Genomic DNA, 57,671 nt, shown 5'->3' with positions numbered 1-57,671 from the left:
GTGCGGACCGTCAACCGGAATTCACTCAAGTCGACATCGAGACTTCCTTCCTGCAACAGGATGACCTGCTGCCAATGATGGAAGAACTGATGGCCAAATTGCTGCGTGAAACGAAAGGTATTGAGCTGGAACTGCCTTTCCAACGGATTACGTATGCAGATGCTATGGGCAAATACGGTTCAGACAAACCGGATCTGCGTTTTGGCATGGAACTGGTTGAAATGAACGATATCGTAGCGAACAGTGGTGTGAAAGTATTTGCTTCTGTCATTGAAAAAGGTGGAGAAGTGAAAGTATTGAACGCCAAAGGCTGTGGTACATGGAGCCGTAAAGAAATCGATGACCTCGGACCATTCGCAGCGCGTTACGGTGCAAAAGGATTGGCATGGATTCAAGTAAAAGATGGCGAGTTCAAAGGACCAATCGTGAAGTTCTTTACGCCAGAAGAGATCGAAGCAGTCAAAGAACGTACTGGCGCTGAAGAAGGCGACTTGTTGCTCTTCTCTGCTGACACCAAAAAAGTGGTTGCAGATGTACTGGGCGCACTTCGTCTGAAAATCGGTCGTCAACTGGGCTTGATCGATGACAGCAAATTCAAATTTGCATGGGTTGTGGACTTCCCATTGCTCGGGTACGATGAAGATGCCAAACGTTATGTAGCAGAACACCATCCATTCACACGTCCTAAAGACGAAGATGTACATCTTTTTGATACAGATCCGGGTGCTATTCGCGCTCAAGCCTATGACCTCGTTCTGAATGGTTATGAAGTGGGCGGCGGTTCGATGCGTATCTACAAACGTGATGTTCAAGAAAAAATGTTCGCTGCTCTGGGACTTTCTCCGGAAGTAGCCAACGAGAAATTCGGATATCTGCTCGAAGCATTTGAATATGGAACGCCACCACACGGTGGAATCGCTTTTGGTCTCGACCGTCTGGTGATGCTGCTGGCAGGTCGCACGAATCTGCGTGAAACGATTGCCTTCCCGAAAACGGCAAGTGCAACGGATCTGCTCATGAATGCACCTTCTGAAGTGGATAACTCCCAATTGGAACAACTTCACATCCGCGTAGCCCGTAAACCGGTGGCGGAAAAGAAATAAAGGAGGCATCGATTCTCAATGCTCCATCAATTTTCAAGAACAGAACTGGCAATCGGACCTGAAGGTCTGAATGCTTTGAAAAATAGTACAGTAGCTGTGCTCGGCATCGGCGGCGTGGGCGGTATTGCAGTAGAAGCTCTTGCCCGTAGCGGTGTTGGACGTATCATTCTGATTGATAAAGACGTGGTGGACATCACCAACATCAATCGTCAGATTCATGCTTTGACCACGACCGTTGGGCAGAAAAAAGCAGATCTGATGGTAGAGCGGGTGAAGCTCATCAATCCAGAGTGCGATGCAATTGCGCTGAATATGTTTTACACGGAAGAAACGTATGAGGAATTGTTCAAGTATGAGCTGGATTATGTGTTGGATGCTTCGGACACGATCATTTACAAAATCCACCTCATCAAGGAATGCCTGAAACGGAAGATTCCGGTGATCTCCAGCATGGGTGCGGCAAACAAAATGGACCCGACGAAATTCCAGGTTGCGGATATTTCGAAAACGACCATGGACCCGATTGCCCGTGTTGTCCGCACAAAACTGCGGAAAGAAGGCATCAAAAAAGGTGTGAAAGTGGTCTTCTCCACCGAAGAACCATTGAAACCGCGTGCAGATGTAACGCAAAAAATCGTTCCTGAGAATGCGCCGGAGATTCGCAAGGCCAAACAGCCGCCAGCGAGTAACGCCTTTGTTCCTCCGGTAGCCGGACTGATCATGGTCAGTGTGGCCGTCAAGGAACTGATCGAAATTGCAGAGAATAAGCAGCAGTAATCTGTTGTGAATAAAAAGCGTAGGTGCCGACAAGGTACCTGCGCTTTTTTTTGCATGCGCAAACCTTAACAAATGTCAGGGTTACGTGATGTACTTCAATCCCAAAAGCGTGTATGATATGTGGTGCTGTGCGAAATGATGGTAGATACATAGAGAAATCGCAGCTATATAAGATGAATATAAGATTTACACAAGACCGAAGAGGAGAGAAAAAACTGGAGAAGCGAAGCGTGCGCCTAAAAGCTTTCTGAAAGAAAGCTGCATCGGAAGGTTGTTCTGTCCGTGTAGTGGTAGAGTGTAAATACTTTTGTTCGGCTTACATAGAGAGAGGGGAACGGAACGTATGAAACAAGGATGGATGACCAGACGTCTTGGCATGGAGCCGGGGGACCAGTGGAAAAAGGAAATTGTGGCGGGAGCCATTTCCTATTTTGCCGTGGTATATATCGTAATGGTCAATGCAACAATTCTGGCTGATGCCGGAATGCCGCTACAGGCGGCTATGGTGGGTACTCTGCTGACGTCCATTGCAGGTTGTTTGCTGATGGCATTTGGCGGTAAGTCGCCGATTATCGTTGTACCTGGCATGGGCATCAATGCATTTTTCACTTATACACTCGTACATTCGATGAAATTGAGCTGGCAGGAAGCCTTGGCGGTTGTATCTGTCACAGGTGTGCTGTTTGCAGTCGTAGCTTTTACATCGTTATATAAAATGATTAGTGAGGCCATTCCGAAAAACCTGCAGCATGGCATTACGGTGGGGATTGGTTTGTTCCTGACGTTCATCGGTCTGCAAAAAAGCGGAATCGTCATCGCACACCAGACCACGTTTGTGGCAATCGGACATTTTAATGATCCGGGAGTTATCACTGCTTGTGTTACTCTTGTGATCGCCTTGATTTTATTTATACGCAATGTACAGGGCGGACTCCTGATCAGCATTCTTGCAGGGACAGGTCTTGCATATGTACTCGGTGCCGTAAATCCTGGTGAGCCGGTGTCAGCTCTAGAAGCATTACGTCAATATGGCGGCTTGTTTGGAGAGCTTTCTTTGGTGAAGCTGGCGGATTTGGCGTTCTGGATTGCAGTATTCCTGTTGCTGCTAATTGTTGTATTTGAAAATATTGGACTGATTACAGCTCAGACTCATCTTATTGGTCGTCCCCAGCGGTTCAAGGGGAGCTTACGTGCATTATCCATCAGTACCGTATTGGCAGGTGTATTCGGAAGTAGTCCTCCTGTAGCTGCGGCGGAGACAACTGCGGGCATAGCGGCGGGTGGTCGTACAGGTTTGACTCCACTGGTTACCGCAGTGTTGTTTGGTGCAACGTTCTTCTTTATTCCACTGTTGGGTTATATTCCGGACAGTGCTATTGCACCGATTTTAATCATTATTGGCGGCTTGATGGTACAAAGTGTGAAGGATATGGATTTCAGTGATTTCACGGAAGCTTTTCCGGCTTTTCTGATTATGGTCATGATTCCATTTACGTATAGCATTGTGGACGGTATGGCATTTGGATTCATTGCGTATCCGGTGGCGAAGCTCGCTGCGGGTCAGGGCAAACAGGTACCTAAAGTCATGTATGGCATTGCCATCCTGTTTTTGGCCAATTTTGTGCTGCATGGGATATTGTAAAAGACAGGAAACGTAATGTAAGTTCATACGTATGATCTCTGGTGAACAAGGGGAGAACGGGGGAACGGTAATGGAAGAGCAACAACAGACAGGTCAAGCTGAATCGAAAATAGGAAAAAAAGGATTCAAGGATTTTGTGAAGCTGATAGCTGCCACAAATCCACCGAAGCTTATTCTAATCATAGCGTTGATCCTGACACTCATTCAGACGACAGCCGGACTGATTGTCCCGCTGATGACCAAAGGCCTGATTGATGGGCTTACGATGTCTGCGCTGAACAAATCCGTTATTTTCCTGCTGCTGGGGGCATTTGTTATTCAGGCCATCGCTTCAGGCATCAGCATCTATATGTTGAACTATGCGGGTCAACGAGTGGTTGCGACATTGCGAACGAAGCTGTGGAACAAGGTATTATCCTTGCCGATGCCATATTTCGACCGGAATCGTACGGGTGATACGATGAGTCGAATCACGAATGATACAAGTCAGATTATGACGCTAATTGCGGATTATCTCGTTTCTTTTGTATCCAATATCGTTGCGGTTGTGGGCGGAGTAGCGTTGCTTTTCTATCTGGACTGGGTCATGTCACTCATTATTCTGAGTCTGGTGCCGCTAACGTTGCTGATCCTGTTGCCTGTTGGTCGTAAAATGTACAAAATCTCCAAAAAGCAGCAGGACGAAATGGCAGGGCTTACTTCGGTGCTCAGCCAAGTTATTGGCGAGATTCGTTTGGTGAAAGCTTATGGTACAGAGAAACAGGAGGCGGAAGCAGGCGATTCTCGTATTGGGAAGATGTTTGCTTTTGGACTACAGGAAGCGCGGATTTTGGCGTTGATCGGTCCACTCTTTACGTTTGTCATGACGGCTGTACTGGTTGTAATTCTGGGTGTTGGCGGTATGCGGGTGGCTTCTGGCTTACTGTCTCCGGGTGAACTGGTCGCCTTCATTCTGTTGTTGTTCCAGGTGATTATGCCGATGGGCCAATTTACGACACTGTATTCACGTCTGCAAAAGGTTGTAGGTGCGACAGAACGGATTCAGGCTATTCTGGCACATGAAGAAGAACCTCGTCATAGCACAGCAATTGCTCCCAAGGGCAATGAGACGATTACATTTAATAACTTGCACTTCTCTTATGTAACAGGGGAAGAGGTACTGCATGGGATTAATCTGACTGTTCCAGCCCGTAAAGTAACGGCCATTGTTGGACCAAGTGGCAGTGGGAAATCAACGCTGTTCTCCCTGTTGGAGCAGTTCTATCTTCCAGAGTCGGGCAGTATATCGTATGGCGGACAAGCCATAACCGATTATTCATTAGCCTCTTGGCGAAGCAAGATTGGATATGTATCACAGGAGAGCCCTCTGATGGCGGGCACGATTAAGGAAAACATGACATACGGGCTGGGCCGTGAGGCGAGTATGGATGAAATTAGACACGCGGCAGAAATGGCGTATTCCTCAGCTTTTATTGATAAACTGCCTCAGGGCTACGATACGGAAGTGGGAGAACGCGGGATCAAGCTCTCTGGTGGTCAACGCCAACGGATCGCTATTGCTCGGGCCCTGCTGCGCAGCCCGGATATTCTGATGCTGGATGAAGCGACGTCCAGTCTGGACAGCACCTCCGAACATGAAGTGCAGCAAGCCCTGTCCAATCTGATGGAAGGACGAACGACGGTAGTCATTGCACACCGATTGTCCACCGTCGTCGACTCTGATCAGATTGTTGTTCTGGAGCAGGGACATGTGACGGGAACCGGAACCCATGCGGAGCTAATTAGCAACCATCGGGTATACCGTGAACTGGCACAGAAACAGTTTGTAGCACAGGATGGGAAGCCGGATTCTGAACCGGAATGATGTAAAAGGATGACCGTTGTTCTGCTGTTCTTTGCGAACAGGAACAGCGGTTTCTTTCATTTGGCTATCCGGGTTACTGTAGCTTTTTGTACATCAATATGATATAGTGGGTATCCTTTTGTGTCGTCAGTGATTGACTATGCAGAAAAACATATTCTTAGGAGGTAACTGAAACATGTCAGACAGCTTTCAAAGTGCCTATCAAGAAGAAGAGTACAGGTTAGAGCGAACGATGAAGGAAGTGGACAGTCAGCTGGAACGGCTGCAGAACATTCCGGTATACACCGGCCACGACTTCACAGAGCAAGTGCTGGAGGCCGGACGTGAAGAACGCCGCACCGCCTTGTCCAAGAGCGCGCAGCAACCCTATTTCGGACGCTTGGATTTCGAAGAACAGGGCAGTGGTGCACGGAAACCGCTGTATATTGGCAAAATCGGCGTAGACCGCGAAGAGGTGGGAGAGCATCCGCTCGTCATCGATTGGCGTGCTCCTGTCGCAAGCCTGTTTTACTCATTTACCGGAGGGGAAGCCTCCGCAACGTATGAAGCCCCGGAAGGACTCATTGAGGGCCTGGTTTATCTGAAACGAAATGTTGTCATTCGGCAGCGTATATTGGAACGTGTGGCAGATACGTACAATCGGGACAGTGACCAGCCAGCCGTATCGGATGAATTCCTCGTGTATCGATTGGGTGAGAACAAAGATAACAAACTCCGTGATATCGTATCCACCATTCAGGCGGAGCAGGATCAGATCATTCGTGCGGCAAGAAACACCGCATTGATTATTCAGGGTGTGGCCGGTTCGGGTAAAACAACCGTCGCACTGCATCGCCTTGCCTTCTTGCTGTATCAGTACAAGGAGCAGGTATCTGCAGAGAAAATGGTTATTTTCGCACCCAACCATATGTTCCTGGATTACATATCGGATGTACTCCCGGAGCTCGGTGTAGGGGACATTCAGCAGCGTACATTCCCGGATTGGGCGATGAACCTGCTGGGGCTGGACCTACCTTTGGCAGACACGTCGGAGACATTGAACACCTGGTTTGAAACGCCGGATTCACGTCCTGAGCTCAATGATGATGTGCCAGGGCGATACAAAGGCTCGATCCGCTTCATGGAACTGATCCGGGAGTGTCTATCCGGGATGGAAGAGGAATCCGTACCTGATATGGACTTCAGTCCATGGGATGGTGCAGTGCTCAGCAAAGCCGAGATTGAGAACTGGTTTGGGGAAGAGTACAAACATTATCCGCTGGCGAAACGCAAAGAGCGGGTTATGGCGCGTATTCACCGCTGGATTGAGATGGAACTCAAGAAACCTTGCCCGGAAGCTGTTCGCAAAGAGCGTAAAAAGAAAGCGGCAACCCGTGAGAAGGCTTATGCCAAAAAATGGCCTCAATATGAACCACTTACGCTTTACAAACAGCTGTTCAAGGTTGTTAAAGGCGGTTCGGTACCTGCCTCGCTCAGCGGTCTTATTCCCAAATTGGTGATGAAGCAAACGGCTGCAGATCTGAAGCAGGATATCATCCGTGAAGAGGATTTGCCTGCATTGGTGTACATTCATACCTTGGTTCATGATATTGACGGCTCCGAGCGCTTCGATCACGTCGTCATTGATGAAGCGCAGGACTTTTCTCCTTTTCATGTGGCGTTATTGGATCAGTTTGTCAAAGGGCATTCCTTCACCATACTGGGCGATCTGTCCCAAGGTATTCATGAGTATCGTGGTGTTCATGCGTGGGAAGAGATGAGTTCCCTGTTTCCTGAGGAGCAGAATGCATACTTTGCACTGACCCGGAGTTATCGCTCGACGATGGAAATTATAGATTACGCCAATACAATTCTGGAGCGGGGCGTCAAGAGCGGCATAACGGCGATTCCTGTATTCCGGAGTGGTGATCCCGTACGGACATTGTCCTATGGGGTTGAAGGGCGCACAGCGAGCCTTGAACAGGCTCTTAAGCTCTTAACGGTCAAAGACTATCGTACAGTTTCCATTCTGACCCGTACCCTGCATGAGGCAAAGGAGCTTCATCAGGAGCTCCAAGCGGTAGGCTGGGATCTGAACTTGATTGACGGCGGCAAAAAACAGTACACAGGCGGTCACTCCGTTTTACCTGTTTATTTGTCGAAAGGGTTGGAGTTTGATGCAGTTATCGTAGCGGATAGTGATGAGAAGCATTATTTGCCCAATGCGGGTGATGCGAAACTGTTATACGTTGGCTGTACACGGGCGTTACACGAACTGTGGTTATTCCACGACGGCTCATTGCCAGACTATGCTGCTGCAACCCACAATCCGGAAGGCGAGTCTGTTGCCATTCAGGGTTGGCCTGACAGCGAAGCAGATTGAATCCTTGTTGTTGAACATAGCATTAATATAGGAAGAGCATGGCGCTGTTAAAGCACCATGCTCTTTTTTGTACTTTTCAGATGATTATTATTATCGAGTGGCTCACCTAAAGTTTCGCTGTTATTCTTCTACTGGTCAACTTGTAGGTGTGCGTTGGGTCAAACCCGGTTTATCTAGAACTGACTTATGACTGGCGGGATGACGGTTAACCAGGAAAATGCCCAGGCAGATCATTAGACCGCCTGCACCCACAATCCAGCCGACATGCTCTTCCAACAAAACGAAGCTCGATAGCAGTCCAAACAGCGGCGCCAGAAAAAGAAAGGAACTGGTTTTGGCCGGATCTGTGTTTTGCAGCAAATAAAACCAGAGGGTGAACTGAATGATGGAACAGAAAATGGTCAGCCATACCAGGACAACGATGGATGTTGTATTTACGATAAAATGAGGCTGCTCTGTAAACACACTCAGTAGAAGCAGTACTGCGCCTCCAGCGAGCATTTGATAAGCGGTAAGTACGAATGTATCATGAGCAGCTCCCCAGCGTTTAATGAGCAACGTAGATACAGCAAAAGAGACAGCGCCGCCAAAGCCAATCCACGTTCCAGGACTCATACTCAGATGGAATCCAAAGGTTAACGCCACTCCGACAAATCCGAGAACCACACCGGTCCACTGGCTAAAACGATAGGACACACCATATAGAGCAGCACTCAGGATGATGACGAGCAACGGATTCGTAAAGGTGATTATGGCGGACTCTCCCGAACTGATCCAGTTCATGCTGTAATAGGCACATCCCATTACTCCCGCCGACTGGAACAGACCGATTACGGCGATTTGCATCCACTGTTTCCACCCCACAGGCATGGGACGTTTTCTGGTGATCCACGCTAGTAATGCTCCTGCCAATATATAGCGAAGTCCCATTAACAAAAAGGGAGGAGCATACATCATACCGATTTTGCCTACGGGAAACGAGGTTCCCATGATGAGCGTGGTCACAAGGATCAGGAACGTATATTTTAAAGGCTTCATCTGGCTTCCTCCCTTTTGCTTCCCGTGCTCATAACGTCTGACCACTATCTACTGTAATCAGTTGTCCGGTCATGGATGGTTGCTCTAGCGTGGCGCATATCATATGTGCAATATCTCCGCTTGCCGCTATTCGCTGCAATAATAACTCACCGCCCAGACGATGCATCTGTTCTTCCTTTCCTGCCCACCAACGGGTCGCGACTGCACCCGGAATGATGGCGTTAACCCGAATAGCGGGGGATAGCGCATGTGCCAAAGACTTCGTCAAACCGTGTACTGCTGCTTTGGAAACTGCGTAAGGAAGGGATGACCCGGATCCTGTGCTGCCAGCTATACTGCCAAGGTTAACAATTGCCCCTTGGCCTGCTTGGTGCATTCCTTTCGCTACAGCTCGTGCGCAGTAAAACATGCCCTTAACATTGACGTCATAAAGTTCATTCCATATGTCATCCGTTACGGATTCCAGATCCATCATTGGGATATGATGCGTAATGCTGGCGTTATTGACGAGTGCGGTCACAGGTCCAACTTTTTCAGTGATCAAGGACACCATTTGACGAACCTCGACATCGGACGCAACATTGGCCCGAACTGCAAAAGCATGACCTCCCGCATTCAGAATATGTTGTACTGTCTCTTCGGCCTCATCCTGGGAACGAGAGTAATTAACGGCGACGGTGGCTCCATGATTAGCGAGCAGTATACTGGCAGCTCGGCCTATACCTGTACCGCCTCCGGTTACCAAAGCTACGGTGTTCGTCCAGTTCATCATCATTAACACTCCTTAAGTGAACTCAGCGAACAGGAAGTTGCTGTGTTCTAATCTCCCCTGATTGTAGCTTGAAGCAGTCATACAGTATAATGATTGTTAATGGATTTGATATCATTTTGAATGATGTCTGGATGGATATAGTCATAGCTGGGAGGTTTACAATGGAGAGTGGGGATTTAAGGATATTTCAATGTGTCGCACAAGAAGGGAATCTGACCAGAGCTGCGGAGCGCCTCGGTTACGTGCAGTCCAATGTCACAGCAAGGATACGACATCTGGAATCCGAAGTAGGGACACTGCTATTTATCCGTCATAATCGGGGGATGACGTTATCTCCAGCCGGTGAGATGTTACTGACGTATGCGGATAAAATTGTAGGCCTGCTCGATGAGGCAGGTAAAGCGTTGAGCTCTACAATTGAACCTTCCGGACCACTACGCATAGGCTCCACGCAAACTGCCGCAGCGGTCCGTTTACCTGAGCTTTTTTCCAAATATTATAAACAGCATCCGGCTGTCTCCTTATCTTTGACTACAGGTAACTCCCAAGTGCTTATGGATCAGGTTATTGGGTATGAATTGGAAGGGGCGTTTATCGGTTGTTCATGTGATCACCCTGATATTTCTTCTACTCCCGTATTCGATGAAGAACTATTCGTTGTCTCATCTGGGATGGGACCGGAAGACGAAGAACTCACCAGTAAACCGATTCTGGTCTACAGCATGGGATGTTCGTATCGTCAGATTTTGGAGGAATGGTTATCAGTTAGCGGTGTAACCCGTCCGGTCATTATGGAATTTGGAACCCTTGAAGCGATTATTAGCGGGGTGACATCCGGCATGGGAATTTCACTGTTACCCGAAATCGTCATTCGGAATCAGATTGAAAATGGATTACTGCGCAAGCACACCCTCCCGGTAGGTATGAATCGTATGATGACTCATTTTATTACGCGCAAGGATGCTTTTGTCAGCAGTGCGCTTGGCGCATTTATGGGTATGCTGCCGCGGGAGTATGATATGATAGAGAATAGCGATTAAACAGAATTTAATAAGGAACAAGTAAAGGCAATCCGTTAAGGAAGTGATGAGCAATGGATTTATTTTCGTTTCAGCAAGATTCAGAACCTCAAGCAAGACTGCTTGCTGACCGTATGCGGCCAGAGCGGCTTGATGAATATATTGGGCAAGAGCAGATTATTGGACCGGGAAAATTACTTCGGCGCGCCATTGAAGCGGATCAGATCTCGTCCATCTTGCTTTATGGTCCTCCGGGATGTGGCAAGACAACACTGGCACATATTATTTCCCAGCATACCCAAGGACAGTTCGTCCGTCTGAATGCGGTGGATGCTTCTGTCAAAGATGTACGTGAAGTCATTGAGCAGGCGCAAACGAACAAGCAGTTGTATGGAACAAAAACCATTTTGTTCCTTGATGAAGTACACCGGTTTAATAGTTCACGTCAGGATGCACTGCTGCCTGCAGTAGAGAAGGGCACAATTATTTTTATCGGTGCTACGACAGAGAATCCCTTTCATTATGTGAATGGGGCCTTGATGAGCCGTTCCACGCTATTTCAGTTGGAGTCTTTGAACAAAGAGCATTCCCTGATTGCAATGCGCCGGGCACTGGTGGATGTGGATAAAGGTTTGGGATTCATGGACCTGCAGGCAGATGACGAGGCATTGGAGCATATTGCGACGATGGCAAATGGCGATATTCGGCGTGCGCTGAATGCCTTGGAACTTGCTGCACTGACTACCCCGCCAGAGAAGGATGGCTCGATTCACATTACACTTGATGTAGCTGAAGAATCCATACGCCGTCCGATTGTGAAGGCAGATGAATCGACACAATATGATGTACTGTCGGCATTTCATAAAAGCATCCGGGGTTCCAGTGATGCAGCACTGTTCTGGTTTTTGTATGCGGTAGAGAAGCTGGGCATGGATCCGATGACGTTTATACGTCGTCTGATTGCAGCGAGCAGTGAAGATATTGGACTTGCGAATCCGCAAGCGATGACCCAGGCCATTGGGGCGCTGGATGCTTATCGCAATAATGGCTGGCCTGAAGCCAAGCTGAACATTGCCCAAGCGATCCTGTTTGCTGTTGAAAGTCCGAAGTCCAATGCGGTGTATACTGCGATCTCGAAAGCAATGAATGCCATCGATGAGGTGAAATCGGCTGAGGTCCCTCTTCATCTGAGGGATACCCATTATTCCGGTGCAGTGAAGCTGGGGCATGAAGGCTACCAATACCCTCACAATTATCCGGGCCATTATGTGAAGCAGGAATATTTACCGAAACAGCTCTCACGGCGCATTTTCTATGAAGCAACAGAACAAGGCAATGAATCGAAGATTCGTCTAAACCAGCAGCGGCGCAGAGAGCTGTAAGACCGATGACCCGGGAGATGCTTGAACAATGAAAGAAATATTCTATATTGGAATCGGCGGAATTTTGGGTACATTATGCCGATATGGGATACAGTTATGGATGCCAGCAGCCAATGAAGGCTTACCTTGGGCAGTGCTGCTGATCAATGCCATTGGGAGCCTGTTTTTGGGTTGGTTCTTCACCATAGCTGTTCCAGGTAAAATAACGCCTCAACTTCGTCTTGCGATTGGAACGGGGTTTACAGGGGCATTCACCACATTCTCCACTTTTACTCTCGATATGGTCCGTTTATCTGAAGGAGGAATGTGGGGTAAGGCTGTTATATATCTCGTTGTGAGTTTACTCGCAGGGTTATTACTGTGTGCATTGGGGATTAAGGTTGGTCAGCGAATGCTGGGTAAACCGACGCAGGATGGTGTTGCACGATGATCATCTGGATTGGTTTTGCAGGAATGCTAGGTGCGGTGCTTCGCTACAGTTTGGGTCGATGGATATCCGGTTCGCTCGGAACGGCCTTCCCATGGGGGACATGGGTTATTAATATCAGTGGTTCTCTGTTACTTGGATTGCTCTATGGCTGGCATCAGTCAGCTTCAATCCCAGACGCAGTCTGGGTGATAGGGGGTACTGGATTTTGCGGAGCGTATACCACATTCTCTACGTTTGGATATGAAACCCTTGGTCTGATGGGGCAGGAACGTTACTTCAGAGCAGTTATATACGTCACAAGTTCGGTACTGATGGGGGTTGCGGCATCTTTTACAGGAGTGTGGCTGGCTGCATAATTGAAAATAATTATTTTTTTTGCAGGAAAAAGAAGGAAAAAAGCCATCCGTCATGGTATACATGAAAGATGGCTTTTGTTATAGGAATACAGGGTATTGTGCAAAATCCATACGGGGATGGATTCATTTCTGTTATTGAATCTATTACAGCGCCGGTACAGGAACTTTTTGAACCTGATCGATCGTTCCGCCGCCGAGACATACATCTCCATCATAAAACACAACGGCTTGACCAGGCGTGATCGCTTTTTGCTGTTGGTCGAACTGTACATTCACGCTGCCATCTTCCTGCCATGTCAGGGTTACACCCTGATCCGGCTGACGATAGCGGAATTTGGCGGTACAACGGAATGGTACGTTAGGCATGTGTGCTGCACCTGCGATCCAGTTTACACCTGTTGCAGTCAGACCGGTTGAATACAGGCTTGCATGTGCGTCGCCTTGAACGACAAGCAGTTGATTTTTCTCCAGATCCTTGTCTGCCACGAACCAGGGTTCACCATTACCGGAACCGCCAATGCCGAGACCTTGACGTTGTCCAAGCGTATAGTACATCAGACCATCATGACGGCCCTTCACTTCTCCGGTTGCAATATCAACCATGTCTCCACCTTTGGCTGGAAGATAGTTGCTCAGGAACTCTTTAAAGTTGCGCTCGCCGATGAAGCAGACACCTGTGCTATCTTTTTTCTTCGCGGTGTACAGGCCAGCTGCTTCTGCAATCTTGCGCACTTCCGGTTTAGGAAGATGACCAATTGGGAACATGGCTTTGGACAGCTGGTTCTGATTCAGTGCATTGAGGAAGTACGTTTGGTCTTTGTTACTGTCCACACCGCGCAGCAGTTTGAACGTTCCATCTTCTTCAATGAGGCGAGCATAGTGGCCTGTAGCCACATAGTCAGCACCGAGATCCAGTGCTTTGTTCAGGAATTCGCCGAATTTGATCTCACGATTACACATGACATCAGGATTCGGAGTCCGACCCGACTTATATTCATCAAGGAAATAGGAAAATACTTTATCGAAGTACTCTTTCTCGAAGTTGACAGTGTAGTAAGGAATGCCGATCTGTTCGCAAACCCGGCGTACGTCCTCTGAATCTTCTTCAGCGGTACAGTGGCCGAACTCGTCCGTGTCATCCCAGTTTTTCATGAAAATGCCGATGACATCGTAACCCTGCTCCTTCAGCAGCAGTGCGGTGACGGAAGAATCGACACCTCCGGACATGCCAACGACGACCCGTGTATTTTCAATTGTTTTGGACATCGTTATCACCATTTCTCTATATAAATGTGTTTCGTTTCTTATTCTAGCATAACCGGACTCAAGTTACGATACACCCGGCCAACTTTGGATAGTGTCCACCACAGGCGCACATTTTGGAATTTCGTCAATCTTTCTTTTCCATAAAGCATGCAGATATGTTAACATTAGTTGAGGGTTATGATCGGAATACGGAGGATTAGAGGGATTAGGTCTGTATTTTCATATCCCGCTGTGGCGGATCCTGGAAAGACGGTCTTGGACCACATCCTGTTATTTTATGTTTCACAACTTGTTTTTTCGAAAATTGAAAGAGGTGACTCCTTTGAAAATATCGACAAAGGGCCGTTATGGGCTCACAATCATGATGGAGCTGGCAGCCAGAACAGGCGAAGGCCCGACATCTTTGAAAAGTATTGCCGAGCGCAACCAGCTCTCGGAGCATTATCTGGAGCAATTGATCGCTCCCCTGCGTAATGCAGGACTGGTCAAAAGTATCCGTGGCGCCTACGGCGGTTACATTCTGGCAGGCGATCCTGCTACCGTAACGGCAGGGGATGTTATTCGTGTACTGGAAGGTCCAATCTCTCCAGTGGATTTCACAGAGGAAGATGACCCAGCGAAGCGCGATTTGTGGTTGCGCATCCGTGACAGCATTGCAGAAGTATTGGATTCAACAACGCTGAAGGATCTGATTACATTCCAAGATCAGGAACAAAAAGACTCCTACATGTTCTATATCTAAAATAGTTGATGATGAGCATCACAGACGACACACTAAAGCCCCCATATTGGGGGCTTTAGCCGTGCAACAAGCTTCTTTATGGTTTGAAAAATATGAAAGTCCAACATATAACGGGGTGAAATCAATGAAAAGAATATATTTGGATCACGCCGCATCGACACCTATGCACCCACAAGTCGCGGAAGCGATGATGAAAGTTATGACAGGGCAATATGGCAATGCATCAAGTATCCATGCCTTTGGGCGTGAAGCCAAACGGACCGTCAGTGGAGCAAGGGATGTCATTGCGGCGTCTTTGGGTTGTTTCCCAGATGAACTCGTATTTACCGGAGGCGGCACGGAAAGTGACAATCTGGCGATATTTGGCGCAGTTTCAGCGAGAAACGAACGGGGACGGCACATTATTACAACAGCCATTGAACATCATGCGGTACTGCATACTTGTCAGGAACTGGAGCGACAAGGCTATGACGTGACCTATTTGCCTGTAGATGAATACGGAAGAATACGTCTGGAAGAGCTGAAAGATGCCATCCGGCCAGATACAGTGCTGATCACCATGATGTACGCCAATAATGAAGTGGGCACGATTCAGCCTATCCGCGAAATTGGTGAACTGGCTCGTCAACATGATATTTTGTTCCATACCGATGCAGTTCAGGCTCTTGGCACCCAAGAAATTTCCTGCAAGGAACTGCCTGTGGATATGATCAGCTTCTCTGCTCATAAAATTAATGGCCCTCAAGGCGTGGGTGCACTATACGTACGGCGCGGAATTGTCCTAGAAGCGAGATCTCATGGTGGCCTTCAGGAACGGCAGCGACGTGCAGGTACCGAGAATATAGCGGGTATCACTGGCTTTGCGGAGGCGTTGAAAATATCAGGAGAACAAGCGGAGGCACGCCTTGAACATGATCTGACATTGCGATCATTACTGCTGGAACAATTGGAGCAGCATGTAGGGTTGGAACAATTCCACGTCAATGGACATCCGGAATTTACGCTGCCTAATATCCTGAACATCAGCTTTCCGGAAGTATCAACGGAGACGATGCTCATGAATCTGGATATGGACGGCATCGCAGTTGCGAGCGGTTCGGCATGTACTTCCGGTTCCCTCGAAGTATCCCATGTACTCAAAGCGATGAAGTTGCCGGAGACATTTTTGCAATCCGCGATTCGTTTTAGCTGGGGGTTGGGTAATACTACGGAAGAAATCATGATAACCGCCGAAAAAATTGGAACCATTCTTGGGCGACTGCGTAATAGAGCCTAAGGGGCTCTTTGCACATGGAACAGAAGGAGGGAAGAAGTTCCATTTCATCGGTTGGATAGAAGCGGTTTTGATGATCGGCGTCTGATTGCCACTCATCAACTTTGGGCATACCTAGCAATAGCGCCGCGACTATTTAATGATAAGAAGATGAGGGGGACCCTGCGATGAAGCTTCAGGAAATGATCGGACTTGCCGTTTTTGACGTTGAGGATGGGAAGCAGGTCGGTAAAATCCAGGATTTCATTGTGAATGACGATTGGAAAATTGAAGGCATTGAACTTGAAAACAAAGGCCTGTTTACCAGTCATGTCAAAATCGTGCAGTGGCAAGATATCGTTGCCTACGGCGAAGATGCCGTCATGATCCGTAATCAACAGGCTGTCCGCAAAACGGGAGCCGACGACATAAAACACACGTACCTCCTCGGCCAGTCTAAATTGAAGGAGATGTCCGTGCTCACCGAAGAAGGTTTGCTGCTTGGACGTGTCTCTGATGTTTATTTTGACCAGGAGTTGGGAAATACAATAATAGGGATTGAAATTACGGACGGTTTTGTGTCCGATTTGATTGAGGGCCGCAAATGGCTGCCATGTACAAGCGATATGTCTATTGGGGAAAGTGCCATTATGGTGCCGCCGCTGAGTGAACAGCGCTTGGAAAATGCCATTCATTCTGTTAATGGATAGGTGAATGAATATGAAATGTCCAAACTGTAGTTCCAAAGATATTGGGAAAATCGGTTCCCACCAGTTTTATTGCTGGGGATGCTTTATCGAATTAACAGTGAACGGTGAGAAAATGTCTGTATACCAAGTGGAAGAAGACGGCACGCTCAGTTCCCTCGATGATCTTTTCTTCGGGGAAGAGCTGCCGCAAGACTTCCCTCATCTTCATGCTTCTTCTTAATAAGAAGTTTAACTTCTTCTATATGCGGTTTCATGACAAAGACTGTCATTGAATGCTGTCATGAAATGATGACAGATGTATATAGCTGCGGTTACATAGTGGTTCAAGGGAACTTGTATGAATATATGCTAACCCGGATCACAAGATGCGTCTCCTTCATCATGAAGGGGGCGCTTTTTTTTGTGCGTTAATAAATATTCCCTTCCTTACATATACTGACTTTCAGAGCCAGTCCAAAAGGGAGAGATGCAAGTGGAGCAATTAACCAAAAACAAGCTGTTCCGTTATGCCATCTGGCTGCTGCTCGGATTGATTATTCTGTATTTTATCTGGCTGCTGCGGCCATTACTGCTTCATATATATGGATTTCTGAAAACAGTGCTGGCACCATTTATCGTGGCTCTCATCATATCCTATGTTCTCAATCCGATTGTAAGCATGCTGGGAGGGCGCAAAGTCCCTCGAACTATTGCCGTGTTGTTAATCTATGCTTTTTTCCTCACCTGTATCGGGGTCATCCTGATGAATGTCATTCCGGTGTTGATTGAACAGTTGGAGGAACTGAACGAGCATATGCCGGAGCTGTCGATGCGTGCCCAGAGTCTGATGAACAATATGGATCACAAATTAATGCCGCCAAGTGTGCGCACAGGTATGAACAGCTGGTTTTTCCAGATGGAGGATCGGCTGACCCAGGGGATTACAAAGCTGATGGATAATATCGGGACAACCATTAATGTGTTGTTCAATGTGTTTATCGTGCCATTTCTCATTTTCTATATGTTAAAAGATTTTGAGGTGTTCGAGCGTACGATTGTGGCGTACCTGCCCCGCTCACGGCGCAAGGCCATTGTTTCGGTTATGAAAGAGATTGATACGGCCTTGGGAAACTATATTCGCGGACAGTTTATCGTCTGTGTGATTGTGGGCATCTTTGCCTATATCGGTTACATCGTCATTGATATGCCTTATGCGCTTCTGCTCGCAAGCATTGTCGCTGTATTTAACATCGTGCCTTATTTGGGGCCGTTTCTTGGAGCTGCTCCAGCAGTAGTGATGGCGTCTACGGTATCGTTCAAAATGGTGCTCTTCGTTGTCATTGTGAACACACTGTGTCAGGTGCTGGAGAGCAACGTCATCTCCCCTCAAGTGGTAGGGAGGACTCTGCATTTGCATCCGTTGTCGATTATCTTCGCGCTCCTTGTGGGAGGCGAACTGGCGGGCATAGTGGGTCTCATTCTGGCGGTGCCAGTCTTTGCTGTTCTGAAAGTCATTGTGCAGCACTTTTTTGCCTATTACATCAAACGAAGAACGGACTGATCGTAGCAACAGTTTAGTCCTAAAGGGTGCGTTGACACCATATAGGCATATCGATATAATGGAGGGGTATGTTTAGAACAAGAAATCGATGATGAAATGAAGTACGCCGAGGGTTCCTTTCCTCAGAGAATAGACTTCTTCGGATCAGATGTAATCTGAGTCCGATGGCTGGAAGAGTCTTGAAAGTTGAAACGGCGGAAAGCTGATTTCGGAGTGCAGGACAACCCTGCCGGGAGCGACCGTTATTTCGCATCAACGAGGAGATTGTTTGTTTCATCTGCGGATGAACAGCAATAACCAGGGTGGTACCGCGATTATAATCGTCCCTGACTATCAGGGGCGTTTTTTGTGTTTGTTTTTACTTGTTAACAACCCGGAGCGAATATGCACCGGACTATTATAATTAATTGGGGGCACACCGTATGAAAGCCAGTGAAATCCGGTCCAAATGGATAGAGTTTTTTGCAAGTAAAGGTCACAAAATCGAGCCAAGCGCATCGCTTGTACCTCATAATGATCCATCCCTTCTGTGGATCAATGCGGGTATGGCACCATTGAAACCGTATTTTGACGGTCGGGAGAAACCGGAGAACCCGCGTCTCGCCAACTCCCAAAAATGTATTCGTACCAACGATATTGAAAATGTCGGTAAAACTCGCCGTCACCATACGTTCTTCGAAATGCTCGGTAACTTCTCCATTGGAGACTACTTCAAGGAAGAGACGATTACTTGGGCATGGGAATTTCTCACAAGCAAAGAGTGGATCGGTTTTGATCCGGAACGTCTCTCCGTAACGGTATACCCTGAAGACGAAGAGGCCTTCAAACTGTGGAACGAAAAAGTAGGCTTACCTGCCGAGCGTATCATCAAACTGGATGAAAACTTCTGGGATATCGGCGAAGGCCCGTGTGGACCTTGTACTGAAATCTTCTATGATCGCGGCGAAGCTTATGGCAACGACATGAATGATCCTGAAATGTATCCAGGTGGGGAAAACGAACGTTATCTGGAAGTGTGGAACCTGGTATTCTCCCAGTTCAACCATAACAAAGATGGTAGCTACACACCGCTTCCTAACAAAAATATTGATACAGGTGCGGGTTTGGAGCGTTTTGCTTCGATTCTGCAAAATGTGGATTCCAACTTCGACACAGACCTGTTCCAACCGATGATTCAGAGAACAGCGGCACTTGCCGGTGTGAAATATAATGACAGCGTAGAAATTGACGTTGCACTGAAAGTTATTGCCGACCACATTCGGACCGTTGCCTTTGCTGTAGGTGATGGCGTTCTGCCAAGCAATGAAGGACGCGGATATGTCATTCGCCGTTTGCTCCGTCGTGCCGTACGTTACGGAAAAGTATTGGGACTCGACCGTCCATTCCTGTATGAACTGACAACGACTGTTGGTGAAGTGATGGGGATGTACTATCCGGAAGTCGTGGACAAACAGGAGTTTATCGCTAAAGTGATCAAAACCGAGGAAGAGCGTTTCCACGAAACACTCACAGATGGTCTGGCTATCCTGGCTGATATCAGCAGCACAGCCAAGTCCGAAGGACGTACGGTTATTAGCGGGCCTGAAGCGTTCAAACTGTATGATACGTACGGTTTCCCGTTTGACCTGACAGAAGATTATGCAGCAGAGCATGGTTTGACGGTAGATCGTGAAGGTTTTGATGCTTCCATGCAGAAGCAGCGTGAACTTGGTCGTGCAGGACGCCAGGAAAACGAGAGCATGAAGGTTCAAGGCGGACCGCTTGCTGATCTGGCGGTTAAAAGCGAGTTTGTTGGTTATAATGACCTGTTGACGGAAGCTAAAGTGGTAGCCATCGTTGCTGGTGACGCACTGGTAGACTCCGTAAGCGAAGGACAGACATGCCAGGTCATCCTTGACAAGACACCGTTCTATGCGGAAAGTGGCGGACAAGTGAGTGATCAGGGCTTGCTGCGCGGAGCAAGTGTAACGGCGAAAGTGCAAGGCCTGTTCAAAGCTCCGCTGGGACAACACGTACATTTGGTGACTGTAGAGTCCGGTGAACTGCGTGTAGGTGATGTGGTTAAAGCTGAAGTGGATGCGTCCAAACGCGGCGATATTATCAAAAACCATACCGCAACCCATTTGCTGCACAAAGCGCTCAAAGATGTGCTTGGAACACATGTAAATCAGGCAGGATCACTCGTAGAGCCTCAACGTCTGCGTTTTGACTTCTCGCACTTCGGCAGCATTACGCCGGAAGAATTAACAGAGATCGAGCGTCAGGTAAACGAACAGATCTGGAATCGTCTGAACGTAAACATTGAACTGAAAGCTATTGATGAAGCCAAAGAAATGGGCGCAATGGCATTGTTCGGTGAAAAATATGGCGATATCGTACGTGTGGTACAAGTCGGAGATTATAGTTTGGAACTTTGTGGCGGCTGTCACGTAAATAATACATCAGAGATCGGTATCTTCAAGCTGGTGAGCGAGAGCGGAATCGGCTCCGGCGTACGTCGGATCGAAGCTGTTACTGGCCGTGGCGCGTATCTGTATGTAGAAAGTCAGCTTGAATTGCTCAAACAATCCGCATCCCTGCTCAAAGCAAATGTGGCGGATGTACCTAAACGCATTGAAGGTCTGAATCAGCAATTGAAAGAAGCTGCGAGAGAGACTGAATCACTGCAAAGCAAGCTGAGTGCCATGGAAGCAGGCGCATTGACAGATCAAGTCGTACAAGCAGGAAACACACAATTGCTTGCAGCTCGTGTGGATGCTCCGAACATGGATGCACTGCGTACAGTGGCTGATGAATTAAAAGTAAAACTGCCGAATGCAGTACTCGTACTGGGTGCTCCAGCTGACGGCAAAGTGAATTTCGTTGTAGCTGTCCCTGCTGAACAGGTAAAACAAGGGCTGCATGCAGGTAAAATCGTCAAGGAAGTTGCGGCAGTTTGCGGCGGCGGAGGTGGCGGACGTCCTGATATGGCGCAAGCCGGAGGCAAGGATGCAAGCAAGCTGGATGAAGCGTTGAAACTGGCGGTTTCTTTAGTTAGCGGGCATACTGCATAAAGCGTATGAGTGGCTTTCAAGCGCCAAATTATGCTGAAGCCAGTAAAGGACAAGCAAAAAACACAATTGGCTTATCCTTTGTTTACTTGTGGCAGTCAGAATATGTTATTATATAAGCAGAAATCAATTCGGCAGGACATGGTCCCCATGTTCATGCAGGAGCGAGGTGTCATCAATGGACTCCATGGATAAGACGGTTAAATTTAATGTGAAAGCCGACGAGCAGGAAGCATCCTCCAAAGAGATTCTTCTCACGGTATATGATGCACTGGTGGATAAGGAGTATAATCCTATTAACCAGATTGTCGGGTATCTGATTTCTGGAGACCCCGCATACATCCCTCGTCACAACAATGCACGCAGTCTGGTCCGTAAAAAAGAGCGTGATGAGCTGATTGAAGAGCTTGTTCGTTCTTATCTGGCCAATCACCGGTAATGTACACCGCTTCCGCTGTGATGCAGCTATGCAGGCAGCGGGAAATGAACCGACAGAAGACAGCCTGAAGCTTGAGAAGGCGAATATTGTTCGACCTGAGCAGGCTTGAGGATGGGAGAGCATGGATGAAAATATTAGGTTTGGACTATGGGGACCGGAGAATCGGAGTTGCCGCTAGTGACGCCTTCGGTTGGACTGCCCAGGGATTGGAAGTACTTGAACGCCGCCGGGATGAAGGTGAGTTCGCTCGGATTGCGGAGCTTGTGCGTGAGCATGAGATCGGCGAGATTGTTGTCGGACTTCCCAAAAACATGAACGGCACCGTAGGGCCGCGTGGTGAAATATGCATTGCTTTTGCCGAACGCCTGCGGGGCGAACTGAATTTACCTGTTCACCTTTGGGATGAACGACTGACAACCATGGCAGCAGAACGAACGTTGCTTGAAGCGGATGTCAGTCGCAAAAAACGCAAGCAGGTTGTGGACAAAATGGCCGCAAGCTTGATTTTGCAAAATTATTTGGATGCCAATAGTAAAAGGTGAGGGGGATCAACAATGGCTGAAGATCAACTGGGTATGGAAGAAGAATCGGAGATTATTTACATTGCGGATGACGAGGGTAATGAAGAGGAATTCGAAGTCATCATGAAATTCGAAGTGGACGGTTCGGAGGCCAAGTACATGATGGTTGCTCCGGTTGAACCCGAAGATGGAGAGACGGATGTTTACGCATTCCGTTATGAAGAAGAGGGCGACGATATCAAACTTTTCGTCATCCAAGATGATGCCGAATGGGATATCGTCGAGGAGACGTTTAATACATTTCTTGCAGAAGATGAAGAGGAAGCGAACTAAATGACAGAATACAGCCGCGAAGACTTGAAATGGACAGATTCGCTGCGTCTGGCTTTTGGTGCTCACGTTGAGCTGGAAGAAGAGAACGGTAAATCGCATCCGTATGACCTGCTGGCTGAGTTTGAAGTGAAGGGCCAACAGTATGCGGTGCTCCGCAGTTCATTACGTCCTTATGACGAAGTTGAACTTCTGCGGGTTTTACCGGGAAGTGAAGGCCAGATCATGCCGGAATTAGTTACGATTGACGATGATGATGAGTGGGAGAACATCTCTGAACTGTATGATGAGTGTACACTCCCCATTGACGAAGATTGATTGATCAGCTTCAAATTGAAGAAACCGGAAGGGCGGAGAAGTCCGCTCTTTTTGGTTGTGTAAAGGAGTTGTGTCTTTTTTGAAGGGAAAAGCGATATTAGTCTTTCTGCTTATCATCGTGGTCGTTGCTGGAGGCGCTGGCGTATATGTCTGGAGCATAATGCGTCCCGTACAAGCATCCACAGAACCGATCGTTTTCGAGATCAAGAGCGGGTCAGGAACTTCCAAAATTGCCGACCAGTTGGAGCAGGAAGGTCTGATTCGAAGTGGTTTAGCATTTAAGGGATACCTGAAATGGAAGAAACAAGGATCGAATTTTATGGCAGGTACATATTCCTTAAATCCAGGTGTGTCATATGATGAGATTATTAATAAGTTAAGTAACGGTGAAGTTGTGCCTGAGGAAATGGTGAAATTTACGATTCCGGAGGGTTATACCGTTTTGCAAATGGCGGGTAAGCTTTCTTATGAGCATGTCGTAGATCGAGATGAATTCATCAAGCTGGCTAATGATCCTTCGGCCTTTGATGTAGATTTCGTCAAAAATATTCCAGTGGATGAAGAACTTCGCTACGTATTGGAAGGGTATCTGTTCCCGGAAACGTATGAGCTGAAAAAGGGAAGTTCCACGCATGATGTGATGCAACGGATGTTGGAAGAATTTCAGACCAAGATTAATTCCATTCCTGATTTGGAAGCCAAGCTCCAAGAGAAGAACCTTTCCCTGCATGAACTGCTGACCATTGCGTCACTGGTGGAAAAAGAAGTTGTAGTGGATGAGGAACGTGCTCTGGTTGCCGGGGTAATCTACAATCGGATTAATCAGGATATGAAGCTGGAGATTGATGCTACCGTGCAATATCTGCTCGACAAGCCGAAGGAGCGGTTGTTTTTCAAGGATCTGAAGGTACAGAGTCCCTATAATACGTATCTGAACAAAGGGTTGCCACCAGGTCCAATTGCCAGTCCAAGTCTTCCGTCCATTGAGGCAGCGCTAAATCCGGAAGCTTCGGAGTATCTGTTCTATGTGACGAAAAAGGATGGCTCGTCTGGACATCTGTTTGCCAAAACGTATAAGGAACATCAGCAAAATATAGCCAAAAGTAAGGCTGCGCAATAAGCGGAGGGGATGTATATGAGTACGAAACATGAACTGCTCGTTACGGCGGCAAATGTGAAAGAGGCAGAGGTGCTGCTCCAAGCAGGAGCAGATGCTTTGTTAATTGGGGATGATCGCTTCGGCATGCGTCTTCCCGGCAGCTTCAGTGTGGAAGAAACAGCAGAGGTCGTTGCCGTTGCAGCGAAACATCAGGCTCGTGTATACGTGTCTATGAACAATCTGATGTCCAATGAGTTGTTAAAGGAATTACCTGAATATGTTCAAGCACTGGGTAAAATCGGTGTGCATGGGGTGGAGTTCAACGACCCATCTGTGCTCGCCGCTATTAAGGAGCATGCTCCTCATATCCAGCTGCACTGGAACGCTGAGATGACATCGACCAACTATGCAACTGCCAACTACTGGGGAACCAAAGGCGCGAGTCGTGTTGTGCTTGCTCGGGAGTTGAATATGGACGAGCTGACGGAAATGGTTCCATTTCTGAAGGTAGAAGCCCAGGTTCAAGTGCATGGCATGACGAACATTTATCATTCCAAACGGAGTCTGGTGCAAAGTTATATGTCCCATCAGGGGCGTCCTGTAGAAGGGCATTTGGGTAAAGAGCGTGGTTTATTTCTGATCGAGGCCGAACGTCGGGATGAGAAGTTCCCGATCTATGAAGATGTAAACGGAACTCACATTATGAGCTCCGAGGATATCTGTATTCTCGAAGATCTTCATCTGTTGATGGAGGCCGGGGTACACAGCTTTAAAATCGAAGGCATGTTAAAACCACTTGCGTATAACGAAGCTGTTGTACGTGCATACCGTATAGCTCTGGATAGTTATGCGGCTGATGCCGATGCTTATGCATTTTGTGAAGAATGGCTGGACGAGGTTCGTCAATTGCAGGACCCTGAACGGGAATTGTCGTTTGGATTTTTCTATAAAGAACAGGTGTATTAATAGACGAGGTGAACAACATGGAAACAGTGGCGGTACAGCGGAAGTTCTCGGGTAAACGTAACCGTCTGGACAAACCGGAGTTGCTTGCTCCGGCGGGCAATCTGGAAAAACTTAAATTTGCAATCCATTATGGTGCGGATGCTGTGTATATCGGTGGACAGGCATACGGATTGCGTTCCAACGCGGATAACTTCAGCTTTGAAGAAATGCGCGAGGGTGTGGAATTCGCCAAAAAATATGGAGCCAAAGTTTTCGTGGCAACCAATATTTATGCTCATAATGAAGATATCGAAGGTATTCAAGCGTATTTGCAAAACTTGTATGATGCAGGAATAGCAGCTATTATCGTAGCAGATCCAGCAATTATTGAAGTGGCTCAGCGTGCAGTACCGGGTCTGGAAGTGCATTTGAGTACACAACAATCCACTCTGAACTGGCAAGCTGTGAAGTTCTGGAAGGATGAAGGTCTTCCACGCGTCGTTCTTGGTCGTGAGACAAGCTTTGAGGAGATTGAAGAAATCAAAGCCAATGTGGATATCGAGATCGAAGCCTTTATTCATGGAGCGATGTGTTCGTCATATTCCGGACGTTGTGTGTTGTCCAACCATTTTACGGATCGTGACTCCAACCGGGGTGGCTGCTGCCAATCCTGCCGCTGGAAGTATGATCTCTTTGAAGATGCCCGGGAAGATACCGTGTGGGTCAGCGAAGAAGAAATGCAAATGCAGGCACCTGCACCATTCAAATTGGGCGAGAACCAGCTGCCCCTATTCCAGGAACAGGACAATTCTTTTTCCATGGGTTCGAAGGATCTGTGTATGATTGGGCATATTCCTGAGCTGATTGATGTTGGTGTGGATAGCTTCAAAATCGAAGGTCGCATGAAGTCGATTCACTACGTGGCTACCGTGGTTAACGTATATCGTCAGGCTATCGATTCTTATATGGCTGACCCGGAGAACTATGTATTGAAGCCTGAGTGGGTAGAGGAAATGAATAAGGCAGCGAATCGTCCACTGAATACCGGATTTTTCTATGATACACCGGATCATGAGGATCACATCTATGAACCGGAAGAAAAAGCGGTACCTTTTGACTTTGCTGGATTGGTTATGGACTATGATGCGGCTACAGGAATGGCGACCATTCAACAGCGCAATCATTTCAAACCTGGACAGGAGATCGAATTTTTCGGTCCGGGAGGCCACTTTTTCAAACAGGTGGTTGGGGAATTGCAGGATGAAGAGGGCAACGTAATCGATGCAGCCCGTCACCCGTTACAGCGTGTAAAAATGAAGGTGGATCAACCTGTGTCCTACTTTGATATGATGAGAAAAAAGAAGTAGGTTCAAATGCCTAGTTTTTAACAAAATAATATTATGTTTTAACAATATAGTGTTATAAAATTTACAAATTCGACCTCCGTATATCGGTATATGGGGGTCTTTTTTTTATAGAAAAATAGGAAAAAAGTTGTAATAAATTTCGAAAAAACGAAAGGGGAAAGGAGAAAGCTGTCGAATACTACATATTTATAGGGGAGAGAAAGAAAAATCTAACAAGTAAATTACTGGCAGGTGAATGGGATTGGTTCAAAAGAAGCAGAAGGACAGTGGGGAAGAGTTGACAACACCCGAGAAGGTTAAGCCCGAGAAGGTTCAGAAAGTGAAGAAAGAAAAAGGTGTTAAAAGTAAGACAGGGGATGCTTCAAGCAAAAAGTCTTTTACATTGAACTCAGGTAAGCTGAAGTCGGGGTGGAACAAGACAAAAAACCAATTGAAAAAGCAGAACTGGAAAAATGTTGGGGGAACCACGTTTACACAGATTAAGAAGGCTAATCCGGTTAAATCGGTAGGCGTTAAGCTGTTTTTGGTCTTTTTTGTAGGAATCATGTTTTTTGTCATTGGTTTAGGTCTATTATCCTATGCTAAAGCCAAAGATACGATTGAGAAGAATGCATCCCGATCAAATCAGGAAACGATTGAACAAACCAAACAAAAAATGGACATTATCCTGGAACGGTTTGTAGACACATCTACACAAATTTTCTTCGATCCGGAAATGCAGTCCTTGCTTCAAAAGATGTCTGATAAGAATTTGTCAGCATATGATACGTTTGTGAATTCAAGCTCCATCAACAAACAATTATCGAATATTGCTTTTACGAATAAATCTATGGAAGCGATTTATCTTGTGCCTACAGACGAAACAAGGTCTACCATGGGCACAGGTAGCAGCAGTTCTTCCATGGGCGACATTCGGAATGAGAGCTGGTACGACGAGTTGGTACAAGCAGGTGGATATCGCTGGCTTCCAACGGAAGTCAAAGAGGATGGCAGCACACCAACGTTCCGAATTGCCCGTTCAATGAAGAACCTGCAAGGGACAACCCAGTCCTATGTGTTAATCATTGAATTGAAATTGGAGGTTCTGGAGCAGCAATTGAAATCACTTGACTTGGGTGAAGGCGCAGTCCTCCAGCTCATTGCTCCGGACAATAAGGTAGTAGCTTCAACGATTGCTGATCGTACAGGGAAAGATACAGATTTGGCTTTTATAAAAGAGTTGAAAGAAAAATCCGGCAGCACAAATACGGAGTATACGGTGGATGGAAATTCAACCAATATGCTGGCGTCATACAGCACCATGGATACATCCGATTGGAAACTGATTGGGATGGTTCCAACTTCGATCCTGGTGAAAGATGCCAAGGGTATTCTTACACTGACTTTGTGGATGGCATTGATTGATGCCATTATTGCGATACTGATCGGTATTTGGATGGTTCGCATGATTGCCCGCCCAATGGGCAAATTGAAAGATCTGATGCAAGAAGGTGCAAAAGGGAACCTCAAGGTGCGTACACCTTATAGCTCCCAGGATGAAATTGGCCAATTATCGGCTGCATTCAATCTGATGATGGAGCAAATTACGAAACTCGTGGAGCAAACCAACCGATCTGCACAGGAAGTATTGGATACTGCTTCTGAGCTAAGCAGTGCATCCAAGAAAACAGCAGTCTCTGCTTCAGAGATTGCCGTTGCCACTGAAGAAATTGCAGGTGGAGCAAGCAGTTTGGCAACAGAAGCGGAGCGTGGAAACGAATTGACCGACAATATCTCCCGTCAGATGGAGAGTGTGGTCGCCGCAAATGAACAAATGGGTGATTCAGCCCGCCATGTAGAGAAATCCAGTCAGACAGGTACACAGCATCTGAACCAGTTGATGACCAAAACACAGAAGACAGAAGAAATGATTGGTGCGTTGGTAAACAAAGTGGATTCCTTGAAAGAGAGCACATCCTCTGTTCTGAAGGTGCTTGACGTCATGCAGAATATTACCAAACAAACGAACATTCTCTCCTTGAATGCAACAATTGAAGCCGCTCGTGCTGGTACAGCTGGACGCGGGTTCATGGTGGTAGCAAATGAGGTTCGTCAGTTGGCTGAACAATCCAGACAGTCCATTGATATGGTCGGCGACATTACAGACAAGATTATGACCGAAATGAATGAGACGGTAGATCAACTGTCTGCAGCTTATCCATTATTTAAGGAACAGATGGATGCCGTAAAAGATACCAATGTAATATTTGCTTCAGTACAGCAACAAATGGGTGCTTTTGTTGAGAGTCTGAGCATGGTCACTGGCTCAATCGGAGATTTGAATCAATCTCAAGGTACGTTGTCCGAAGCGATGAGTAATGTCAGCGCAGTAGCTGAACAATCTTCTGCAACGTCCCAGGAAGTTGCCTCCTTGAGCAGTGAACAACAAAATATCAGCAACCAACTGGTGAATTTGTCAGCAAAACTAGAGAATGTATCGACAGAATTGAAAGATACATTGTCTCGCTTTACAGTCTAATTTGAACCTGTTTGCTTCATTTGAGAAGCCTGTCCCTAATAAGGGACAGGTTTTCTTGTTGTTGCCGAATAATTCCATTCCGAATAAAGAATACTATGCCAAAACGCTGAACGGGGTGTCCTGATGCATGTACAACTGAAGCGGCGCATTTATATTACATGTATTCTTCTTACGGGTTTGTTTATTTTGCTTATGATTCGTTTGGCTTGGGTTCAGGGCATTCAAATCAACCGCACGATGCCAGGATTTCAACGTACCGTTCGTGAAATGTCTGTATTGCAGCGAGAGCGTGGAGTGGTTCTGGATACGGGACGAGGACAGTTTACCGATTATAAGGGGCAGCCCCTAACAGGCAAGCTGGAATGGGGGTTGGTCCTTTTTCCGCATTCAGATCAAACAAGTCATGCATATCTATCCACAATGGCAAATTCGGAAGTTAAGGAATTGGCGGCTCTCTTACATACTGATGTGAAGTCGTTACAAAAGGAATGGAGTCAAGGAAACGCACCCCATTTCTGGACAGCAGGTGCCAAACAGCCGAGTACGTTGACCGATTCTCAGGTTGCCCGACTACGTGAATTGAAGGCAGACGGAGCGAGTGTGTATCCTCTCATGACACGTTATGGACAAGCAGCTACGGGCATGCAATGGTTGGGTTATCTTGCTGAACAGCCTGGGTTCTCGAATGTGCAGTCGGGTCACAAAAATGAGGTGAAGCAGCCTTTTGCCATGAAATCTGGAGCAGCTGGGTTGGAAAGAACAATGGAGCCTTTATTGATGGGCATTGGGCCTACCCTGTTAACACGCATGGTTACAGGTTCAGGAGAAGTTATTCCGGATATCCAGCCACGCGTGATTGCCCCCTCCAATACACACTATCCATTGCATGCAGAGACGACGATCAATATCGATGTGCAGCAAGGGATAGAGCAGATTGTGAAGAAGTCCGGAATGAAGGAAGGAGCTATCGTTGTGCTGGATGCAGCCAATGCAGACGTACGTGCAATGGTTTCGGCGCCGTTCTATGATCCGCAGCATGTGGACCCCAAACAAACGGCTTGGTCAAATCGTGCCGTGCAGGGGGCTGTACCGGGTTCCATATTCAAAATCGTTACAGCAGCGGCAGCGTTGGAATATCACGCTGTATCCAAAGGGGAGACTTTCCATTGTGGTGGTGAGTGGGGGAAATATGGTCTGTCATGCTGGAAGGAGCATGGACATGGTACATTGAATCTAGAGCAGGGATTTGCCGAATCCTGCAATATTGTTTTTGCTGAAACTGCTCGTCGGTTAAGTATGGAGCAGTTGGAACGTACGGCGGATGCTTTGGGATTGGCACGTCCAGTTGGCTGGGAGGGGAAGCAGGTCGCAGGTATGTCGGTACTGCATCATTTTGATCACGAGGAAGCAGGAAGAGTGAGACTGCCATCCGTGTCTCCTCAGGATGAAGGAGCCAAGGTACAGACGGCTATCGGTCAGCGGGACGTTCTGGTGACTCCATTACAAGCGGCCAATCTGATCGTTACACTCTTGCATGATGGCAAGGTGAGTGCTCCACGCCTTGTTCAGCGTATCCGATATGCTGATGGCGATACGATGCTGGATATGCCGATACATGATTCACCATCTTCAGCAGGACGGATCTCTCCAGCTACAGCGCATCAGCTGTTATCTTGGATGAAGAAGGTCGTTAGTGACGGAACGGGAAAATCCCTGCAACATGCACGGTGGCAGGTGGCAGGGAAGTCAGGCACAGCACAGGTACAGCAGCGCGGAGAGAAACGTAACCATCAATGGTTTATCGGGTATGGGCCAACGGAACATCCCAAATATGCTGTAGCTGTCCTTGTCCAAAACGTTGCTCCAAGCAGCCGTCATCAAGCAACGGCGATGTTCAGAAAAGTGATGGATTATTTAGCTGAATCCTCATAATTACCGGGAGGAGCAGGTTCTTGCACCGAAGGCTCAGCATTCATACCAGAGGTGGTGCTACCCGGTGTGTCCATCACTAATGGGGAAGATTCGAATTCATCCTTCGGCAAGTGAATCCATTGCTGGAGATATCCTTGTTGCAGTAGTTCTTTAAGCAGAATCAGCAGCACCGGAGACAATACCACACCGGCTAGGCCAAAGACGGAGAGCGAGATCAGCATAAAAGAAAGCATCAAGTAAGCGGAAGAGACTCCGATTGAATTACCCGATATTTTGGGCTCCAGCAATTGGCGTGTCAGCATGGTTACAGCAAGAACTACAATTAGGCCAATCGCAAGGCTGCTATTCCCCACAATGAACAGATACACAATCCACGGAATGAATATAACTGGAACACCCAGTAAAGGTACAAGGTCAAAAACGGCGCAGATGGCTGCGATGGTGAAGGCATTGGCAGTTCCCAGAATTAACAAGCCTGCATAAATCAATACAAAAGTAATCAGCATCATAATCATCTGGGCCTTCAAATACGAACGGATCGTCTTGAATACATGATTACGCATAAAATCAATAGCCAGCTTCAACGTTTTTGGCGTTTTGGCCCGGGCAAATTTCCGCCAGGATTCAATTTCAATGCTGAGAAAGAACGCGAGAATAATGGCAATCCCGAAATTAGTAATAAAGGAAGAAAATGAACTGAGAAAACCGATGACGAATTGCGCACCACTGGTTACCCATTTGGAGAGGAATCCGGTCAGTGTAGCAAAATAGTCATTAACCTTATCGGTTATTCCGTCAGGTAAGGCATCAGACTTGTCCTGGATGAAATAAACCAGATTGGTGAATTCACGCTGAATCATCTCGATATAATAAGGGAAATTATCTTGCAAATTAGAAATTTGGGATACGATAATTAATCCCAATCCAAAAAAGGCAGCAACAATAACTGCAAGAAACAATAACACTGAAATGGCGGCACCCAAGGTTTTGGGCAATCCTTTGCGATGCAGAAATCTTGCCAGAGGTTCGATCATCCAATACACTATAAATGAAAGAAAAACTGGCGCAGCCAATTGATATAATCGACTGAAACCGTACATGATAAAGTACACGGTTAATACGAGCAGCGCAATGTCAAAGACGGTGCGCCCGTATTTTTTGTAAAGCGGCAGCATGGGCAGGGCTCCTTTATACGTCATTAAGGTAAAAATTAGGATGCATTTATTGTACACGATAGCTATCTTTTTGGGAAAAGAGGATTCAAGAAAAGGCTGAATTATGATAAAATTAAAGGCGGTTTATTTTGGTTAGTGCTATATTATGGCACGGTAATTCAGCAAGAGAAGCGGGGAGTTTGTAGCATGACAAATTTACTTCAGAGCATATTACTGTGGTTATTGTACATTTCATCGTTTTACGCCTTTATTCCGAGTTTAGTTAGCAGACTTTTCGGTTTTCGTGTGTTCAGGCGCGGGAGAAGTGAGACGGAGTTTTCCTTAACATTTGATGATGGGCCGGATCCGGAATACACACCCAGATTGCTTGATTTACTGCGTCAGTATGAAGCAAAGGCAACGTTTTTTGTAGTCGGCGAGCATGCAGCCCGTCATCCCGAGCTTATTCAGCGTATACATGAGGAAGGTCATCTTCTCGGAATTCATAATTATATTCATAAAACGAATTGGTTGATGCGGCCGCGTACGGTTCGAGATCAAATTCAACGAACAGGTCAGATTATTCAAGGGGTAACGGGGGTAAAAACTTGTTATTATCGTCCACCATGGGGCATTATGAATCTGTTTGATTTCTTCAGTAAAAAAGATCGCCGTATTATTCTGTGGTCGTCCATGTTTGAGGACTGGAGAAGCAGTGTGGGCGTTGAGAAATTGACGGAACGGATGTTGAAGGAGCTAAGGGGCGGAGAGGTCATGTTACTGCATGATCGAGGGACTACTCTAGGCGCTGATGCACACGCGCCGGAGCAGATGCTTCAGGCGCTCGAAGTCGTATTGCAGGAAGCAAACAGGCAGCATTTGCACAGTGTACGCATCGATACGTTGATGGGAGGCGTTACGGTGAGCGAATCTAAAAGTACAGGTCAACCACAAACACATTTATCACCTTGGAAACGTATGGTTGTTGCGTTATGGCTAGGCTGGGAGAAGTTGTTTCATTGGGTATACCATTTGCATACAGCATCGCCAGAGGACCCATTGTTACACTACCGCTCCCGCGTATATCATGGAGCATTGGTTGAAATGAATGACGGTCATGTGATTCGTAACGGAGATCCGGTTATTGAACTTCATTTTGATAATAAAAAGCTTTTCGATCTAGGTATGACTTCACGCTCAAGTATGCATCTGGCCATTCGCATGATTCGGGCCATGGAACAGCAGCTTCCTGATTTGGCCCGGCAGGTCGCACTTGAACCTGAACTTCGTTCAGCCAAGGCTCTATACGGTGTGAGTATGATTAACCGGGGACCGGAGAAATTTGGGTTTACGGTTCGGGAGTTAGCTCCTGGTCCGTTCAGTTCTGCATCCAAAGTGTATCTGAAACTTCTGCTAAGCGTCATTCATCCGGCTGGAACGAAACGTCTGAAGCAGCGATCCGAACAATTGGTTCCCAAAATGATTGCCATGCCGCTTGATGTACTGCTGGATCGATATGGTCAGCACGCATTGGTAGCAGCGACAGTGGAACAGTCCTCAGAGGAATTGTTGGTTCCTGAACAGGATTTTGTACCTGAACGAAACTGAATGCGAAATAAATAAAGAAAAGGGTTGCCCTTCGCCGAAGTCGGCTGAAGAGCAACCCTTTATTTATGTTTCCGATATAGAAATTCACCGGATATCTCATACTTGAATTAGATACTCAGTACGCCGCCGTTGCTTGCATTCGTTACCAGTTTGGAATAACGAGCGAGGTAACCGGTTTTTACTTTCGGCTCAAAGCCTTTCCAACCTGCGCGACGACGTTCGAATTCTTCGTCACTGATATGCAATTCAATGATGCGGTTGTTCAGATCAAGTTCAATGATGTCTCCTTCTTCAACAAAAGCGATTGGACCGCCTTCAGCAGCTTCCGGAGAGATATGTCCGATACTGATTCCGCGGGATGCCCCAGAGAAGCGTCCGTCGGTGATCAGACCTACTTTGGCACCAAGGCCCATACCTACGATCTGAGAAGTAGGAGCGAGCATCTCAGGCATACCTGGTCCGCCTTTTGGTCCTTCATAACGGATAACAACAACATGTCCTTCTTTTACTTTGCCGTTCGCAATACCTTCCAGCGCTTGTTCCTGGGAGTCGAAGCAAATAGCAGGACCTTTGTGATAGCCGCCAACCGAAGCGTCAACAGCACCAACCTTGATGATGGCACCTTGAGGTGCAAGGTTACCAAACAATACAGCCAAGCCGCCTTTTTCGGAATGCGGGTTATCCAGGTGGTGGATGACATTTGTATCTTGGATTTCCTGACCTTCAACGTTCTCACGGATCGTTTTACCTGTTACTGTGATACAGTCGCCATGAATTGCACCTGGTTTCTTGAGCAATTCGTTCAGAACTGCACTTACGCCACCCGCATTGTGAACATCTTCGATGTGAAGATCGGAAGCAGGTGCCAATTTGGCCAAGTGAGGAACGCGGTTAGCAACTTCATTGATTCGCTCGATTGGATAATCGATGCCTGCTTCATGAGCCAGTGCCAATGTATGAAGTACCGTATTCGTGGAACCACCCATAGCCATATCCAGTGCAAAAGCATTGTCGATGGCTTCTACAGTAACGATATCGCGTGGTTTCAGATCCATTTTGATGAGTTCCATCAGTTGTTTAGCAGATTGTTTAACAAACTCACGACGCTCAGGAGCAACAGCCAGGATGGTTCCGTTACCTGGCATAGCCAGTCCCATCGCTTCAGCCAGACAGTTCATGGAGTTCGCGGTAAACATACCGGAGCATGATCCACATGTTGGACAGCCGAACTGTTCAAGTTCAAGCAAGCTCTTGTCATCGATTTTACCAGCTTGATAAGCACCTACGCCTTCAAATACGGAAGTCAGGGACAGAGCTTTACCGTTGCTGTCACGACCTGCCTTCATTGGACCGCCGCTGACAAACACAGTAGGGATATTACAGCGGAGTGCGCCCATCATCATGCCTGGTGTGATTTTGTCACAGTTCGGGATACATACCATGCCGTCGAACCAGTGTGCAGATACAACGGTTTCCACGGAATCCGCGATAATGTCACGGCTTGGCAGCGAGTAACGCATACCAATGTGTCCCATGGCGATTCCGTCGTCAACTCCGATGGTGTTGAATTCGAATGGAACGCCACCGGCTTCACGAATAGCTTCCTTTACAATTTTACCGAATTCCTGCAGGTGGACATGGCCGGGCACGATATCGATGTAAGAGTTACAAACGGCAATAAATGGTTTGCCAAAGTCCTCTTCTTTAACGCCCGCTGCGCGGAGCAAACTGCGGTGCGGTGCACGGTCAAAACCTTTTTTGATCATATCGGAACGCATCTTCTTGGCTGACATGGTGTATTTCCCCCCAAATTTATAATATTGAGCAACATGAATGGAAATATAAATGGCAGTGCATCTGTCGTTTAATTTCATCCGTACTCTAAAAAAATAGACCAGTGATACTGGTTTCGAGCTTCCCGTAGTTTGTGAAGTTCTTTGCTGCTTTAAACCCGTGAACAACCCGGTTTTTCTATAGAGTCTATCACAACCGTCGTCATATTTCTACAATTCAATAGAAAGAAGCTTCAATCCATTAGTGGAATGAAGCTTTCTAGATTTTGATGCACTGCCTCAAGTGATCTTTCACCGCTACCCATGGGGATTGGCTAACTACTCCCGCCTTTGCGGCCAATCTCCCGATAGAATTCTTTATTATGAGTGTCGGAAGTTGCTTCTCCACCCTTACGTCCAATTTCCTTATAGAACTGAGAATCGTGCGCATCTGAAGTCGCTTCTCCACCTTTTTTACCTATCATTTGGTAGAAGCTCCGATCATGTTTTTTGGATGTGGCCTTGCCACCTAATCTACCCGCTTCCTCGCGACTCATTTTGTGTTCAGACGTCTGTGGACGTGCCATTACAAATCACTCCTTATATCATAAGTAGATTGTTGTAGCGCGTATTCCTACTTACCACATAATTTCCAGCCTGAAACAAGTCGATATTGATGAAAAGGAGCAGGATTACAGTTCATCTAAACCAGGATGCTGAACGTTTTAATACCCCCTGACGATTGAAGTGAAAGCGGGCAATATCTGGCTCAATGAGTGGCCGAAAGGCATGACGGACGGCTGGGTGGGCCAGCGTTATAGCGAACAATAACGCAATGGAGACAATTACCGGAATGTACAAGCTGGTCTCCATATAGTTGTAAACCCCGGACCAGACCGCCAAGCGAACGAGAAATCCATGTAAAAGGAACACATACAGAGTGCGTCGTCCCAAATCAGTCAATCTGGATGTTAATGAAGGGACCCATGCGAGAAATAATGCTCCTGATCCAATTTCAAGTGCATAGATTCCAAGTCGGTAAATTCCTGCAAACCACTCATGATGTCCGAGCTCTGCGTATGTCATGCTTCCCAGTAACCAGCCTGGTGAAATGTTGAGCCCTCCAAGTCCAATCCAACCAAGAAGAGCAGCAGATAACGTAGCTGCAATACTTCGGCCCCAGCCGGATCGCAAATGGGAGCGGATGGACGCTCCGTAGTCATACCCGATAACAAAGAAAGGAAGAAATACAAACGTTCGGCTGAAGCTCAGCCAGAAACCGTCAATGGGCAAATATCCGGCACATACTCCCAGCATCACGGCACCGAGTAATCTATAGATTGGTTTCCAGGAGAGTGTAAGACGAAGCAGCAGCCGCCAGCAGAAATGACTTGCCAGAAACCAGAGCAATAGATAAGGTGCAAAGATAGACAACCGCATATGAGGTGTGTGGAATACGGTGTAATCCATTACTGCATAAAGAGACTGAAACAGCAGGTACTGTAATGCAATTTGCTTAAGCACATTGCGGCCAGAAGTACCTTTGAGTGAATGTCTGGCAAAGTAGCCAGTTACCCATACAAATAGCGGCATGTGAAACGTATATATCCACAGAAACATAGCCTCTGCTCCTGCAAAACGTGTAATGATTGGTTCAAGAGCATTGCCCGCTAGTACACAGACAATGAGCATAAAGCGTAAGTTGTAAAAAAAGGAATCCTGATCGTCGTGAATGATGGTCGGTTTGTTCATGTTGTAGCCCCCCTGATAACCCTTGGCGATTGCAATCTGGTACTGTAATAAGGGTAATATGGATGTGTAACATTAATTGTGATATATTTCACATGAGAAAGCGCTATCCTTTCTCAAAGCTGTGACAACAAAATGAACGCTCCGGGATTGACAACGGTTGCATAGAGGCTGACAATGGGGAAAGAAGATGAGAAATTGTAAATATAAGGAGGGGAGAATTCATGTCGACGAATACCCGCCCTAGCCCGGAAATTGTTACGTTTGGCGAAAGCATGGGTTTGCTGACAGCAAAGGATACAAGAGGTCTCGAATATGCAGCGACATTAGACAAATCATTTGGGGGCGCGGAGAGTAATCTGGCGATTGGTGTATCCCGACTAGGGCATACCAGCGGCTGGTTTGGCCGCCTGGGTAATGATCCGATCGGTAACATGATCTTGAAGGCTATTCGTGGTGAAGGTGTAGATGTATCCAGAGCAAGGATTAGCGACAAAGAGCCCACCGGTTTGATGATTCGTGAGAACGCTTCCGGGAAAGCCTCGGTGCACTATTATAGGAAGCTATCCGCTGCAAGTGCGATTACCCCTGAAGATCTGGACACGGATTATATCGCGGGTGCGCAAATCCTTCACGTTACAGGCATCACCGCAGCAATAAGCGCGTCGGGACTTGCTACTGTTGAAGCTGCTATACATATAGCTAAGCAGGCTGGTGTGAAAGTGAGTTTTGATCCTAATCTGCGTCTTAAACTGTGGTCAGCTGAAGAGGCTCGTCCCGTACTGCTTCGTCTGGCTGAGCAAGCGGATTATTTCTTGCCGGGTCTGGATGAGATGAAACTTCTGTATAACGAAGAAGATGATCAAAAAGTACTTGAGCGGTTGTCAGCCATGAATGCAGTCTGTATCGTGAAGGGCGGCCCTGATTTGACCTACGTATTGGTGAATGGTACCCTAACGGAAGTTCCGTACTTCAAGGCAGATCATGTCTTGGATACGGTTGGGGCAGGAGATGGATTCTGTGCGGGCTTTTTGTCCGGCCTTATCAAAGGATATTCTCCGCAGGAGGCGACCCGTCTCGGGAATTTGACCGGTTCCATGGTAATACAGGCTGTTGGCGATTGGGAGGCGCTCCCGACGTGGGAGCAGGTCGAGGCCAAGCTGAACAATGTAGCTCATGTTGAGCGCTAGTCGCTGCTGATATCATATATGTCTCATCTTCGTTCTTTAATGTAAGGCTTGTAATAGACAACCACATTGACAAGGGAGAGAATGAAATGAAGAAGCTTCAGCTGCTACAAAAAATAACGGACAGTGGGGTTGTTGCGGTTCTGCGTGCAGATTCTGCTGATCAGGTTATCGCCATGGCCGAACAAGCCATCGCGGGTGGCATCAAGATTATCGAGATTACGATGACTGTGCCTAGTGCCCTCAAAGCCATCGAGAAATTAAGCCGTGTATACCATTGGAACACACAAGATCCAGAGAAATTTGCCATTATTGGAGCTGGAACGGTGCTTGAACCCCAGACAGCGCGTGCCGCGATTATGTCAGGGGCCGAGTTTGTTGTGGGTCCTTCCCTGAACCCGGACACTGTGAAAATCTGCAACCTGTACAGGATTCCGATTCTTCCAGGGGTGATGACCATTGCGGATGTACAACGTGCATTGGAACTTGGCGTGGATATTGTGAAGTTGTTCCCGGGTAATCTCTACGATCCGTCCATTATCAAAACGATGAAGGGACCTATGCCACAAGCGAATTTTATGCCGACCGGTGGGGTGTCCTTGTCCAATCTAGGTGACTGGATTAAGGGAGGCGCTGTTGCTGTAGGTATTGGCTCGGACCTTACAGCGGAAGCAGTGAAGACGGGGGACTTGAGTCATGTTCGCCGCAAAGCGGAACAATATATGGATGCATACCGCAAGGCCAAGGCTGAATAGCGATGAATGATGTAGAAGGGGAGCCTCAGGAATGAAGGCTCCCGTTCTGCAAGCCGCGGCACCTGCGGAAGTGCAGAAAGGTGATGAATGTTGAGAAACCGATATAATACAGGGCGCAAGAAGAGGGGCATCGGGAAATTCCTGCTCGTTCTTCTGGCGCTCATTGTCATTGGGTGTGGGTTTGTGGCCTGGAAGCTGTTTACGCCTTATGGACCACAAGAGATGGCTCAGACAGCCATGGAAACTGCAAATCAGGTGACTGTAACTGAAAAAGACAACTGGATTGATTTTGTGCCGGACAAATCTGTTGGGGTGAGTGTTATTTTTTATCCAGGTGGACTGGTTAAACCGGAAAGTTATGCACCTCTTGCCCATGAGCTTGCGGCAGCAGGACATCATACTATTATTGCGAAAATGCCGGTTAATCTGGCGGTACTCAAGCAGAATCTCGCAGATGATATTATTACAGCCTATCCGGATGAACAATTTGTTATGGGAGGGCATTCTCTTGGTGGATCGATGGCGGCACGTTATGCGGCTTCCCATCCAGATGCACTTCAGGGCATCTTTTTCCTCGCATCTTATCCGGATGAAAAAGGCAGTGTGAAGTCACTGGGGATACCCGCGTTATCCATACTGGGTACTAATGATGAAGTGGTGAATGCCACAAAGTATCAGAATGGTCGGGCATATTTGCCAGAAGATACGGTGTATTACACTATCGAAGGTGGTAACCATTCGCAGTTTGGTGACTATGGCCACCAGAGCGGTGACGGTGAAGCTGGGGTAAGTGAAGAGGAGCAGCTGTCCCAAACGGTTAAAACGACTGTAGGTTGGCTGGATACAATCAAGTAGGCTGCAAGTTCAACGGTGAAAGGGACTAATCCATAGCAGACGGAAACTGGAGGTGATACGTATGTCCATGCTGCAAATCCATGGTAAGCAAGTTACCTGCCGAGGCATTCTTTTTGATAAGGATGGAACGCTGCTGGATTTCTTACAGCTATGGGGACCGTGGGCGGAGTCTTTGCTGAATCAGTTGGAATCACAACTGTCAGAGCTTGGTGCCTCGTTCACCGTAGAGCGTGAGCAAGTTCTCGGTACGGTCCGCAATCGCGAAGGTCAGCTGATCGGATATGATCTTCAAGGGCCTTTAGCTATTGCCACGGTGGACGAGAGCAACGGTTTGCTTGCTGGGCAGTTGTATGCCGCAGGCATGCCGTGGAACGAAGCAATCACTACGATTCGCCATTTTTCCAGTGTCGCCATGGATGAGGTACGGCAGAGAAAAATGGCCGAACCACTGCCTGGATTAAATGCATTTTTGCAGAGCTGCCAGGAAGCATCGATTCCGATGGCAGTGGTCACTTCGGACAGCACAGCTGCTGCCGAGGAACATCTGGAGTGGATGGGCATCCGGTCATATTTTACATCGATTGTTGGCAGTGACCGGGTGACTCGGGGCAAACCGGATGGAGAGGCTGCGGTTCTCGCTTGCAGGGAGTTACATATTCTTCCTGAAGAGGCTGTTGTGATCGGTGACAGCAATGGAGATATGCAGATGGGACGTAACGCAGGAGTGTCCTGTAGGATTGGCTTCTGTCCAGAAGTCGAGGGAAGCCACTATTTATATGACGCCGATGTCATTATCCAAAATTATGATGAGTTAAAAATCATCTCTGAACGTTCCTCACAGGGGTGATCTCGTAAAGGAGGAGAGAGGATGAACGCAACAGAACAACTGGCTGCCTGGATTAAGGAAAGTTCAAATATTGTTTTTTTCGGAGGGGCCGGAACTTCAACGGAAAGCGGGATTCCCGACTTCCGCTCTGCCGCTGGTTTATACCAGACAGAGCAGCATTCACCCTATCCACCGGAAGAGCTACTGAGCCGACATTTTTTTGACCAGCATGCTGATATTTTTTATGATTTTTATCGAGGTAAAATGCTACATCCCGATGCGATGCCCAATGGCTGCCATCGACTGCTCGCCAGATTGGAGCAGGAAGGAAAACTTCAGGCGGTTATCACACAAAATATCGACGGGTTGCACCAGAAGGCAGGCAGCAGCAATGTCCTGGAGCTTCATGGTTCGATCCATCGAAACGCCTGTATGGATTGCAAGAGGTTTTACGGGTTGGATGACATTATTACGGCAAAAGATACGGTTCCTCGTTGCACTGCGTGTGGTGGCGTGATCAAGCCGGATGTTGTGCTGTATGAAGAAGAACTGGACCAGACGATATTATATCGTTCGGTTGATGTACTGTCCTCGGCGGATTTGCTGCTGGTAGGTGGAACTTCATTAACGGTGTATCCTGCCGCTCAATTGATTACGTATTTTCAAGGGAAACACACGGTCTTGCTTAATGCTACACCTACGGCTTACGACAGGCAGGCTGATTTGCTGATTACAGACCCTATTGGTGAGGTAATGAATAAGGTGGACCAGCTTCTTGGTTAAACGTAAGTCAACAATGTCCGAATAACCGCATTCTCCGGCATACGGACCGGGTACTAGAGGCGGAACCTGGGGAAAGAAGGGATTCATGATGGTCTACGTAGCCAGCGATGCACGCTACGAAACAATGAAATACAACCGCGTTGGACGTTCAGGTTTGAAACTGCCAGCGATTTCACTTGGGTTATGGCATAATTTTGGTGGCATTAATAATGCGGAGAACGGCCGTAATATGATCACCCGTTCGTTTGATCTGGGCATTACGCATTTTGATCTTGCCAACAATTATGGTCCCCCGGCAGGTTCAGCAGAGCAGTTATTCGGTCAGGTATTGGCACAGGATCTGAAGCCATATCGAGATGAACTCGTCATCTCGACCAAAGCCGGTTACTATATGTGGCCTGGACCTTACGGTGAGTGGGGTTCTCGTAAAAACCTGGTTTCCAGTCTCAATCAGAGCTTGAAGCGCATGGGTCTCGATTACGTAGACATCTTTTATTCTCATCGTTATGACCCCGAAACACCTCTGGAAGAAACGATGATGGCGCTGGACCATATTGTTCGTTCCGGCAAAGCATTGTATGTCGGCATCTCCAACTATCCTGCAGAACAGACGAAGCAGGCGGCCGAGATTCTCAAAGGCCTGGGTACTCCTCTGTTGATTCATCAACCCAAATATTCCATGCTGGATCGCTGGATTGAGGATGGCCTACAGGATGTACTTGATGAGTATGGAACAGGCAGCATCGCTTTTTGTCCATTGGCACAAGGCGTGCTCACCAATAAATATCTGAATGGCATTCCAGAAGATTCACGTGCCAAGGGCCCGTCTGTATTCTTGAATGAAAACAACATCTCGCCAGAGACATTGCGCAAAGTGCGTGCTCTGAACCAGATTGCAGCATCGCGTGGTCAGAGTCTGGCCCAATTTGCTCTGGCCTGGGTATTGCGTGATGGCAAGGTAACTTCTGCACTGATTGGTGCAAGTCGTCCTTCGCAGATTGAAGAGAATGTGGCTGCTCTCAGCCAGTTGGAATTCTCCTCAGAGGAATTGGAGCGCATTGAATCGATTCTCCGTCCGGAACCGGATCATAAATAAAGTTCAAAAGGTGCATCTTAGCCATAATGGCGGGATGCACCTTTTTTGTTCCTTATTATGCAGACCTATGGGATAGGAGATCCTACTTTTGATTACAGGGTTACCGCTGGTTCGGTGGTACTTGGCGTGTCGCTTGATGCAAGGACCTGTTAAGGATGTTTTCCCGGTACAGACTAGGGGCTTCCCCGTGGAATCGTTTGAACTGTTTGGAGAAATACAGCGCATCTGGCAAGCCCACGGAGGCGGATACCTGTTCGATGGACAGATCCGGGCGTTCCCGCAGCAGCTGACGCGATTTATCGATTCTCAGTTTAAGCAGGTAGGTAACTGGTGATAGTCCGGTTTCCTGTTTGAAAATGCGGGACAGGTATGCACGATTATAGCCAAGACTGGCTGACATTTGCTCAATCGAGACAGGGTAGGCATATTGGGTAGACATGTATTGAATCATCTGTTTTACAGTTCGTCGTATCGAGGATTCTCCTGGTATTAAGGTTTGACCCTGAGAAAGGTGATTTTGTGCCTCGGCTAGAATCATATATAACGTACCCAATGATGTAAAATGAGAGCTTTCTTTCCGCTCGGCAAAAGCCGTCTGCATCACGGATAACCAATCGGAAATACCACAGGAAGGACCGGCATGAAAGACGGATTTCTCAGGACGGAAACCTGCTTCCTCTATATGCTTGGCAGCCTGGCTGCCGGTAAAGGCCATCCAGCGGTATTGCCAGGGATGTCGTGCATGGGATTGATAGCTTACAAGCTGTCCCGGTTGAATGAGAAAACAGTCTCCTGCGGATAGATCGTAGGTATGTAGTTCAGTACGGAACGTACCGGCTCCTTTTTCTACATAGTGCAATAGATAATAATCGTATAGCTTCGGGCCAAGGGCGTGACCGGGAAGGGTCTGGCTTGCGCCTGCAAAAAGGACATGCAATGCCCCCTTTTCATAATAAACAGGATTGGAGGCAACCGAGTAGCTGAGTGCTCCACTTTTGCCAGAGGTTTCCGGAATTTGTTTTATCGGATCCCCCGTTGCACCCGTTTTTGAAGCTTCCTTACGTTGTTCAGTCATGATGACATTCCTTTCCTTCCTGGATGTTCCATTCATTATACGTCGAAAGGTCACATTTATCCATATGGAACACACATGGTTGCATTTCAAGAGGAACCGCCTTCTTGTATAATAACATTAAGAAAACCAACAACATTGAGATGGGGTGCAGCAGCAATGAACATAAATGAATTGAAACAAAAGTTTATTGACAAGTACGGAGAGAGTGGAGCGGACATCCGTGTATTCCATGCCCCTGGGCGGGTGAATCTGATCGGTGAGCACATTGACTATAACGGGGGGTACGTGCTTCCGGCAGCGCTTGAATTCGGTACCACTTTGATTATCCGTGAGCGTGAGGACAACAAGTTGCAGTTGGCTTCCACGAATATGTCCTATGAAGGAACGCTGGATACGTCCTCCATTGGCAAAGAGAAAACAGGTGAATGGACGGATTACCCGGTAGGCGTCATGGTTGAACTGCAAGGCAAAGGCGTAAAAGTAACCAAAGGGTATGACTTCCTCTATCATGGAGAAATTCCGAACGGCGCAGGACTTTCCTCTTCCGCATCGCTGGAGGTACTTACTGGGTATGCCATCCAGTCACTTGAAGGTGTTAAGGATATTGATACGGTTCAACTGGCGCTGCTGTCCCAAAAGGCAGAGAACGAATTCGTTGGCGTCAACTGTGGCATCATGGATCAGTTCGCTGTAGCTAATGGAGCAGAGGATCATGCGATCCTGCTGATGTGTGACACCCTTGAATATGAAAAAGTGCCATTCCGTACCGGCGCCTACAAGCTGGTCATTGGTAACACGAACAAACGTCGGGGGTTGGTAGACTCGGCTTATAACGAACGTCGCTCCCAATGTGAGCAGGCACTTGCCATTTTAAAAGAACAATTGCCTGCACTGAACTATCTGGCGCAACTTACACCTGAACAATTCGTTACACTGCAGGATCATATCAAGGATGAGAAGGTAAGACAGCGTGCCCAGCACGTCGTGGAAGAGAATGCACGTGTACTTGCATCGGTGGATGCACTGCGTGATAACGATCTGGAAACCTTCGGCAAGCTGATGAATGCTTCTCATGAATCGCTTCGTTATCTATATGAAGTGAGTTGCGAAGAGCTGGACGTGATGGTTGAAGAAGCTCAACGAATTCCAGGCACTCTGGGTGCACGCATGACCGGAGCAGGATTCGGAGGCTGCACAGTTTCCCTTGTGCATGAGGACGATGTAGAGCGTTTTGTAAGCGAAGTTGGAGCGGCATATGAAGCACGTACTAGTCTCAAAGGCGATTTCTATGTATGCGGAGTAGGCGACGGCGTTAAAGAATTGAAGGAGGCGAAGTAAGATGGCAATTTTGGTGACAGGTGGAGCAGGATATATTGGTTCTCATACGGTAGCGGCTTTGTTGGAGCGTGGCGAAGAGGTAGTTGTACTGGATAACTTGCAGACAGGGCATCGTGAAGCTCTGTTGGGCGGAAAATTGTATAAAGGTGATCTGCGTGACAAGGAACTTCTGGCGAAGCTGTTCGCTGAGAACTCCATTGATGCAGTCATCCACTTTGCAGCGAACTCACTGGTTGGCGAGAGTATGAAAGATCCTGTGAAATACTATGACAACAACGTGTTTGGCACATTGTGCCTGCTGGAAGCGATGAATGCAGCGAATGTACGTCGCATCGTCTTCTCCTCCACGGCTGCTACTTATGGCGAGCCGGAGAAAGTGCCAATTGAAGAGAGCGACCGCACAGAGCCTACGAATGTTTATGGTGAAACCAAGTTGATGATGGAGCGCATGATGTCCTGGTTCGATAAAGTACAGGAAATCAAATACGTCTCCCTTCGTTACTTCAATGCTGCCGGAGCCCATGATAGCGGCAAAATCGGTGAAGATCACCAGCCGGAGAGCCACCTTATTCCACTCGTACTGCAAACGGCATTGAAACAACGTCCACACATCGCCGTGTTCGGTGATGACTATGCGACCGAAGACGGAACCTGTGTACGTGATTACATCCACGTAAGTGATCTGGCGGATGCGCATCTGCGGGCCGTAGACTATCTCCGTAAAGGAGAGAACAGCAACGTGTTCAACCTGGGCAACGGTCAAGGTTTCTCTGTTAAACAGGTTATTGAGACGGCCAAGAAAGTAACCGGACTGGATATTCCGGTTGTACAGGAACCACGTCGTGCGGGTGATCCAGCTGTACTGGTGGCTTCGTCTGCCAAAGCAAGATCCGTACTGGGCTGGAATCCGAAATGGACGAATCTTGAAGATGTCATTCAAAGTGCATGGAGCTGGCATCAGTCCCACCCTGACGGCTACGGAAAAAACTAGGAGGCGAACATCGATATGTCACAGACTCATATTGCAGCAGGCGCCACAGAGCGGACACCGGAGCAGCAGGAAGCACTGCATGCTATTGAACGTCTGGTAGCATTTGCCTTGCAGAACAAATTGATTGAAGAAGCGGATCGGGATTACAGCCGTAATCTACTACTGGAACAGTTTGGGTTCTCCGAGCCGTATGCTGGAGTATTAAACGAGATGGTGCTAGATGGACCCCAAACATTGCTGGATACGCTGATTGATTATGGATTTGAGATTGGACTTATACCTGAAAATACGGATACGTACCGCGATTTGCTCGATGCGAAAATTATGGGTCAATTGATGGCCCGTCCATCCGAGGTGGTACGCGCATTCCGTCATACAGAGCAGACTGAAGGCATCGAGGCGGCTACCTCCCAATTTTATGAGCTTTCGATTCATTCCAATTACATTCGGATGGACCGCATCTCCAAGAATGTGTATTGGACACAGGATACAGCTTATGGAGACATGGAGATTACGATCAACCTCTCCAAGCCGGAGAAAAGTCCGAAGGAAATTGCGATGGCCAAGCTGCTTCCGCCTCCGGTATATCCGAAATGCCAACTCTGTCGTGAAAATGTGGGCTATGCCGGTCGGGTCAACCACCCGGCCCGTCAAAACCTGCGTGTCATTCCATTGGAATTGAACAGCGAACCTTGGTTCTTCCAATACTCGCCATACGTGTACTACAACGAGCACTGCATTATTTTCCATCACGATCATGTGCCGATGAAATTAACCAAAGATACGCTGCGCAGGCTGCTGGCTTTCGTGGGGGAGTATCCGCATTACTTTATTGGTTCCAATGCCGATCTGCCCATCGTTGGCGGCTCCATCCTGACTCATGACCACTTCCAGGGTGGGCGTCATACCTTTGCCATTCAAAATGCGAAGCCAGAGGCGGTATTCCGCCACGCTGGTTCACCGGGACTTACGCTTAGTCTTGTGAAATGGCCAATGTCCGTATTGCGACTGGCATCACAGGATCCGGCTGAGTTGCTCGAAGCGGGGAACGCTGTTTATGAAGCGTGGAAGGTGTACAGTGATTCTACGGTCGAGATTCAGGCATTTAGTGAGGTGGACGGAGAGCAGGTTCCACATAATACGGTTACCCCAATCGTACGTCGCAGTGCGGACGGAGGATACGAGATGGACCTTGTTCTGCGAAACAATCGTACGAATGATGAACATCCCGAAGGGATTTTCCACCCGCACCGTGAAATGCATCATCTGAAAAAGGAGAACATTGGACTCATCGAAGTGATGGGGCTTGCAATCCTGCCAGGTCGTTTGAAAGAAGAGCTGGACAGCATCGCGGATATTCTCGCTGGAGATCGCAAGCTTGCCGAGGAAGCCAAAGATTCCGAACATGTGTTAAACAAACATCTGGGTTGGGCAGAAGAACTGATCGAACGTTTCGGTCCCAACCTGAACAAGGAGCAAGCCGTAGCGCTTGTGCAACAGGAAGTGGGCTTGAAATTCGCGGAGATTCTGGAGCATGCAGGTGTGTACAAATATGATGAGGCAGGACGTCAAGCCTTCCGACGTTTCGTGACCAGCATGGGATACACTGAATAAACATCTGTTACAAGAAACCAAAACACCAGTCATACAAGGGCTGGTGTTTTGGTTTGTTTAATAATCCATATGGCAGCATATTCGGACAGAGGGATAAAATGAAACGGAAAAATACTTCTTTACGATGTACACATGTATAATGTTTAGAAGAAAAGAAGTCATGGGTGCTCCTTATCATTTTATAAAAAAGGGGATACGAAAATGAAAAAAAAGGCTTTGAATTTACCATTGGTTACCGATGCCGAGGAATTGCAAAATATGGTGGGTGAACCTCACGAACATGTACGTAACAAGGCAATTTCATTTGTAGATTCACATGTTCAAAATTTTATATCGCTGTCTCCTTTATTTTTCCTCTCCACTTCCGATCGCGAAGGAAAGAGTGACGCATCTCCCAGGGGAGATGGAGCAGGATTTGTAAAAGTAATAGATCCGTATCGGCTTGTCTATCCTGAACGTCCAGGCAATCGCCGAATTGACTCGTTATTAAACATTTTGTCCAACCCAGGAGTTGGCATGATCTTTCTGATTCCGGGTCTGAATGAAGTGCTGCGCATTAATGGTACAGCGTCCATTACCAAGGATGAAGAATTTATCGCGAGTATGGGCTGGAGCGGTAAAACCATTGGGGCAGCTGTCATTGTGGATGTGGAAGAATGCTTCATTCATTGTCCACGAGCGTTTAAACAAGCGGGATTATGGTCGTCTGAGACATGGGTGGATAAGGAAAGCCTGCCTTCAACCAGTGAAATGTTCCGTGCACACTTGCAAATCAACGGGTTGCTATAAAGTGAGTGACTATCGATTTGTTTTTGTATAATCGGGGTACTATAATGGGAGTTGCACTAAAATATGAATCTCCATTGGAGGCGACATAGATATGAGATCTTTTCAATTTTATAATCCAACCCGATTGATTTTCGGTAAAGGTCAGCTGGAAGCACTGAAAACTGAAGTACCGAAATACGGCAAACGGGTTCTGCTTGTATATGGTGGCGGCAGTATCAAACGCAGCGGTTTGTACGATCAGGTGATCGGTTTGCTGAAGGAAGTAGGAGCTGAAGTTACGGAGCTGGCTGGTGTAGAACCGAACCCACGTCTCTCGACGGTGCACAAAGGTGTAGACCTCTGCAAAACGAACAACATCGACCTGATCCTCGCTGTAGGCGGCGGCAGTGTACTGGATTGTGCAAAAGCAATTGCCGTAGGTGCCAAGTATGACGGCGACATGTGGGACTTTGCTCAGCGCAAAGCCGTTGCACAAGATGCTCTTCCGCTCGGTACCGTGCTGACAATGGCTGCAACTGGTTCGGAAATGAACTCCGGTTCGGTTATCACGAATCAGGATACACAGGAGAAGTTGGGCTGGGGCAGTGCGTATTCGTTCCCTGCGTTCTCGATCCTTGATCCGGTAAATACATATACCGTTCCTTTGGACCAGACGGTTTATGGCATGGTTGATATGATGTCCCACGTACTGGAGCATTACTTCCATCTGGATGCCAACACACCGGTCCAACTCGGATTCTGTGAGACGATTCTGCGCACAGTTATGGATGCAGCGCCTCGTCTGGTTGAAGACCTGGAGAACTATGAACTGCGTGAAACGATTCTGTACTGCGGAACGATGGCATTGAACGGCGTACTGAACATGGGTCTCGCTGGTGACTGGGCTACTCACAATATTGAACACGCGGTATCCGCAGTGTATGATATTCCGCATGGCGGAGGGCTCGCGATTCTGTTCCCGCATTGGATGAAGCATAATGTGGACGTAAATGTGGATCGTTTCAAACGTCTGGCGATCAATGTGTTCGAAGTTAATCCTGAAGGTAAATCGGACAAACAGATTGCTGAAGAAGGCATTGATGCGTTGAGCAAATTCTGGACATCCATTGGTGCGCCTAACCGTCTGGCTGATTATGATATCGATGACAGCCAAATCGAAGTGATGGCTGACAAAGCCATGCTCTTCGGCCCATTTGGTAACTTCAAAAAATTGCAACGTGAAGATGTTGTATCCATCTACAAGGCTTCTCTGTAAATATAAAACATAAAAACACAATAATATGATCTGAAACCGCACGTCTCCTTAACGGGGATTTGCGGTTTTTTGTTGTGAATAAGAGCGAATTGGAGAATGTTCCAGGAACTGGACCATATTACTGTGAGAATAACCATTATCGGGTCTAGGATACAAATGAGGAAATATTTTGAAACATAACGGCACCTTGCTACGTATTTATTTACATGAGGAATGCCCAGTTGGATGGAATTGCGGCAGAAGAGAGGAGGAACAGGGAATGGAGTCAATCTATTGGGGGTGTCTAATCGGAGGAGCCATATTTGCAGTCGTCAGCCTTGTGCTAGGTGACTTGATTGATGGCTTGCTGGACGGGGCCTTTGAATTGCCAGGCCTTGATTTTTTCAAACCTGTTGTGCTGGCTGGTTCTATAACCACCTTTGGCGGAGCCGGTATTATGCTGACACGTTATAGCTCGATAAGTGCAATTTCGGCACTGATACTATCCCTGCTTATAGGTATTGCTGCAGCCATGCTGGTATTCTTTGCATATATCAAGCCGATGCGTAACAGTGACGTTTCCATTGCGTTTTCCATGAAAGAGCTCTCCGGGAAAATTGGAGAAATCACCATTCCGGTACCGGAAAAAGGTTTTGGTGAAGTCATGATCAAGATTGCTGCCGGTAATACGGTGCACACGGCATCCAGCTTTGAACATCGTCCCATTGCGGCGGGAGCGCGTGTTGTAGTTGTGGATGTAACCGAAGGTGTGCTGCGTGTATCGGAATGGGATGAAGATGTACTTAAAGATGTTTAAGGAAGTTTAACCGTTAGCAGTGTAAGCAGTCATATATGAATAAGGGGAGAGATGTGGAATGGGTGATTTGAATTTGGATATGGATGTTTTGTTGATTCCTGCAATTGTTGTCGGTGTTATTCTGATTCTTGGTTTGGCGTTCTGGGCGAGATACAAAACGGTTGGGCCGGATGAAGCCATGATCGTTACGGGTTCATTCCTTGGAAGCAAAAATATTTCCGACGATGACTCCGGACGAAAAATTAAAATTGTTCGTGGAGGCGGCGCATTTATCTTGCCAGTGTTCCAGCAGTCAGAGTTTATCTCGCTGTTGTCCCATAAGCTGGACGTTTCCACACCGGAAGTATACACGGAACAAGGCGTACCGGTCATTGCCGATGGTGTCGCCATTATCAAGGTTGGAAGCTCCGTAGAAGATGTGGCTACTGCAGCCGAGCAATTCATCGGTAAGCCGGTAGAATCGTTAAGAGGCGAAGCACAGGAAGTTCTGGAAGGGCATTTGCGGGCCATCCTCGGAACGATGACGGTGGAAGAAGTATACCGTAACCGCGATCGCTTCGCACAAGAGGTTCAAGGTGTAGCTGCCAGAGATCTGAAAAAAATGGGACTGCAAATTGTCTCTTTTACTATTAAAGATGTTCGTGACAAACAAGGTTATCTGGATGCCCTCGGTAAACCGAGAATAGCAGCCGTCAAGCGGGATGCTGAAATTGCGGAAGCGGAAGCGATGCGGGATGCGCGTATTCAGAAGGCCAATGCGGAAGAGCAAGGGCAAAAAGCAGAGTTGCTGCGTGATACGAATATCGCTGAAGCTGCAAAAGAGAAGGAACTGAAAGTAGCGACGTTTAAGCGGGATCAGGATACTGCTAAAGCGGAAGCGGATCAGGCGTACCATATTCACGAAGCACGTGCGAGACAAACCGTGGTGGAGGAAGAAATGAAAGTTGAACTCGTTCGTAAAGAACGTGAGATTGATCTGCAAGAGAAAGAAATTATCGTACGTGAGAAACAATATGATGCTGAAGTGAAGAAAAAGGCGGAAGCGGATCGTTATGCGGTGGAGCAGGCTGCCGAAGCGGATAAAGCCAAAAGAATGCGTGAAGCCGATGCAGTACAGTACTCCATTGAAACGCATGCAAAAGCTACTGCTGAGCAGAAGCGTCTTGAAGGTCAAGCGATGGCGGATGCTGAACGCGCCAAAGGTACAGCGGATGCAGAGGTCATTCGTCTCCGGGGTCTGGCTGAAGCAGAAGCGAAAGAAAAACTGGCCGAGGCGTTCCAAAAGTTCGGCGAAGCTGCCGTGCTCGATATCATTGTCAAAATGCTGCCTGAACTTGCTGGTAAAATTGCAGAGCCGATCTCCGCGATTGATAAGCTGACCGTTGTGGACACAGGGAAGGGTGAAGGCGCCACTCGTGTAAGTAATTATGTAACTGAGCTCATGGCGACAGCTCCCGAGATGCTCAAAAGTGTCTCCGGCATTGATGTGGAGCAGTTAATTAAAGGTCTCACCAAGCCTAGAACAACAGCACCGGTTGCTATCCAACAGAGTGAACCTGTAACGACTCCCTCTATAATCGATAAGATTGTGGAAAAAGCTGGAGTTGACGAGTAAGACAACGAATTATAAAGCAGTCATGCTCTATTGACCTTAAGGCGAATTTTTGTTACTTTTTAAGCGAGACGTCCGGCGCGGTTTGCCCGCTTCCGGATGTCTTTTCTTTCTTACTAGGGTGTGACTGAATCACACCTAAGATGGTGTGAAAAAGAGGTGCAAATATTGAGTAGCCTGCAAGTAGCCAAAGCGCTAAATAATAATGTAATTATTGCACAGCATCCTGAACATGGAGAAGTTGTCGTGATTGGTAAAGGCATCGGCTTCAATCGGAAAACAAATGATATTATTCCACTGATGGCTGTGGAGAAGATGTTCATTTTGAGAAACCAACAGGAGCAGGAGCAGTATAAGCAGCTTTTACCACAAGTGGATGAAGCATTGATCGAAATTATTAACGAAGTCATTACGTATATTGCAGAACGTACGGATGTTCCTTTAAACGAACATATTCATATCGCGTTGACCGACCATATTTCTTTTGCATTAAAACGGAAAGAACAAGGGATTGTTATCCAGAATCCGTTTCTATATGAGACCCGTGAAATTTATCCTGACGAATATCGCATGGGTGAATATGCGGTTCGTTTGATTAAAGAAAAACTGGGTGTAGATCTGGGAATGGATGAAATCGGTTTTATTGCGCTTCACATCTACAGTGCCATGACCAACCAAAATATTTCCCAAGTTCGCGAGCATTCGCAATTGATAACCGATTTGGTGAGCCTGGTGTCCACCCAACTGGATTATTCTTTTGAGACCGAGTCACTGGATTATTCCCGGTTACTGACTCATCTTCGATTTGCCTTGGAGCGTGTCCGTCGGGGAGACAAAGTGGAAGAAATCCATAAATTGGATTCCTTGTTGAAGTTGGAATATCCTGAAATGTACTCGCTTGCATGGAAGCTAACGAAGGTGATGGAAAAAAGGTTGAATCTTCCTGTATACCCTGCTGAAGTAGGGTATCTAACCATTCATTTGCAGCGCTTGAATCAAAGGAAAGAAGAAGAGAGTAAGTGAAATATTTCCACTAGTGGAACTCTAATTTGAGAAATTTCGTGTAAAGGCTTGCATCGTTTTTGAAGTGGTGCTACAATGGTCTCCGTAATCAAGCAACTGAATAAACACAAACGACGTGTTACTGATTCGATCAGGCATGAGTTATCTAGAGCGTGATTGTTCTTACCTTATACCGGGTATGCTATACCCGAAGGTTGGACCAATTTGCTTTGTTAACTCGTGCCTTTTTTGTTTTCCCTTGCTTGCATCACAACATAAAAATTTAAAAGAAAGGGTGGATACGACGCAATGTTTAAAAAGCTTTTTGGTGTATTGCAAAGAGTAGGTAAAGCTCTTATGTTACCTGTAGCAATCTTGCCAGCGGCAGGTTTATTGCTAGGGATCGGTAACATGCTTGTGAATCCAGATTTTCTGCAGTATGCAACAGCGCTAGATACCCCATGGGTAAGCTCAATCGCGACGATTATGATGAATGCGGGTCAGATCGTATTTGATAATCTGGCATTGCTGTTCGCTGTCGGTGTAGCCGTCGGGCTGGCCGGAGGCGAAGGTGTCGCAGGTCTTGCGGCCATCATCGGTTACTTGGTCATGAACGTGACTCTGGGTACGGCTGTTGGTGTTACGCCAGCCATGATCGGCGAAGTACCGGGCTATGCCAGCATCTTGGGTATCCCTACATTGAGTACAGGTGTGTTCGGAGGTATTATCATTGGTATTACCGCCGCGCTATGTTACAATCGATTTTTCAAAATCGAACTGCCGTCTTACCTCGGTTTCTTTGCAGGTAAACGATTTGTCCCAATTATCACTTCAGTCGTTTCCCTCTTAATCGGGCTGCTTCTGGTGATCATCTGGCCTCCGATTCAAAATGGGCTGAATGCTGTATCTCACTTCATGGTAGATACAAGTCCGACATTGTCGGCATTCATTTTCGGAGTAGTAGAACGGTCACTTATTCCGTTCGGTCTGCATCACATTTTCTATTCACCATTCTGGTTTGAGTTCGGTGAATATGTGAACAAAGCTGGAGATGTCATTCGTGGAGACCAGCAAATCTTCTTCAATCAACTGCGAGATGGTGTGAATCTCACAGCGGGAACGTTCCAAGTTGGTAAATTCCCGTTCATGATGTTCGGTTTGCCAGCTGCGGCGCTTGCGATGTACCATGAAGCAAGACCGGAGCACAAAAAGTATGTTGCAGGGATCATGGGTTCAGCTGCGCTGACTTCGTTCCTCACAGGGATTACAGAACCGCTTGAGTTCTCATTCCTGTTTGTAGCGCCAATCCTGTTTGCAGTACACTGTATCTTTGCTGGTTTGTCTTTCATGACGATGCAAATTCTTGGAGTCAAAATCGGGATGACATTCTCCGGTGGATTCATTGACTTCCTGATCTTCGGGATTATCCCGAACCGCACGCCTTGGTGGGATGTTATCATCGTAGGTTTGATTCTTGCAGTGATCTACTATTTCGGGTTCCGATTGATCATTCGCAAATTCAACCTCAAAACACCAGGTCGTGAAGAGGCAACCCCTGAAACAGCTTCGGGTGGTGCAGGCTCAGGTTCAACGGATGATCTGCCTCACAATATTCTTGCTGCCTTCGGCGGACAAGAAAATATCAAACATCTGGATGCCTGCATTACTCGTTTGCGAATTGAAGTAAATGAGAAATCCAGTGTAAATAAAGATCGTTTGAAACAATTGGGTGCATCTGGCGTACTTGAAGTGGGTAATAATGTACAAGCCATCTTCGGTACACGTTCAGATACGATTAAATCTCAAATGCAGGATATCATTGCAGGACGGACACCGGCACCAGCTCCAGCAGCTGTGGCTAAGCCAGCTCCTGAACAGGAAAAGGCGCAAGGTGAAGAAGGTGAACGTATTATTGCGGAAGACATCGTTATGCCAGTTAACGGCGAATTGATGGATATCACAAACGTTCCTGATCCGGTCTTTGCTGAGAAAATGACAGGCGATGGATTTGCTGTTCTACCTCATGATGGCAAGATTACTTCTCCTGTATATGGTAAGGTGTTTAACGTATTTCCAAGCAAACATGCCGTGGGCATTATGTCTGACGGAGGCAAGGAAGTACTTGTTCATATAGGTGTCAACACGGTGAAGCTGAAAGGTCAGGGCTTTAACGTGCTTGTGCAGGAAGGCGACCTAGTATCGGCAGGACAGCCGATTATGGAAGTGGATTTGGAGTATGTGAAAGCTAACGCTCCGTCAATTATCTCTCCGGTCATTTTCACCAACCTGCCAGAAGGCTCGACAGTGACGCTTACGAAAAGTGGGTTACTGAAAATTGGCGATCAGCCGATTATTGAGATAAAATAAGAAGTGTTACGACGATGGCAAGCAAGTGTAAATATATGCAATGCCTAAACTAAATTATTGAAAGTGAGATGATTGTAATGCAACAAACATTCAGAATTACAGACGAAGATGGTATCCACGCACGTCCGGCGACAGCCCTGGTTAATACAGCAAACAAATTCAAAGGTGCAGAATCCTTTGCAGAAGCTAACGGTAAAAAAGTAACTTTGAAATCCATCCTGGGTGTGCTTTCCCTGGGTCTGGAACAAGGCGACACCATCAGCATTATCGTTGAAGGCGAAGGAGAAGCTGAAGCTCTTCAAGCTCTGACAGACGTTATGGTTAACGAAGGGCTGGGCGAAATTAATGCTTAATGTCTCTGGGATCGCGGCTTCGGCGGGTATTGCTATCGCCAAGGCGTTTATCTTGGAGCATCCCAACTACTCTGTAGAAAAACGCGAAATCAACGACGTTGACGCAGAGATCGCGAAACTCGACTCAGCTCTGGGCAAGTCCCAGGCTGAGCTTGAGGCGATCAAAGAGCGTACTTTACAAGAGCTTGGCGAGAAAAAAGCTGAGATTTTTGCTTCGCATTTGCTCATTCTAAATGACCCGGAACTGATTGATCCGGTTAAAGCGAAAATTGCAGATGATAAGATTAATGCGGAATTCGCATTGAACGAAACAGCAACGCAATTTATCGAAATGTTCGAAAACATGAAGAGTGCTTACCTGCAGGAACGTGCTGCGGATATGCGTGATGTAACCAAACGTGTGCTAAATCACTTGCTTGGTATCGAATTCATGAGTCCGGCTGAGATCAGTGAAGAAGTGATCGTGCTTGCGGAGGATCTTACGCCATCCGACACGGCTCAACTGAACCGTCAATATGTTAAAGGTTTCGCAACCAATATTGGTGGACGTACTTCTCACTCTGCGATCATGGCTCGTTCGCTTGAAATCCCGGCTGTCGTTGGAACCAAGGACATTCTGGCTCAAGCGAAACAAGGCGACATGATTATCGTTGACGGCTTGGACGGTCATGTGCTGGTTAATCCAACGGATGATGTTATTGCTGAGTATCGTTCCAAACAGGAGCAATACGATGCACAACGTGCGGAGTGGAGAAAACTGCGTGATGAGCCAACGGTAACGGTGGACAACGTTCATGTGGAACTGGCAGCCAACATTGGTACACCGAATGATGTAACGGGTGTTCTGGAAAACGGCGGTGAGGCTGTAGGCCTGTACCGTACCGAGTTCCTTTACATGGGCAGAGACAAGCTTCCTTCCGAAGACATTCAGTATAATGCTTACAAAGCGGTACTGGAAAAAATGGAAGGTAAACCTGTCGTTGTTCGTACACTCGACATCGGTGGAGACAAAGAGCTTCCATACCTGGATCTGCCAAAAGAAATGAATCCATTCCTCGGTTTCCGCGCAGTTCGTCTGTGTCTGGACCGTCTGGACATTTTCCGTACTCAATTGCGTGCATTGTTGCGTGCAAGCGTACATGGTAACCTGCGTGTCATGTTCCCAATGATCGCAACACTTGGTGAATTCCGTGAAGCGAAAGCTGTCTTGCTCGAAGAGAAAGAGAAGCTGGTTGCTGAAGGTATTGCTGTTTCTGACAGCATTCAACTCGGAATCATGGTCGAAATTCCTTCGACTGCAGTTCTAGCGGATCAATTTGCCAAAGAAGTGGATTTCTTCAGTATCGGAACGAACGATCTGATTCAATACACGATGGCTGCTGACCGTATGAACGAACGAGTGGCATATCTTTACCAACCTTACAACCCAGCCATTTTGCGTTTGGTTAAAATGGTTATCGATGCAGCGCATCGTGAAGGCAAATGGGTTGGCATGTGTGGTGAGATGGCCGGAGACGAAACAGCAATTCCATTGCTGCTCGGTCTCGGACTGGATGAGTTCAGCATGAGCGCAACATCTATTCTGCCAGCTCGCAGTCAGATCACCAAGCTGTCCCGTGCAGATATGCAAGAACTTGCTGCCAAAGCACTCGATATGCAAACGGCTGAACAAGTCGTTGAATTGGTTCAAAGCATTCAAGCGTAATGTAATTTTACGGGGTTTCCACCCGATTTTAAGGGTTTCTTTTTCCGATAAAAAAGCTGCAGTCGTGCAGCGTTTTGCCGGTATCTGTTGTTACAGCAGATACCGGCTTTTTTTGTTTTGAGCATTTGCATAATCCAAAGAGCGTCTTTCAATCAGCAAGATAGAGAGCGTAAGGCTATTATTCGTCTTTTACATTTTTCGTTTGTATCTTGGTT

50 protein-coding genes and 1 pseudogene (1 of these 51 cut by a window edge) are annotated in these 57,671 nt (G+C 47.2%); 43 read left to right on the top strand and 8 right to left on the bottom strand.

All coding sequences use genetic code 11. The annotated features are described in order from the left end of the window. The 5 genes from aspS to HP548_RS27540 all read left to right on the top strand — a co-directional run. Window positions 1-1,103, top strand: partial view of an aspartate--tRNA ligase gene (gene aspS, locus HP548_RS27560; RefSeq protein ID WP_063567716.1) — the 3' portion only. The gene continues 676 nt to the left of window position 1, outside the view; only the last 1,103 of its 1,779 coding nucleotides appear in the window; its start codon lies off the left edge, out of view; it ends in the stop codon at window positions 1,101-1,103. An 18-nt stretch (window positions 1,104-1,121) separates the two neighbouring features. After that, window positions 1,122-1,880 carry a tRNA threonylcarbamoyladenosine dehydratase gene (locus HP548_RS27555; protein ID WP_076287755.1) on the top strand — a complete coding sequence of 253 codons (759 nt, stop codon included), beginning with the start codon at window positions 1,122-1,124 and terminating at the stop codon, window positions 1,878-1,880. Between the two features lie 343 nt (window positions 1,881-2,223). Then, window positions 2,224-3,522: an NCS2 family permease gene (locus HP548_RS27550; protein WP_175383396.1), complete on the top strand. Its 1,299-nt coding sequence runs from the start codon at window positions 2,224-2,226 to the stop codon at window positions 3,520-3,522. A gap of 70 nt (window positions 3,523-3,592) precedes the next feature. After that, complete coding sequence (locus tag HP548_RS27545; RefSeq protein ID WP_175383395.1) at window positions 3,593-5,386, top strand: ABC transporter ATP-binding protein; 1,794 nt, start codon at window positions 3,593-3,595, stop codon at window positions 5,384-5,386. Between the two features lie 175 nt (window positions 5,387-5,561). Continuing rightward, window positions 5,562-7,748, top strand: a complete 2,187-nt coding sequence (locus tag HP548_RS27540) for a HelD family protein (protein WP_175383394.1) — start codon at window positions 5,562-5,564, stop codon at window positions 7,746-7,748. Window positions 7,749-7,883: 135 nt separating this feature from the next. Here the strand turns inward: HP548_RS27540 and HP548_RS27535 are convergent, their stop codons facing one another. Together HP548_RS27535 and HP548_RS27530 are read right to left on the bottom strand one after the other, a co-directional pair. After that, a complete protein-coding gene (locus HP548_RS27535) occupies window positions 7,884-8,786 on the bottom strand; it encodes a DMT family transporter (RefSeq protein WP_175383393.1) in 903 nt (300 codons plus the stop codon). Window positions 8,787-8,814: 28 nt separating this feature from the next. Next, window positions 8,815-9,555 (bottom strand): SDR family NAD(P)-dependent oxidoreductase, encoded by a 741-nt coding sequence (locus tag HP548_RS27530; protein ID WP_175383392.1) that lies wholly within the window; start codon window positions 9,553-9,555, stop codon window positions 8,815-8,817. 164 nt (window positions 9,556-9,719) lie between these two features. Between HP548_RS27530 and HP548_RS27525 the strand changes: the two genes are divergently transcribed. Genes HP548_RS27525 through crcB (HP548_RS27510) form a run of 4 tightly spaced genes read left to right on the top strand, consistent with a single transcriptional unit; the run spans window position 9,720 to window position 12,745 of the window. Beyond that, window positions 9,720-10,598, top strand: coding sequence for a LysR family transcriptional regulator (locus HP548_RS27525; RefSeq protein ID WP_076287760.1), 879 nt, complete (start codon window positions 9,720-9,722; stop codon window positions 10,596-10,598). 53 nt (window positions 10,599-10,651) lie between these two features. Further along, on the top strand, window positions 10,652-11,959 hold the full coding sequence (locus HP548_RS27520; RefSeq protein WP_076287761.1) for a replication-associated recombination protein A: 1,308 nt from the start codon (window positions 10,652-10,654) through the stop codon (window positions 11,957-11,959). A gap of 28 nt (window positions 11,960-11,987) precedes the next feature. Next, window positions 11,988-12,389: a fluoride efflux transporter CrcB gene (crcB, locus tag HP548_RS27515; RefSeq protein WP_099856789.1), complete on the top strand. Its 402-nt coding sequence runs from the start codon at window positions 11,988-11,990 to the stop codon at window positions 12,387-12,389. After that, entirely contained in the window at window positions 12,386-12,745 is a 360-nt protein-coding gene (gene crcB, locus HP548_RS27510) for a fluoride efflux transporter CrcB (protein WP_076287763.1), read from the top strand. Before crcB (HP548_RS27515) ends, crcB (HP548_RS27510) begins: the two co-directional genes overlap by 4 nt. 144 nt (window positions 12,746-12,889) lie before the next feature. Here crcB (HP548_RS27510) and mnmA read toward each other — a convergent pair whose 3' ends face one another. Next, window positions 12,890-14,011 (bottom strand): tRNA 2-thiouridine(34) synthase MnmA, encoded by a 1,122-nt coding sequence (gene mnmA / locus HP548_RS27505; protein WP_175383391.1) that lies wholly within the window; start codon window positions 14,009-14,011, stop codon window positions 12,890-12,892. Between the two features lie 322 nt (window positions 14,012-14,333). Here mnmA and cymR point away from each other — a divergent pair, with 322 nt between their 5' ends. From cymR to HP548_RS27425, 16 genes are all read left to right on the top strand, one after another. Next, window positions 14,334-14,753 (top strand): cysteine metabolism transcriptional regulator CymR, encoded by a 420-nt coding sequence (gene cymR, locus HP548_RS27500; RefSeq protein ID WP_076287765.1) that lies wholly within the window; start codon window positions 14,334-14,336, stop codon window positions 14,751-14,753. Window positions 14,754-14,877: 124 nt separating this feature from the next. Then, window positions 14,878-16,029, top strand: coding sequence for a cysteine desulfurase family protein (locus tag HP548_RS27495; protein ID WP_076288261.1), 1,152 nt, complete (start codon window positions 14,878-14,880; stop codon window positions 16,027-16,029). Window positions 16,030-16,193: 164 nt separating this feature from the next. Next, a complete protein-coding gene (locus HP548_RS27490; RefSeq protein ID WP_024633069.1) occupies window positions 16,194-16,715 on the top strand; it encodes a PRC-barrel domain-containing protein in 522 nt (173 codons plus the stop codon). A gap of 10 nt (window positions 16,716-16,725) precedes the next feature. Then, the gene (locus HP548_RS27485) at window positions 16,726-16,935 is read left to right on the top strand and encodes a hypothetical protein (protein ID WP_024633070.1); all 210 of its coding nucleotides are present in this window, start codon (window positions 16,726-16,728) and stop codon (window positions 16,933-16,935) included. A 252-nt stretch (window positions 16,936-17,187) separates the two neighbouring features. After that, entirely contained in the window at window positions 17,188-18,255 is a 1,068-nt protein-coding gene (locus tag HP548_RS27480) for an AI-2E family transporter (RefSeq protein ID WP_076287766.1), read from the top strand. 422 nt (window positions 18,256-18,677) lie between these two features. Then, complete coding sequence (alaS, locus tag HP548_RS27475) at window positions 18,678-21,308, top strand: alanine--tRNA ligase (RefSeq protein ID WP_175383390.1); 2,631 nt, start codon at window positions 18,678-18,680, stop codon at window positions 21,306-21,308. A gap of 175 nt (window positions 21,309-21,483) precedes the next feature. Beyond that, complete coding sequence (locus HP548_RS27470) at window positions 21,484-21,744, top strand: IreB family regulatory phosphoprotein (RefSeq protein ID WP_024633073.1); 261 nt, start codon at window positions 21,484-21,486, stop codon at window positions 21,742-21,744. Then, window positions 21,713-21,853, top strand: a complete 141-nt coding sequence (locus HP548_RS27465; RefSeq protein WP_175383389.1) for a hypothetical protein — start codon at window positions 21,713-21,715, stop codon at window positions 21,851-21,853. The genes HP548_RS27470 and HP548_RS27465 overlap by 32 nt, the downstream gene beginning before the upstream one ends. Window positions 21,854-21,869: 16 nt before the next feature. Then, window positions 21,870-22,286, top strand: coding sequence for a Holliday junction resolvase RuvX (ruvX, locus tag HP548_RS27460; RefSeq protein ID WP_076287768.1), 417 nt, complete (start codon window positions 21,870-21,872; stop codon window positions 22,284-22,286). 12 nt (window positions 22,287-22,298) lie between these two features. Next, a complete protein-coding gene (locus HP548_RS27455; protein WP_024633075.1) occupies window positions 22,299-22,598 on the top strand; it encodes a DUF1292 domain-containing protein in 300 nt (99 codons plus the stop codon). Beyond that, window positions 22,599-22,913, top strand: a complete 315-nt coding sequence (locus HP548_RS27450; RefSeq protein ID WP_024633076.1) for a DUF1292 domain-containing protein — start codon at window positions 22,599-22,601, stop codon at window positions 22,911-22,913. It begins immediately after the preceding gene. A 79-nt stretch (window positions 22,914-22,992) separates the two neighbouring features. Next, entirely contained in the window at window positions 22,993-24,033 is a 1,041-nt protein-coding gene (gene mltG, locus HP548_RS27445) for an endolytic transglycosylase MltG (protein WP_217504826.1), read from the top strand. Window positions 24,034-24,048: 15 nt separating this feature from the next. After that, on the top strand, window positions 24,049-24,978 hold the full coding sequence (locus tag HP548_RS27440) for a peptidase U32 family protein (protein ID WP_175383388.1): 930 nt from the start codon (window positions 24,049-24,051) through the stop codon (window positions 24,976-24,978). Between the two features lie 17 nt (window positions 24,979-24,995). Then, window positions 24,996-26,324: a peptidase U32 family protein gene (locus HP548_RS27435; protein WP_076287770.1), complete on the top strand. Its 1,329-nt coding sequence runs from the start codon at window positions 24,996-24,998 to the stop codon at window positions 26,322-26,324. A gap of 235 nt (window positions 26,325-26,559) precedes the next feature. Beyond that, window positions 26,560-28,842, top strand: a complete 2,283-nt coding sequence (locus HP548_RS27430) for a methyl-accepting chemotaxis protein (RefSeq protein WP_246318226.1) — start codon at window positions 26,560-26,562, stop codon at window positions 28,840-28,842. Between the two features lie 123 nt (window positions 28,843-28,965). Then, window positions 28,966-30,774, top strand: a complete 1,809-nt coding sequence (locus HP548_RS27425; protein ID WP_175383386.1) for a peptidoglycan D,D-transpeptidase FtsI family protein — start codon at window positions 28,966-28,968, stop codon at window positions 30,772-30,774. Here the strand turns inward: HP548_RS27425 and HP548_RS27420 are convergent. Beyond that, on the bottom strand, window positions 30,753-31,949 hold the full coding sequence (locus HP548_RS27420) for an AI-2E family transporter (protein WP_076287773.1): 1,197 nt from the start codon (window positions 31,947-31,949) through the stop codon (window positions 30,753-30,755). The two genes, HP548_RS27425 and HP548_RS27420, sit on opposite strands and share 22 nt — an antisense overlap. A 186-nt stretch (window positions 31,950-32,135) precedes the next feature. Here HP548_RS27420 and HP548_RS27415 point away from each other — a divergent pair, with 186 nt between their 5' ends. Then, complete coding sequence (locus tag HP548_RS27415) at window positions 32,136-33,536, top strand: polysaccharide deacetylase family protein (protein ID WP_175383385.1); 1,401 nt, start codon at window positions 32,136-32,138, stop codon at window positions 33,534-33,536. Between the two features lie 107 nt (window positions 33,537-33,643). Here HP548_RS27415 and ilvD read toward each other — a convergent pair whose 3' ends face one another. The 3 genes and pseudogenes from ilvD to HP548_RS27400 all read right to left on the bottom strand — a co-directional run bounded on the left by ilvD (window position 33,644) and on the right by HP548_RS27400 (window position 37,060). Continuing rightward, a complete protein-coding gene (ilvD, locus tag HP548_RS27410; RefSeq protein ID WP_076287775.1) occupies window positions 33,644-35,329 on the bottom strand; it encodes a dihydroxy-acid dehydratase in 1,686 nt (561 codons plus the stop codon). A 317-nt stretch (window positions 35,330-35,646) separates the two neighbouring features. Then, window positions 35,647-35,895: pseudogene (locus HP548_RS27405) on the bottom strand (KGG domain-containing protein); the annotation flags it as partial. 112 nt (window positions 35,896-36,007) lie between these two features. Further along, window positions 36,008-37,060, bottom strand: coding sequence for an acyltransferase family protein (locus tag HP548_RS27400; protein WP_175383384.1), 1,053 nt, complete (start codon window positions 37,058-37,060; stop codon window positions 36,008-36,010). A gap of 221 nt (window positions 37,061-37,281) precedes the next feature. On the opposite strand from HP548_RS27400, the gene HP548_RS27395 reads away from it, so the two are divergent. The 6 genes from HP548_RS27395 (at window position 37,282) to mgrA (ending at window position 42,559) form a co-directional block, all read left to right on the top strand. After that, a complete protein-coding gene (locus tag HP548_RS27395) occupies window positions 37,282-38,247 on the top strand; it encodes a sugar kinase (RefSeq protein WP_175383383.1) in 966 nt (321 codons plus the stop codon). Window positions 38,248-38,333: 86 nt separating this feature from the next. Continuing rightward, entirely contained in the window at window positions 38,334-38,999 is a 666-nt protein-coding gene (locus HP548_RS27390) for a bifunctional 2-keto-4-hydroxyglutarate aldolase/2-keto-3-deoxy-6-phosphogluconate aldolase (RefSeq protein WP_063566860.1), read from the top strand. Between the two features lie 90 nt (window positions 39,000-39,089). Continuing rightward, entirely contained in the window at window positions 39,090-39,854 is a 765-nt protein-coding gene (locus HP548_RS27385; RefSeq protein ID WP_246318225.1) for an alpha/beta fold hydrolase, read from the top strand. Window positions 39,855-39,915: 61 nt separating this feature from the next. Beyond that, window positions 39,916-40,701 carry an HAD family hydrolase gene (locus tag HP548_RS27380; RefSeq protein WP_175383382.1) on the top strand — a complete coding sequence of 262 codons (786 nt, stop codon included), beginning with the start codon at window positions 39,916-39,918 and terminating at the stop codon, window positions 40,699-40,701. Window positions 40,702-40,722: 21 nt separating this feature from the next. Then, window positions 40,723-41,463, top strand: a complete 741-nt coding sequence (locus tag HP548_RS27375) for an NAD-dependent protein deacylase (protein WP_076287779.1) — start codon at window positions 40,723-40,725, stop codon at window positions 41,461-41,463. An 88-nt stretch (window positions 41,464-41,551) separates the two neighbouring features. Continuing rightward, window positions 41,552-42,559 carry an L-glyceraldehyde 3-phosphate reductase gene (mgrA, locus tag HP548_RS27370; RefSeq protein WP_063566864.1) on the top strand — a complete coding sequence of 336 codons (1,008 nt, stop codon included), beginning with the start codon at window positions 41,552-41,554 and terminating at the stop codon, window positions 42,557-42,559. A gap of 100 nt (window positions 42,560-42,659) precedes the next feature. On the opposite strand, the gene HP548_RS27365 is transcribed toward mgrA, so the two are convergent. Beyond that, window positions 42,660-43,634, bottom strand: coding sequence for an AraC family transcriptional regulator (locus tag HP548_RS27365; RefSeq protein WP_246318224.1), 975 nt, complete (start codon window positions 43,632-43,634; stop codon window positions 42,660-42,662). Between the two features lie 156 nt (window positions 43,635-43,790). Between HP548_RS27365 and HP548_RS27360 the strand changes: the two genes are divergently transcribed. The 11 genes from HP548_RS27360 (at window position 43,791) to ptsP (ending at window position 57,456) form a co-directional block, all read left to right on the top strand. After that, the gene (locus HP548_RS27360) at window positions 43,791-44,972 is read left to right on the top strand and encodes a galactokinase (protein WP_099856808.1); all 1,182 of its coding nucleotides are present in this window, start codon (window positions 43,791-43,793) and stop codon (window positions 44,970-44,972) included. A 1-nt stretch (window position 44,973) separates the two neighbouring features. Next, window positions 44,974-45,963, top strand: coding sequence for a UDP-glucose 4-epimerase GalE (galE, locus tag HP548_RS27355; protein ID WP_099856809.1), 990 nt, complete (start codon window positions 44,974-44,976; stop codon window positions 45,961-45,963). Window positions 45,964-45,978: 15 nt separating this feature from the next. Next, window positions 45,979-47,577 carry a UDP-glucose--hexose-1-phosphate uridylyltransferase gene (locus HP548_RS27350; RefSeq protein ID WP_175383381.1) on the top strand — a complete coding sequence of 533 codons (1,599 nt, stop codon included), beginning with the start codon at window positions 45,979-45,981 and terminating at the stop codon, window positions 47,575-47,577. Window positions 47,578-47,778: 201 nt separating this feature from the next. After that, window positions 47,779-48,366 (top strand): MSMEG_1061 family FMN-dependent PPOX-type flavoprotein, encoded by a 588-nt coding sequence (locus HP548_RS27345; RefSeq protein WP_175383380.1) that lies wholly within the window; start codon window positions 47,779-47,781, stop codon window positions 48,364-48,366. Window positions 48,367-48,457: 91 nt separating this feature from the next. Beyond that, window positions 48,458-49,621, top strand: a complete 1,164-nt coding sequence (locus HP548_RS27340; protein ID WP_076287784.1) for an iron-containing alcohol dehydrogenase — start codon at window positions 48,458-48,460, stop codon at window positions 49,619-49,621. A 259-nt stretch (window positions 49,622-49,880) separates the two neighbouring features. Next, window positions 49,881-50,417 carry a protease gene (locus HP548_RS27335; protein WP_063566870.1) on the top strand — a complete coding sequence of 179 codons (537 nt, stop codon included), beginning with the start codon at window positions 49,881-49,883 and terminating at the stop codon, window positions 50,415-50,417. A 58-nt stretch (window positions 50,418-50,475) separates the two neighbouring features. Next, complete coding sequence (locus tag HP548_RS27330; protein WP_076287785.1) at window positions 50,476-52,032, top strand: flotillin family protein; 1,557 nt, start codon at window positions 50,476-50,478, stop codon at window positions 52,030-52,032. A gap of 165 nt (window positions 52,033-52,197) precedes the next feature. Next, window positions 52,198-53,052 (top strand): glucose PTS transporter transcription antiterminator GlcT, encoded by an 855-nt coding sequence (glcT, locus tag HP548_RS27325; RefSeq protein WP_063566872.1) that lies wholly within the window; start codon window positions 52,198-52,200, stop codon window positions 53,050-53,052. 288 nt (window positions 53,053-53,340) lie between these two features. Continuing rightward, a complete protein-coding gene (gene ptsG / locus HP548_RS27320) occupies window positions 53,341-55,398 on the top strand; it encodes a glucose-specific PTS transporter subunit IIBC (RefSeq protein WP_099856815.1) in 2,058 nt (685 codons plus the stop codon). A gap of 77 nt (window positions 55,399-55,475) precedes the next feature. Next, a complete protein-coding gene (locus HP548_RS27315; RefSeq protein ID WP_036617010.1) occupies window positions 55,476-55,751 on the top strand; it encodes an HPr family phosphocarrier protein in 276 nt (91 codons plus the stop codon). Further along, a complete protein-coding gene (gene ptsP / locus HP548_RS27310; RefSeq protein ID WP_076287787.1) occupies window positions 55,744-57,456 on the top strand; it encodes a phosphoenolpyruvate--protein phosphotransferase in 1,713 nt (570 codons plus the stop codon). Before HP548_RS27315 ends, ptsP begins: the two co-directional genes overlap by 8 nt. The last annotated feature ends 215 nt before the right edge of the window (window positions 57,457-57,671 follow it).

The sequence above is a fragment of the Paenibacillus taichungensis genome (genome assembly GCF_013359905.1).
In the GTDB taxonomy this organism is placed as follows: domain Bacteria; phylum Bacillota; class Bacilli; order Paenibacillales; family Paenibacillaceae; genus Paenibacillus; species Paenibacillus taichungensis.
This window is presented reverse-complemented; position numbering and strand designations above follow the sequence as displayed.

Bases quoted from the DNA above. Each gene is read 5' to 3' on its own strand.
- HP548_RS27415 (WP_175383385.1), top strand. From the start codon at position 32,136: ATGACAAATTTACTTCAGAGCATATTACTGTGGTTATTGTACATTTCA.
- HP548_RS27425 (WP_175383386.1), top strand. From the start codon at position 28,966: ATGCATGTACAACTGAAGCGGCGCATTTATATTACATGTATTCTTCTT.
- mnmA (WP_175383391.1), bottom strand. From the start codon at position 14,011: ATGTCCAAAACAATTGAAAATACACGGGTCGTCGTTGGCATGTCCGGA.
- galE (WP_099856809.1), top strand. From the start codon at position 44,974: ATGGCAATTTTGGTGACAGGTGGAGCAGGATATATTGGTTCTCATACG.
- HP548_RS27540 (WP_175383394.1), top strand. From the start codon at position 5,562: ATGTCAGACAGCTTTCAAAGTGCCTATCAAGAAGAAGAGTACAGGTTA.
- HP548_RS27375 (WP_076287779.1), top strand. From the start codon at position 40,723: ATGAACGCAACAGAACAACTGGCTGCCTGGATTAAGGAAAGTTCAAAT.
- HP548_RS27335 (WP_063566870.1), top strand. From the start codon at position 49,881: ATGGAGTCAATCTATTGGGGGTGTCTAATCGGAGGAGCCATATTTGCA.
- HP548_RS27360 (WP_099856808.1), top strand. From the start codon at position 43,791: ATGAACATAAATGAATTGAAACAAAAGTTTATTGACAAGTACGGAGAG.
- HP548_RS27535 (WP_175383393.1), bottom strand. From the start codon at position 8,786: ATGAAGCCTTTAAAATATACGTTCCTGATCCTTGTGACCACGCTCATC.
- HP548_RS27350 (WP_175383381.1), top strand. From the start codon at position 45,979: ATGTCACAGACTCATATTGCAGCAGGCGCCACAGAGCGGACACCGGAG.
- HP548_RS27455 (WP_024633075.1), top strand. From the start codon at position 22,299: ATGGCTGAAGATCAACTGGGTATGGAAGAAGAATCGGAGATTATTTAC.
- HP548_RS27520 (WP_076287761.1), top strand. From the start codon at position 10,652: ATGGATTTATTTTCGTTTCAGCAAGATTCAGAACCTCAAGCAAGACTG.
- HP548_RS27430 (WP_246318226.1), top strand. From the start codon at position 26,560: ATGGGATTGGTTCAAAAGAAGCAGAAGGACAGTGGGGAAGAGTTGACA.
- ilvD (WP_076287775.1), bottom strand. From the start codon at position 35,329: ATGTCAGCCAAGAAGATGCGTTCCGATATGATCAAAAAAGGTTTTGAC.
- HP548_RS27345 (WP_175383380.1), top strand. From the start codon at position 47,779: ATGAAAAAAAAGGCTTTGAATTTACCATTGGTTACCGATGCCGAGGAA.
- alaS (WP_175383390.1), top strand. From the start codon at position 18,678: ATGAAAGCCAGTGAAATCCGGTCCAAATGGATAGAGTTTTTTGCAAGT.
- HP548_RS27545 (WP_175383395.1), top strand. From the start codon at position 3,593: ATGGAAGAGCAACAACAGACAGGTCAAGCTGAATCGAAAATAGGAAAA.
- HP548_RS27330 (WP_076287785.1), top strand. From the start codon at position 50,476: ATGGGTGATTTGAATTTGGATATGGATGTTTTGTTGATTCCTGCAATT.
- HP548_RS27435 (WP_076287770.1), top strand. From the start codon at position 24,996: ATGGAAACAGTGGCGGTACAGCGGAAGTTCTCGGGTAAACGTAACCGT.
- HP548_RS27420 (WP_076287773.1), bottom strand. From the start codon at position 31,949: ATGCTGCCGCTTTACAAAAAATACGGGCGCACCGTCTTTGACATTGCG.
- HP548_RS27400 (WP_175383384.1), bottom strand. From the start codon at position 37,060: ATGAACAAACCGACCATCATTCACGACGATCAGGATTCCTTTTTTTAC.
- HP548_RS27395 (WP_175383383.1), top strand. From the start codon at position 37,282: ATGTCGACGAATACCCGCCCTAGCCCGGAAATTGTTACGTTTGGCGAA.
- HP548_RS27490 (WP_024633069.1), top strand. From the start codon at position 16,194: ATGAAGCTTCAGGAAATGATCGGACTTGCCGTTTTTGACGTTGAGGAT.
- crcB (WP_076287763.1), top strand. From the start codon at position 12,386: ATGATCATCTGGATTGGTTTTGCAGGAATGCTAGGTGCGGTGCTTCGC.
- HP548_RS27440 (WP_175383388.1), top strand. From the start codon at position 24,049: ATGAGTACGAAACATGAACTGCTCGTTACGGCGGCAAATGTGAAAGAG.
- HP548_RS27550 (WP_175383396.1), top strand. From the start codon at position 2,224: ATGAAACAAGGATGGATGACCAGACGTCTTGGCATGGAGCCGGGGGAC.
- mgrA (WP_063566864.1), top strand. From the start codon at position 41,552: ATGGTCTACGTAGCCAGCGATGCACGCTACGAAACAATGAAATACAAC.
- crcB (WP_099856789.1), top strand. From the start codon at position 11,988: ATGAAAGAAATATTCTATATTGGAATCGGCGGAATTTTGGGTACATTA.
- HP548_RS27315 (WP_036617010.1), top strand. From the start codon at position 55,476: ATGCAACAAACATTCAGAATTACAGACGAAGATGGTATCCACGCACGT.
- HP548_RS27450 (WP_024633076.1), top strand. From the start codon at position 22,599: ATGACAGAATACAGCCGCGAAGACTTGAAATGGACAGATTCGCTGCGT.
- HP548_RS27555 (WP_076287755.1), top strand. From the start codon at position 1,122: ATGCTCCATCAATTTTCAAGAACAGAACTGGCAATCGGACCTGAAGGT.
- HP548_RS27495 (WP_076288261.1), top strand. From the start codon at position 14,878: ATGAAAAGAATATATTTGGATCACGCCGCATCGACACCTATGCACCCA.
- HP548_RS27340 (WP_076287784.1), top strand. From the start codon at position 48,458: ATGAGATCTTTTCAATTTTATAATCCAACCCGATTGATTTTCGGTAAA.
- HP548_RS27390 (WP_063566860.1), top strand. From the start codon at position 38,334: ATGAAGAAGCTTCAGCTGCTACAAAAAATAACGGACAGTGGGGTTGTT.
- HP548_RS27470 (WP_024633073.1), top strand. From the start codon at position 21,484: ATGGACTCCATGGATAAGACGGTTAAATTTAATGTGAAAGCCGACGAG.
- ptsP (WP_076287787.1), top strand. From the start codon at position 55,744: ATGCTTAATGTCTCTGGGATCGCGGCTTCGGCGGGTATTGCTATCGCC.
- ruvX (WP_076287768.1), top strand. From the start codon at position 21,870: ATGAAAATATTAGGTTTGGACTATGGGGACCGGAGAATCGGAGTTGCC.
- HP548_RS27530 (WP_175383392.1), bottom strand. From the start codon at position 9,555: ATGAACTGGACGAACACCGTAGCTTTGGTAACCGGAGGCGGTACAGGT.
- ptsG (WP_099856815.1), top strand. From the start codon at position 53,341: ATGTTTAAAAAGCTTTTTGGTGTATTGCAAAGAGTAGGTAAAGCTCTT.
- HP548_RS27365 (WP_246318224.1), bottom strand. From the start codon at position 43,634: ATGACTGAACAACGTAAGGAAGCTTCAAAAACGGGTGCAACGGGGGAT.
- HP548_RS27525 (WP_076287760.1), top strand. From the start codon at position 9,720: ATGGAGAGTGGGGATTTAAGGATATTTCAATGTGTCGCACAAGAAGGG.
- HP548_RS27380 (WP_175383382.1), top strand. From the start codon at position 39,916: ATGTCCATGCTGCAAATCCATGGTAAGCAAGTTACCTGCCGAGGCATT.
- HP548_RS27485 (WP_024633070.1), top strand. From the start codon at position 16,726: ATGAAATGTCCAAACTGTAGTTCCAAAGATATTGGGAAAATCGGTTCC.